A 56,480-nucleotide genomic window follows, 5' to 3' on the forward strand; every position below is an offset into this window, starting at 1 on the left:
TGGGGGGGTGGGGGGGTCGCCCCCGGGGGGCGCCGGCAACGCGGGGGCGGGCCCCCCGCCTGCCGGTCGAAATGATCGAACCCGGTGTCGGTCCGGAAATCCTTGTGCGATAGTGCTTCCCGCTCCCGTCCGCTGCCGGAAGGACTGCCGATGTCGCACGAAGAGCCCAGTGGTGTCAGCAGGCGGGCGGTGCTGGGCGGGGCCGGCGCGGCCGTGGTCGCCTCGGCGTTCACGCCGGTCGCCGCGTCGGCAGGCACGCCGAACCTGCCGGAGTTCACCGGCCGCGGCACCGATTTCGGCACCGGCTGGCGGTTCGTCCTGGCCAATCCCGACGGCGTCACCGATCCCGGCGGCCGGTTCGCCGACGCCGCGAATCCCGCGTTCGACGACTCGGACTGGCAGGTCGTCGACGTCCCGCACGACTGGAGCATCGAGCTGCCGCCGACGGAAAAGGGCGGCACCAGCAGCGGTTCCGGCTTCTTCCGCGGTGGACTCGGCTGGTACCGCCGGACGTTCACGGTGCCGCCGTCGCTGGCAGGCAAGCGCCTTTCGGTGGAATTCGACGGCGTCTACTCGGACGCGCACGTGTACCTCAACGGCGAGCTGCTCGGCCGCCATCCGTACGCCTACACCGGGTTCGCGTTCGACCTCACCGGCAGGCTGCGCACGGACGGGCGGCCGAACGTCCTCGCCGTGCGCGCGGTGAACCCGCTGCCCAGCAGCCGCTGGTACTCCGGCAGCGGCATCTACCGCCGCGTCCGCCTGGGCGTCACGGACCCGGTGCACGTCGCCCGGCACGGCACGTTCGTCACCACGCCGGACATCGCCGGCGGCCGTGGCACGGTCCGGGTGGCCACGGACGTCGTGAACGACTCCGCCGCGCCGGTGACGGCCGAGGTGCGCACCACGGTCACCGATCCGGACGGCCGCGTCGTGGCTTCCGGCGCGGCCACCGTGGCCGTGCCCGCCGGGCGCACGGCGACGGCGGTCACCACGCCGGTCGTCGGACGGCCCCGGCTGTGGTCGGTGGACACCCCGCGGCTGTACCGGCTGCGCACGGACGTCGCCGTGGCCGGGCGCGTGCTCGACACGACCACCACGGAGTTCGGGTTCCGGTACACCGCGTTCCACCCGGACAACGGGTTTTCGCTCAACGGCGTGCCGATGAAGCTGCGCGGGGTCAACCTGCACTCGACGCAGGGCGCGCTGGGCGCGGTGGTCGACGCGGCCGCGCTGGAACACCAGCTGCGGCTGATGCTCGCGATGGGTGTCAACGCGCTGCGGACCGCGCACAACCCGCCCGACCCGCAGCTGGTGGCGCTCTGCGACCGGCTGGGGATCCTCATGATGGTCGAGGCGTTCGACTGCTGGCGGACCGGCAAGCTCGACTACGACTACCACCGCGACTTCGACGAGTGGAGCGGGCGCGACATCGCGGAAATGGTGCACGCGGCCAAGAACTCGCCGTCGGTCGTGCTGTGGTCGATCGGCAACGAGGTCCCGGACGCGTCGATGGCGGGCGGCCCGGCGATCGCGGCGAGCCTGATCGCGGCGGTCCGCGCGATCGACCCGACACGGCCGGTGGTCATGGGGTCCGACCGCTACCGCAGCGTGCCCGCGCCGGGTTCGCCGCAGGACCTCATCCTGCGGCAGCTCGACGGCCTCGGCGTCAACTACAACACCGCCCAGTCCCTCGACGGGCTGCACGCGCGGTATCCGGACAAGTTCTTCTTCGAGTCGGAGTCGTCGTCGGCGACCTCGACGCGCGGGGTGTACCAGGACCCGGACCTGCTCAACACGGGGGAGAACCACACGCCGGGCAAGCGCGCGACTTCGTCGTACGACAACAACCTGGCCTCGTGGACCTTCAGCGGCGAGTACTCGCTGAAGAAGGACCGCGACCGGAGGTTCTGCCAGGGCCAGTTCCTCTGGGCCGGGCAGGACTACCTCGGCGAGCCGACGCCGTACGACGTGTTCCCGGTCAAGACGTCCTTCTTCGGCGCGGTCGACAGCGCGGGCCTGCCCAAGGACGCGTTCCACCTGTTCCGCAGCCAGTGGACCACCACGCCGATGGTGCACCTGACCCCGATGGACTGGACCACCCATCGGCCCGGCACGCCCGTCTCGGTGTGGGTATACGCCAATGTGGACAGTGTCGAGCTGGTGCTCAACGGCCGTTCCCTCGGCGTGAAGAAGTTCGACCGGAAGACCACTGTGGACGGACGGCCGTACCTGGAGACGACCGAGCCGTCCGGCGACGACAAGAACGACCCGTCCGGCAGCTACACCAGTCCCAACGGCAGCAGCGGCAAGCTCCACCTGAGCTGGACGGTGCCGTTCGAGCCGGGCACGCTGACCGCGATCGGCCGGTCGGGCGGCCGCGAGGTGGCCCGCGACCGGCTCGTCACGGCCGGGCCCCCGCACGCGATCACGCTGACCGCACCGGACCGCGCCGACGCCGGGGCGATGTCGTTCGTGACGGCGTCGGTGGTCGACGCCCACGGCGTCGTCGTGCCCGACGCGGAACCGGTGCTGCGGTTCACCGTCCGCGGCCCGGGCCGGGTGGCCGGGGTGGACAACGGCAGGCAGGAGCTGGCACAGGGCTACCAGCAGCCGACGATCCCGGCGTTCAAGGGCCAGGCGGTGGCGGTGATCGCGGCGACCGGCGGTCGCAGCCCGATCACGGTGACGGCCACGGCACCGGGCCTGGCACCGGGCACGATCACGGTCCTGGGCTCACCCCTCGGCCGCCGCAACGGCCCGGGCGCACGGGCCGTCCCGACGGCCCCGCCGCAGGCAGTGGTGGCGGCGGACGCGAGCTATTCGGGAGCGCCGGACACGCTGCCAGCGGCGATGCTGGACGGCAACCCGGCGACGGGCTGGTCGAACCACTACGTGAAGCAGGCGACGGCGACGCTCGCGGCGGTGAGCCGCCCGCGCGAGCAGGACTGGGTGTCGCTGCGCTGGCCTCGACCCCAGCGGATCGCGGCGCTGGAGGCAACCTTCGTGGTGAACGCAACGACGGCCCTCCCGACGACGGCCGAGGTCACCTACCGCACGGCGCGGGGCTGGGAGCCGGTGCGGAACCTGAGGATCACGTGGGGAGCCGGCACGAACGACCCGACGACGTTCGCGTTCGACCCGGTTCCGGCCGAGGAGGTACGGGTGACGATGACCGCGCGCGGCTTCCTGCGGATCAGTGCCCTGGTGGCCCGCTGACCGGACGTCATGAACGAGTCGTTCACCTCGTCTGGCGACATGAAAGAGTCGTTCATGACGTGGGGTGCAGGCTCGCCGCTGCCCGGCACCTGAGTTCCCGGGAGCGGGAGGGGTGTGCTCGGAGCCGGAAGTCGCGTGGTCCGGGGCGGTGTGCTGAAAGGCGCTTTCCTCGCATCCGGTGCGACGAAAGGCCCGTTCACTGCGCCAGGTGAGCCGAAAGCGCCTTTCAGCACGCCCCGCCGCGGCCCCGCCTTCGGGAGTGCTGGAGCCGTCCGGCCCGGCGGTGCTGTCCTGAATGAGTCATTCAGGGCGTCGGAGGTCCTGAATGACTCATTCACGACCTCCGGTGGCGCGGGGAGGAGGCCCGCTGACCGGGGCCCGGCGAGGCGCACCCACCCCTCGCCGGGCCCTGGGGTCACCGGGTGCAGGGAGCGAGCGCGTCGAGGCCCTGCGGTTTCTCGGCGTTGCGGCCGATGGCCGTGGCGATCCGGTTGATCGTCGCCACGCGCTTGTCCTCCAGGGGGCCCAGGATCGCGTTCTGCACGAAGTTGGGTCCGCCCTGGCCCGCGCTGGTCGCCAGGCGGTTGTTGGCTTCGGCGATCTGGGTGTTCAGCAGCTGCAGGTTCCGCTGGACCTCCGCCTGTGCCTGGGCCGGGATCGCCGGGAGCCGGCTGGCCACGTCCGGGCACGAGATCTGCCCGGACGCCGCCGAGTTCCCCGAGTTCCCCGAGTTGCCACTGCCCTGAGCGGGCTTCTGAGCAGGAGCCGGGGCCTGGGCCGCGCCGGACTGGCCGCCCACCGCGCACGCCGCCAGGCGGTCCAGCCCCTGGGGTTTCTCGCCCTGGCGGCCGATGGCGATCGCGATCCGGTCGATCGTCGACTTCCGCTTGTCCTGCAACGGGCCCAGGATCGCGTTCTGCACGAAGTTGGGTCCGCCCTGGCCGACGCTGGTGGCCAGGCGGTTGTTGGCTTCGGCGATCTGGGTGTTCAGCAGGTCGAGGTTGCGCTGCACCTCGGCCTGTGCCTTGGCGGGGATCGCGGGGAGCTGCCCGGCGACGTCGGGGCAGCTGATCTGCCCGGCCGTGGCGGCGTTGGCGCTGCCCGGCTGACCGACGGTCGTGGCGATCACCAGTGCGCCGCCGGCGATCGCGAGGCCGAGCGCGGCCGTCGCGATCTTCGTCCGCCGGGAAAGGCGATGTCGTCCACTGGTAGCAGGCATGAATGACTCCATGGTTAGCGTGAACATATGGGTACTCCGCCCCCTTCGGGGGATACGGCGGAGTTTTCGGATGGCGCGGCCCGAGCCGGGCCGACGACGCCATGGTGGCCTCTCTGCCTGGGGTTTGTCCAGTGTGTCCCGGCCGAAAAAGAAAATGTGAACCATTCCGAACCGGGGTACGTGTAGGGCAGTGAAGGGCGACGTCCGGCTCCATTGTTTCGGCGCGCCGGAATTGTCGTACGCAATTCCGGCGCCACCCTGGCTCTTGACGTGACCCGCCGTGGCCTCCTAGCGTCGGCATACCGACCGGTCGGTGTCCAAAGGAGGTCACTGGATGAGCTGGTACGACGCGAAGCCCTGGCTCGCGAGCTACGACGACCGCGTCCGGGAAGCGGGACCGGCGCAGCCGACGACGCTGCCGGAGACGTTCCGCCGGGCCGTGACGCAGGTCCCCGACCGGGCCGCGATCGCCTACTTCGACGCGCGGCTGAGCTACCGCGAGGTCGACGAGCTTTCCGACGGCGTCGCCCGCCACCTGGCCCGGCACGGCTTCGCGCGGGGCGACCGGCTCGCCCTGGTGCTGCAGAACATCCCGCAGTTCGTCATCGCCCTGCTCGGTGCGTGGAAGGCAGGCGGGATCGTGGTGCCGGTCAACCCGATGTACCGCGAACGCGAGCTGACCCACGTGCTCACCGACGCCGGCGTCAAGGCGATCGTCTGCTCGCAACGCGGCTGGAACGCTCACATCGGCAGGACCGCCGCCGCCACCGGGGTCGGCATCGCGCTCACCACCAGCGAACTCGAATTCCAGACCCGCAACGACGAACGCGTCTTCGCCGGCGTCACCAGGGAGGACACCCCGGGCGCCACCGAGCTGCTCGAAGCCGCGGCCACGCCGGGGCCGAAGCCGCCGGAGCCCGCGTTCGCGCTCGGCGACGTCGCGCTGATCAGCTACACCTCCGGCACCAGCGGCACGCCGAAGGGTGCCACCAACACCCACGGCAACGTCGGCACCAACGCCGCGGGCCTCGGGTCCTTCAGCGGCCTGCCCGCGGGCTCGACGCTCTTCGGGCTGGCGCCGCTGTTCCACATCACCGGCATGGTCTGCGAACTCGGCTCCGCGATCGACATCGCGGGCACCCTCGCGCTGGCCTACCGCTTCGAACCCGGCGTCGTCCTCGACGCCTTCCTCGAGCACAAGCCGTCGTACACGGTCGGGCCGTCCACGGCGTACATGGCGCTGATGGCCCACCCGTCGTTCAGCCGGGAGCACTTCGCGTCCTTCTCGCTGCTGTACTCCGGCGGCGCCGCGCTGCCGCCCGCCGTCGTCGAGACGTTCCGCGAGCGGACCGGGCACTACATCCACAACGGGTACGGCCTCACCGAAACCACCGCCGGCTGCGTCGTGGTGCCCGGCACGCTCGAAGCGCCGATCGACCCGGAGTCCGGGACGATCTCGATCGGGCTGCCGGTCCCGGACACGATCGTCCGGATCCTCGGCGAGAACGGCGAAGAGCTGCCGCCGGGCCAGCCGGGCGAGATCGCCGTCGAGGGGCCGATGGTCGTGTCCGGGTACTGGAACCGCCCGGACGCCACCGCCGAGACCCTGCCCGGCGGGCGGCTGCTCACCGGCGACATCGGGTTCATGGACGAACGCGGCTGGGTCTACGTCGTCGACCGCAAGAAGGACATGATCAACGCGTCCGGCTTCAAGGTCTGGCCGCGCGAGGTCGAAGACGTCCTGTACACGCACCCGGCGGTCCGCGAAGCCGCCGTCGTCGGGGTCGCCGACGAGTACCGCGGCGAGACCGTCAAGGCCTACGTCAGCCCGGCGCCGGGCGCGGCCGCCGACCCGCAGGAACTCGTCGCCTGGTGCAAGGAACGGCTCGCCGCCTACAAGTACCCGCGCACGATCGAAGTCCTCGACGAGCTGCCGAAGACCACCAGCGGCAAGATCCTCCGCCGCGAGCTGCGGGCGAGGGGCCGATGATCGAGACCGTCCGCGGCGCGATCGCGCCGGAAGCACTGGGCCGGGTGCTGATGCACGAGCACCTCTTCGTGCTCAGCCCCGAATTCGCCGCCAACTATCCCGAGCACGAAGGCTTCCGCGAAGACGAGCACGTTCCCGAAGCCGTCCGCCGCCTGAAGGAACTGAAGGAGGCCGGGATCGACACGATCGTCGACCCGACGGTGATCGGGCTCGGCCGGTACATCCCGCGCGTGCAGCGGGTCGCCGCCGAGGTCGAGGTCAACATCGTCGTCGCGACCGGCCTCTACACCTACAACGACGTGCCGCACTACCTGCACTTCCGCGGGCCGGGCACGCTGCTGCAGGGCGAAGACCCGCTCGTCGCGATGTTCGTCGGCGACCTGCGCGAGGGCATCGCGGGCACCGGCGTCAAGGCGGGGCTGCTCAAGTGCGCCACCGACGAGCCGGGGGTGACGCCCGGCGTCGAACGCGTGCTGCGCGCGGTGGCCAAGGCGCACGCCGAGACCGGCGCGCCGATCATGACGCACACGCACGCGGGCACGCGGCGCGGCCTGGAACAGCAGGACATCTTCGCCGCCGAGGGCGTCGACCTCAGGCGCGTGCTGATCGGGCATTCGGGGGACTCGGCCGACCTCGGGTACCTGACCGAGCTGGCCGACCGCGGCTCGCTGCTCGGCATGGACCGGTTCGGCCTGGACCTGCTGCTGCCGTTCGAAGAGCGCGTGAACACCGTCGCGGCGCTGTGCGAACGCGGCTACGCGGACAGCATGGTGCTCTCGCACGACGCGTCCTGCTACATCGACTGGCTGCCGTCGGCGCAGCTGCCCGCGATCGCGCCGAACTGGCACTACCTGCACATCACCCGGGACGTCCTGCCCGCGCTGCGCGAGCGCGGGGTGTCCGAAGCGGACATCACGACGATGCTGGTCGACAACCCCCGGCGGTTCCTGTCCTGGCGTGCGTGAGCCGTTATTGTTGGGTGTCCTGACGCGGAGAAAGGGGTACTTGCGTGACCCGAGCAAGCACCCGCAAGCCGGGCGAGGCCACCGGCGACGAGCAGGCCGCCGTGCCCCGGCGGCTGCTGGAGCACGCCACGAAGCTGTTCGCCAAGAAGGGCTTCGACCGCACCTCCGTGCAGGAGATCGTCGAGGCCGCGGGCGTCACCAAGGGCGCGATGTACCACTACTTCGGCTCGAAGGACGACCTGCTCTACGAGATCTACGCGCGGGTGCTGCGCGAGCAGACCCGGCAGCTGGAGAGCGTCGCCTCGTCGGCCGCGCCGCTGCGGGAACGGCTCGCCGCGGCCGCGTCCGACGTCGTGGTCTCCAGCATCGACAACCTCGACGACAACACGATCTTCCTGCAGTCCATGCACCAGCTCTCACCGGACAAGCAGAAGGCCGTGCGTGCCGAGCGCCGCAAGTACCACGAGCGGTTCCGCGGCCTGATCGAGGAAGGCCAGGCGTCGGGGGAGTTCCGCACGGACAAGCCCGCCGACGTGGTCGTCGACTTCTTCTTCGGCTCGGTGCACCACCTGGGTTCCTGGTACCGCCGCAGCGGTTCGCTGACGGCCCGCCAGATCGGCGACCACTACGCGGACCTGCTGCTGGACGCCCTGCGGCCGCCTGCGTGACCGCGTTTCCCCCGCTGCCGGTCCTCGGCGACCTGACCGAGCCCGAGCAGCAGCTCGTCGAAGCCGCCCGTCAGGGCCGCTCGCTGGTGTCCGACGGCGAAATCCGCGCGGAAGTGCTGCGCGAGCTGCTGCTGGGCCGCCGCGGGCCGCTCGATCCGCGGGGCGTGCGGGTCGAGGGCGTCCGCGTCACCGGCGAGCTGGACCTGTCCGCCGCCGAGGCGGTCACCGGCCTCGGCCTGGTGGACTGCACGGTCACCGGCCCGTTCGTCGCGCGGCACGCCACCCTGCCGTGGCTGGACCTGTCCGGGAGCGAGCTGGGCACGGTCGACCTGGCCGGGGCGCGGATCACCGCGTTCGCCGACTTCCTGGGCGCCGAGCTGACCGGCGGCTCCGGAACGGCGCTGGACGCCGAAGGCCTCGTGACGGACGACCTGCGGCTGTCCCGGACGCGCATCACCGGTGCGGTGTGCCTGCTGGACGCCCGGGTCACCGGGCGCGTCCTGCTCACCGGCGCGGAGATCACCAGCGCCGACGGCCCGGCGATCGACCTGGACCACCTCGAAGCCGGGGTGTTCGACGCGGTCGACCTGCGGGCACGGGGGACCGGACCGCTCGGGGCGGTCCGCGCGACCGGCGCGCACGTGTCCCACGAGGCCGGTTTCGACAACGCCGAGCTGACGAACGAGTCCGGGCCCGCGTTGTTCGCCGACCGCCTCGTCGCCGGCGAGAACCTGAGCCTCGTGGCGGTGAAGGCGACCGGGGCCGTCCGCCTGCCCGGCGCTCGCGTCGGCGGTCAAGTCCTGCTCGCGGAAGCCGTCCTCACCACCGAAAGCGGACGTGCGCTGGACGCCGACGGTCTCCAGTGCGTGGACCTCCACATGAAGGGCCTCACCGCGACGGCCGTCGGCGCCGACGCCGCGATCAGCCTCACCGGGGCGCGGATCGGCGGTCAGGTCAGCTGGGCTGGTGCCGTGGTCGTCAACAGCGGCGGCCGCGGCCTGATCGCCGACGGCATGCGCGTCGAAGACAGCATCACCGCCGCCGGCCTCAAGGTGCGGGGGTCGGGCAAGGGCGGCGCGCTCAGCCTGATCGGGGCACACGTCGGCGAGAGCTGCTACCTCGGCGACGCCGAGCTGGCCAATGACACCGGAGCGGCGTTCGGCGGCGACCGGCTCCGGGTGGGTGGCAACCTCCAACTCCGCCGCGCCACCGCGTCCGGCGCGGTCAGGCTGCTCAGCGCCCGGATCGAGGGTGAGCTGTACCTCGAAGGCGCCCGGGTCACCAACGACGGTGGCGAGGCGATCCAGGCTGACCGTCTGCGCGTCGGCCGCAGCATGGCCCTGACGGACGCGCACGTGACCGGCGCCGGGGACGCAGGGGCGCTGCGCATGCTCAACGCCGAGGTCGCCGGCCAGCTGCGGCTCGGCCGGGCGGAAGTGACCAACGCGTCCGGCCCCGGCTTCGTCGCCGACGACCTGCGGGTCGGCACCTACCTGACGCTCGGCGGCCTCAAGGCGACCTGCTCGTCGGAAATCGGCGCGCTGCGCCTCGGGGCGGCCCGGATCGACGGCACGGCCACCTTCGACGACGCGGTCGTCACCAACGACCGCGGACCGGCGCTGTTCGCCGACCGGTGCGTGGTCCGGGACAGCCTGAGACTGAACGGCCTGCAGGCGGCCAGTGCGGGCGAGGACCCCACGATCCGCCTGCTCGGCGCCCGCGTCGGCGGCCAGCTGGACTTCAGCGGCGCTGAGCTGACCCATTCCGGGCAGTGGCTCGTGAGCCTCCAAGACGCCGCGGTGGACGGGCCGGTGTTTCTGCCCGCCGAGATCGTGGGCCCCGATGAGCAGCTGGATCTCGACGGGTTCCGGTTCGGTGCGCTCGGCGACGTCACCTGGCAGGAGTGGCTGGACCTGGTCCGCTTCCACACCCCGGAGTACCGGCCGGGGCCGTACCAGCAGCTGGCCGCGGCGGAGCGCAGTGCCGGGCACGACGGCAACGTCCGGCGGATCCTCATCGCCCAGCAGCGCGACCGTCAGCGGCGGGCCCCGGACGCAATCGGCGGCTGGCTCGCCCGCCGCTTCCACGGGCTGTGGGGCGTGTTCGCGGCCTACGGCTACCGCGCCCGGCGCACGGCGGCGGCGTTGCTCCTGGCGCTGGTCGCGGCCGGCGGGCTGGGACTGTGGGCCGGGCATGTGGGCGAAGGCGGCCACCGGGCGGCCGAGCGCGTCACGGACTTCACGGCCGCGACCGGGACGCCGTGCACGACGGTGGAGCTGGTCGGCGTGGGACTGGACCGCGGGCTCCCGCTGTCGCCGGGCGTGCGCGGCCGGTGCGACCTCAACACCGGAACCAGGGCAGGGCAGCTGTTCACCGTGGCGATCTGGCTGGTGCAGGCCGCGGTCTGGGCGCTGGCCACGCTCGCGCTGGTCGGCTACACCGGGCTGGTCCGCAAGACCGGCTGATCAGTGCTGCCGGAGGTGGTCGAGCAGGTGGGCGATGACCTCGTCCGGGGCCTCCATCGCCATCCACTGGCTGGCGTCCTCGATGATCTGGAAGCGGTACGGGGCGTCGATGTAGTGGACGGTCAGCTCGGCCGCGCCCTGGCCGAGGTACGGGTCCTCGCGGCCCCAGAGGTAGAGCGTCGGCACGGTGATGCGGCCCGCCGGGATCTCGAATCCGTCGTTCGTGGCGCCGCGGTACCAATTCAACGTCGCCGTCAGCGCCCCCGGTTCCGAAAGGCGCAGCACGGCCCGGTCGGCGATCTCGCGCGGAACGCGGCCGTTGTAAACAGCCCGTAATTGCGTGGCTTCGTCGCGTAGGAGATATTTCTCGGCTTTGCCGGGAGCACGGCGGAAGAAGCGGATGTAACCGAGGTCGTGGAACTGGCCGTCGTCGGTCGCGGCCGCGCGCTGCAGGGCCGCCGGGTGCGGGGTGGACAGCACGCTGAGGGAGCGCAGCCGGTCCGGGTGGGCCGACGCGAGCGCCCAGGCCACCATGCCGCCCCAGTCGCGGGCGACGAGGTGGAACCGGTCCGCGCCCTGGCTTCCGGCGAAGGCCAGCGCGTCGCCGACCAGGTGATCCAGGGTGTAGTGCCCGACGCCCTCGGGCCGCGCGCCCGCCGCGTAGCCGCGCTGGTCGACGGCCACGGCACGGTAGCCGGCCTCGCCGAGAGCGTGCAGCTGCTCGGTCCAGGCGTCGGCGAACTCCGGCCAGCCGTGCAGGAACAGGACCAGCTCGCCGGACCCGGGCCCGGCGGCGAGCGCGCTGTGGCGATGCTCGCCGACGGCGATGGTCAATTCCTCCAGTGCACCGGTGTCCGTCGGCGCGACGGCGAATTCCATGGCGCACAGGCTAGATCGCGGCAGGGGTGATAACCATGGGGAGAAGGGCAGAGTTACCGCACTTTTTGCATCGGGAGTGGCCTGGCTCACAGAATTTTCGCTCAAGTGAGCGAAAATGCGGAGAAAACTGAGCTTTCTTCACGAAGACCGCCCCGCGAGCCGGACGCCCCGGGTTTGTCGGTGCCCCGGGCAGCGTCCGCGGTCCGCCACCGGTGACGGTCCTCGCCGCCGCGCCAGATCACCCAAGCCCGCGGGCGGTGGCGTCCCGCGATGCCCGGCGACCGCCCCGCCCGTGCCTGCCCAAGAGCGGGTGCGGGTTGCGGTCTCGCCGCCGGTCCGCGGTCGTGAGTGGTAATTCGGGTTAGAACCCTAATTACCACTCACGACAAGCCGCGGCAGACCACCCAGCCGGCGGTGCGGGGCTCAGGCTAGCTGGCGGGTGCGGGGCTCAGGCCAGCCGGCGCGTGTCCGGCTCAGGAGGGGAGGTTCACCAGGTCGGCCAGCCGGGCGCGGTGGCGGCCCGGGGTGCCCAGGGCGATCTCGTCCGCCTTGGCGCGCTTGAGGTACAGGTGCGCCGGGTGCTCCCACGTCATGCCGATGCCGCCGTGCAGCTGGATTGCCTCCTCGGTGGCCTTGACCGCGATCGGGGCGTTGCGGGCCTGGGCGACCGCGACCGCGATCGGCACGTCCGTGCCCGTCGCGAGCGCGTCCGCCGCGTTGCGGGCCGCCGCGCGGGCGATCACCAGGTCCGTGTACAGGTTCGCCAGCCGGTGCTTGAGCGACTGGAACCCGCCGACCGGACGGCCGAACTGGTACCGCCCCTTGAGGTAGCGGACCGTCTCGGTGAGCGCCCACTCGGCGACCCCCGTCTGCTCCGACGCCAGGATGCCCGCGCCGGTCAGCAGCGCCTCTTCGAGCGCCGCGGCCGCCTGTGCGCCCGACGCCACCAGCACCGCCGGGGCGTCCGCCAGCGACACGTCCGCCACCCGCCGGGTCAGGTCGAACGACACCAGTTCCGACACCGTCGCCGCCGACGCCTCGACCACGTACAGCCCTGGTCCCTCGGGGCCCGCCGCCGGGACGACCAGCAGGTCCGCCACCGACGCGTCGGCCACCGTCGAGACGCGGCCGGAGAGCGTGCCGCCGTCCGACACCGTCACCGACGACGGGAAGCCCGCTCCGGGGGCCGTCGACAGCGGCACCGCCAGCGCGCCGATCGCCGAACCCGTCGCCAGCCTGCGGACGAACTCCCCGGCCGACGCGTGGACCAGCGCCGTCGTCGCCAGCACCACGCTGCCCAGGAACGGCACCGGCGCCACGCTGCGGCCCAGCTCTTCGGCCACCACGGCCACTTCGCGGGCCGACGCGCCGTGCCCGCCCAGCTCCTCGGGCACCGCCAGCCCGGCCACCCCGACCTCGTCGGCCAGCGTGCGCCACAGCTTCAGGTCGTAGCCCTCCGCGGTCTCGATGCGCGCCAGCAGCGCCGAAGCGTCGGCCTTTGCGGCGAGCAGGTCCCGGACCGAAGCCCGCAGGTCCTCTTCGACGTCGGAATACAGCAGGTCGGTCATCGGGGGAGGTCCTTCCAGGCGACGTCCTTGTCGACGCGCGGCTCCGAGGGCAGGCCCAGCACGCGCTCGGCGATGATGTTGCGCAGGATCTCCGAGGTGCCGCCCTCGATGGAGTTGCCCTTCGCGCGCAGGTAGCGGTAGCCGGCCTCGCGGCCGGTGAAGTCCACAATGGCCGGACGGCGAAACGTCCAGTCGTCGTAGGCCAGTCCCTCCTCGCCGAGCAGCTCGACCTCCAGGCCGGTGAGTGCCTGGTTCAGCTCGGAGAACGCGACCTTCATGGCCGAGCCCTCCGGCCCGGGCGCCCCGGCCGCGAGCTGCTGGCGCAGCCGCGTGCCGGCCAGCCGCAGCGTCTCGGCCTCGACCCAGTGCTTCACCAGCCGGTCGCGCAGCTCCGGCGTGCGCAGCTCCGGCCGGTCCCGCCAGGTCTTCGCGACGATCCCGATCAGCCCGCCTTCACGCGGCAGGACGTGCCCGCCGATCGCGACGCGCTCGTTCATCAGCGTCGTCTGCGCGACCTTCCAGCCCTCGCCGACCGCGCCGAGGCGCTGGGTGTCCGGGATCCGCACCTCGGTCAGGAACACCTCGTTGAACTCGGCCTCGCCGGTGATCTGGCGCAGCGGCCGCACCTCGACGCCGGGTGCGGTCATGTCGCACAGGAAGTACGTCATGCCCTGGTGTTTCGGCACGTCCGGGTCGGTGCGGGTGACCAGGATGGCCCACTGGGCCTCGTGCGCCCCCGACGTCCACACCTTCTGGCCGGTGACGATCCAGTCGTCGCCGTCGCGGACGGCGCGGGTGCCCAGCGCGGCGAGGTCGGACCCGGCGCCCGGCTCGGAGAACAGCTGGCACCACACCTCCTCGCCGGTCCACAGTGGACGCAGGTAGCGCTCGCGCTGCTCCGGCGTGCCGAAGGCGAGGATGGTCGGCGCGGCCATGCCGAGGCCGATGCCGATCCGGCGCGGGTCGTTGTCCGGCGCGCCCGCCTCGGCGAACGCCGTGTCCACAACGGACTGCAGGGCGCGCGGCGCGTTCTGCCCGCCGAGCCCGGCGGGGAAGTGGATCCAGGCGAGCCCGGCGTCGAACCGGGCGCGCAGGAACTCCAGGCGGTCGGTCGACGCGGGGTCGTGCGCGGCCAGGAACTCGCCGACCTGGCGCGTGAGATCTTCGGCCGTGACAGTCACTTGGCGCCCTCCGAGAGGTACTTCTTCAGCTCACGCCGGGCGAGTGAGCGCTTGTGGACTTCGTCGGGCCCGTCGGCCAGCCGCAGCGTCCGGTTCCCCGCCCACATCGCGGCCAGCGGGAAGTCCTGGCTGACCCCGCCCGCGCCGTGCACCTGCACGGCCTTGTCGAGAATCCACTCGACCGTGCTCGGCGTCGAAATCTTGATCGCCTGGATCTCGGTGTGCGCGCCCTGGTTGCCGACGGTGTCCATCAGCCACGCGGTCTTGAGCACCAGCAGCCGCTGCTGCTCGATCTTCACCCGCGACTCGGCGATCCAGTCCTGCACCACGCCCTGCTGCGCGATCGGCTTGCCGAACGCCTCGCGCGAGATCGCGCGGCGGCACATGAGTTCCAGCGCGCGCTCGGCCATGCCGATGGCGCGCATGCAGTGGTGGATGCGGCCGGGGCCGAGCCGGGCCTGGGCGATGGCGAACCCGTCGCCCTCGCCGCCGATGAGGTTCTCCGCCGGCACGCGGACGTCCTCGAACAGCACTTCGGCGTGGCCGCCGTGGTCGCTGTCGTCGTAGCCGAAGACGTGCATGCCGCGCTTGACCGTGACGCCCGGGGTGTCGCGGGGGACCAGGATCATGCTCTGCTGCTTGTGCGGCGCGGCGTCGGGGTCGGTCTTGCCCATCACGATGAAGATCTTGCACGCGGGGTTCATCGCGCCGGAGATGTACCACTTGCGGCCGTTGACGACGTACTCGTCGCCGTCACGCCGGATGGCCGTCTCGATGTTGCGGGCGTCGGAGGAGGCGACGTCCGGCTCGGTCATCGCGAAGGCCGACCGGATTTCACCGTTCAGCAACGGTTCCAGCCACTGCTTCTGCTGCTGCTCGGTGCCGAACATCGAGAGCACTTCCATGTTCCCGGTGTCCGGCGCGGCGCAGTTGAGCGCGGTGGGGGCGAGCCGGATGCTGCGGCCGGTGATCTCCGCCAGCGGCGCGTACTGCAGGTTGGTCAGGCCCGCGCCGTGCTCGCCGGGGAGGAAGAAGTTCCACAGCCCGCGCTTGCGGGCCTCGGCCTTCAGCTCCTCGACGACCGGCGGGATGGCCCACGGGTCGTCGCGTTCGGCGAGCTGCCGCTCGAACACCGGCTCGGCGGGGTAGATGTGCGAGTCCATGAACTCGAGGAGCTTCCCGCGCAGCTCCTCGGTCTTCTCGTCGAACGCGAAGTCCATCACTTCTCCTCTTTGAGAATCTCGTTGCCGTGCGCGATGAGCGGCGCGACCCCGGCGCCGACGCCTTCGAAGCCCGCCCCGACGGTCTGGCCCCGGGTGTAGCGGTAGTGGATGCCTTCGAGGATCACGGCCAGCTTGAAGAACGCGAAGCTGACGTACCAGTCCAGCGCCGAGACGTCCCGCCCGGAGCGTTCGGCGTAGCGCGCGACGACCTCGTCGGTGGCCGGATAACCCGGCGCCGAGCTGGCGTTCGACACGAACGGCAGCGAGACCTTGTCGCGCTCGGCGTAGGCGACCAGCAGCGCGAGGTCGGTCAGCGGGTCGCCCAGCGTCGACATCTCCCAGTCGAGCACCGCGGAGATCTTGTCCCGGCTGTCGACGAGGACGTTGTCGAGGCGGTAGTCGCCGTGGACGATCGACGGCGTGCCGGACACCGGCACGGCCGCGGCGAGCCGGTCGTGCAGCTGCTCGATGCCCGGCAGGTCGCGGCTGCGGGAGGCGTCGAGCTGCTTCTTCCACCGCCGCAGCTGCCGCTCCAGGAAGCCTTCGGGGCGGCCGAAGTCGCCGAGGCCGACCGCGGCCGGGTCGACCGCGTGCAGGTCGACGAGCGTGTCGACCAGTGCCTCGGCCATCGCCCGCGTGCGCTGTTCGCCGAGCCGCGCGAGCTGGTCCGCCGTGCGGTAGGGCGTGCCCTCGACGAAGCTCATGACGTAGAACGGCGCCCCGACGACGTCGGCGTCCTCGCACAGCAGCAGCGCTTCGGGCACCGGCACGGCGGTGTCGCGCAGTGCCGAGATCACCCGGAACTCGCGGGACATGTCGTGCGCGGTGGGCAGCACGTGCCCCAGCGGCGGGCGGCGCACCACCCAGCGCGACCGGCCGTCGCCCACCACGTAGGTGAGGTTGGACCGGCCGCCCTCCACGACGTCGGCGGACAGCGGTCCGGCGGCCAGGCCGGGCCGGTGCGCGTCCAGGTGGGCGCGCAGGCGGCCGAGGTCGAGTCCGGGTGGGTCGGTGCGGGTCATGCGGTCTCCTTCGCGCGTCCCGTCGGATGATACCGACCAGTCGGTATGTCGTACAGCGGGCCGGTGCAAGCGGCACTTTCCCGTGAAAGTGCCGCTTCCGGCGAACTCAGGCGAGGAACCGCGTCACCCATTCGGCGACGCAGGCGGGCTTCGCCTCGCCGTCGATCTCCACCGTCCACTTCGACACCGCCTGCTTGCCGCCGGGGATGTCGGTGATCTCGATCAGCTCGGCCCCGGCACGCACCTTCGAGCCGACCTTCACCGGCTGCGGGAAGCGGACCTTGTTGAGGCCGTAGTTGATGCCCATCCGGATGCCGTTGACCCGGTAGATCTTCGGCCCGAACGCCGAAAGCAGCGACAGCGTCAGGAAGCCGTGGGCGATGGTGCCGCCGAACGGGCCCGCGGTCGCCCGCGGCTCGTCCACGTGGATCCACTGGTGGTCGTCGGTGGCGTCGGCGAACTGGTTCACCCGCTCCTGGGTGACGGTCAGCCACTCGCTGTAGCCGAGGTGCTCGCCTGCCGCCGCGGCGAAGGCGTCGAGGTTCTCGAACTCGCGCATCGGCCTCAGTCCTTCGGTCCGCCGGCGACGTAGATGACCTGGCCGGAGACGAACCCGGCACCCTCGCTGACCAGGTACGACGTCAGGTGGGCGATGTCCTCGGGCGTGCCGACGCGCTGCACGGGGATCTGCGACGCGGCCGCGGCCTTGAAGTCCTCGAAGCTCATGCCGAGCCGTTCGGCGGTCGCCGCGGTCATGTCGGTGGCGATGAAGCCGGGCGCGATCGCGTTGGCGGTGACGTTGAACTTGCCCAGCTCGATGGCGAGGGTCTTGGTGAAGCCCTGCATGCCCGCCTTCGCGGCGGAGTAGTTGACCTGACCACGGTTGCCCAGCGCGGACGTGCTCGACAGGTTGACGATCCGGCCGTACTTCTGCTCGGTCATGTACTTCTGCACCGCGCGGGTCATCAGGAACGAGCCCTTGAGGTGCACGCCGAGCACGGCGTCCCAGTCCTGCTCGGTCATCTTGAACAGCAGGTTGTCGCGGGTGATGCCGGCGTTGTTGACCAGCACGACCGGCGGGCCGAGCTCCTCGGCAACCCGGCTGACGGCGGCCTCCACCTGCTCGGCGTCGACGACGTCCAGCGCAACGCCGACGGCCTTGCCGCCCTTCGCGACGATCGCCTCGGCGCCCTGCTTGACACCGGCCTCGTCCAGGTCCAGCAGGCCGACGGCAAAGCCGTCCTCGGCCAGCCGCGCGGCCACGGCGGCACCGATGCCACGGCCGGCACCGGTGACCACGGCGACACGGGAAGGGGACTCGGTCACGGGGACCTCCTCGTCGTTGAGAAACGGGCTCGTTGCCGCGCAGCCTACTAAGCGGTTGGTTTTTTGACGATACGTGGGAGGCTCACTCCGGCTGCCCGGACCCCGGAGTGAACCCGTGTGTCGAATCCGGCACCGCACGTTCGACGTACCGGTGAAGACTGACCCGGGAAGGGAATGCCGATGGCAAGAACCCCACTGCGCCTGTACATGTCCATGTCGGTCGACGGATACATCGCCGGCCCGGACGACCGCCCGGGCCAGGAACTCGGCCGCGACGGCGGACGGCTGTTCGACTGGCTCGACGACCGGATGTCCGAGGGCATCAACGGGCAGGTGTACGCCGAGGCCTCGGCGACGGGCGCGGTGATCTCCGGCCGCCGCACGTTCGAGCTGGCGAAGCGCTGGAACGGCGACCACCGCGATGGGGTGCCGATCCACGTGCTCACCCACGCGATCGACCCGGCCGACAAGCCCCCGGGCAGCGCGAAGTTCTACACCGACGTCAAGGCCTGCGCCGAGGAGGCCCGGGCGGCGGCGGGCGACCGGCCGGTGCTGGTCCACGGCGCGGGAGCGGCACAGGCGTTGCTGGCGGCGGGCCAGCTCGACGAAGTGGAACTGCACCTGATCCCGGTCCTGCTGGGTGGCGGCCGCCGCCTGTTCGAGCCGACCTTCGGCGGAAGGGTGGAGCTGGAACTCGTCCGGCGGCTCGACGGCCGCGGTGTCACGCACCTGCGTTACCGCGTGGTTCATGGGGAAGTGGTCCGCCGATGAGCGGATTCGGCCCTGACAAACGCCACCACACTCTGCGCCTGACGGGCGGCCGGGATCGAACGTGCTCCGGAACCGGCACGCCGGCCGCGACAGCTTCGACGTACTCCTTGGCGCCCTGCACTCCGAGATCGGCCGCGGACGCTCGCACGAACCGGAGCGCGTCGAGGCGCCGACCGGCATCGACCAGCTCAGCGATCCGGGACCGCAGGGGGTCAGCGCGTTCGATCCCGCGAACCTGCTCCAGATAGTCCTCGATCCACTCGGCGGACTCGAGATCGACCGTCGCGTGCACCATGTGCAAACTGCCGTCCACCCCGTCGACCAGGAAGGGACCGTGGCCCACCACCATGTCGGTCATTTCCCGGGTGCGCGCATAACGCTCGCTTTGAGCGTGGATCACCCAACCGAGCCGGTGCGGAGCGACGTCGGTGATCACCATCGCCGGGCCGCCCCGCGCCGGCCACTCCGCCAGATGCCGCTCCACGATCCGGATGGCCCGCGCCTTCGACACCATGACGCCTCCTGGTCCGGATCGCCCGGATTTCGAGTGGGAACCGGCCCGGGTTCAGCTGAGTTCGTCCGGCACCACGGCAGCCCGGATGAGGGGCAGGGGCTGCACGTGGCCGGGTTTGGGGCCGATGCGGGCGAACAGGTTCGCGGGCAGCCAGCGGCTCAGTGGTTCCGTCTGGTCTCGTGGACGGGGCTCGGTGGTGGCCTCGAACAACACCCCGTTCACGGTCGGCCTCCGTCCGGTGGCGGGGAGCAGGTCGGCGACCGAGGCGTACGGCGAACCGAACCATGACCACCACGTCGGGGCGGGCCGCAGACCCAGCCAGCCTTCCGGGAACCGCAAGGTGCACAGCGCGATCTCGGTGCTGTCGCGGATGCACTCGGCGGAGGCATAGAACGCGCCGAGGGTGTCGGCGAGCGTGGTGAACAGGTCACGGACCGCATCCCGCCACGGCGCCTCCCTGAGCGGATCGGCAAGCAGCGTAAGGGACATCGACCAGTAGCGGTCCGGGTACTGCTCGCCGGGCCCGCCGCTGAGGGCCCCGCCGAGACACAGCCCGGAGCCGGAAAAGAACAGCCAGGACGTCGCCTCGCGCCACGCCTGGCCGAAGCCCTCCATGCCCGCTTCGGAGTACTTGCCTTGGAACGGTTCGTATTCCCCGAAGCGGCGTGGCAGCGCTTCCGGCAGGTGACGTTCGGCAGCCGAGATGATCAACGCCGGTGCGTCGGCCGGGACGTGCTCACGCAGGCAGCACCACTCGAGATCGACCTTGGCGACATCCGTGTTCCGTGACGGTCTCACGATGGTCCGCGACTTGACGGTGCTGCCCTCCACCAGTACCGAGTACAGATAGCGAACCCCGAGCACGATGCCGGTCACCTCGACCGGCACATCTTCGGCCCCCACCCGGTCAGGCCCGTCGACAGTGAACGAGTAGCGCCGGCGAACACCGCGGACGACGGTCAGTGATTGACCGCTGTCGTCGATCGCCAGGCCCGCGATCTCGCCCACCAGGCTCCGGAGCGTAGACCTGCAGGTCATAGGACATGGCACACTCCGTCGGCGCTCACAGGAAATGTCCGCTGGCCAGGTACGGCGCTGGTTCGGGCATGCCGCGGACGGCGAGGTAGCCCAGCTGGGCGAGGTCGAGCCGGGCCGCCAGGCCGACGTCGATGGCCCAGTGGTTGCCCGTGGTGATGCAGTTGACCCGGGTGGCGGCCCGCGACGAGGCCAGGGCCTCCCACAGCAGGGTCTGCGCCGTGCGCGGATCGGCCGCCGCCAGCAGGGTGGCCCGGCCCTGGTCGTCGATGTAGACGTAACCCGGGGTTTGCCGGTCGCGGGTCACGACCAGGCGCGTGGTGTTCCTCAGGTACTCGTGGTCGGGTCCGTGTCCCGCGCCGCGCAGCCGTACGTCGAGCTGGTCCATCCACTCGGCGTCGTCGGCCCGGCCCTCCCGCAGCCCGGTGATCGCGGGCAGCGTGGCCCGGTCGACCGTGCCGACCATGCGCATCTGCGGGTACAGCAGGAATCCCGCCGTCCGGTAGCGCCGGGTCGCCGCCGGGTGGACCGTGGAGGAGAACATGCCCGGCCGGTCACCGGCGTGTGCGAGCGTGGCGTCCAGCAGCCGCTTGCCGATTCCGTTGCCCTGCAACCCGGTGCGCACGCCGTAGGACGCCAGGTACCCGAACCGGCCGCGGTTCTGCGAGAAGGCGAATCCGGCGATCCCGGCGCCGTCTTCGGCCACCCAGCAGCCGCCCGGGTCGGTGCGGACGAGGAACCGCATCCGGTCGATCCACTGCTGCGCCGCCTCCGGCGTGCGGAAGGTGACCTCGGCTTCCCCGAGTTCCCGGCCGGATTCCTCGGCCTCGAAGAACAGCTTCGCCGACGCACGTTCGGCACGCGCCAGGTCCTGTTCGCGGATCAGGCGAACGACGACCCCGTCGGCCACTGTGCGTGCTCCTCGCCCCCAGCTGTCCCTGGGCCCATGATCGCCTCGATCATGGGCCCAGGCAATCGAATTATTTCAGGACGAGGTGGTCGGCGATGGCGTACAACTCCGTCTGCGCAACGGACCCCGCGACGGCGACCGGCGCGTCGTGGACGGCCTTGAGGATCCAGAGCGTGCGGTAACCGTTCTCCTCCTGGTAGCGGGTTTCGTGTCCCTGGACCGGTCGCCCCGCGGTGCCGTGGACCTGGCCGGGGTCGCCGAGGCGTGCCTGGATCGGCGGCATCGTCGCGCACGTGCCGATCGAGTAGCTCGTGCGTGCGCCGTCCTTCTCGACGTCGAACGTGCACATCCGCAGGCCGTCGGGCAGCTTGCCGAGGCCGAACGCCGGCGTGATCTTGGTCGTGCCCGGGAAGGTGACGTTCTCCGCGACGCGACGGCCGAAGTCGATCAGCTGCTGTTCCGTCGCCGTGCTGCCCGGCTGCGCGGCCACGTTGACATACAGCGAGCCACCCTCCGGATGGGTCAGGTACACCTCGTAACCGCCCGGGCCACCGGAGTGCGCGCTCTCCACGCCGGCGCGTCCGGCGAGGGTGACGGGACGGCCCGGGCCGGATTTGAAGGCGGCTTCGTCGACCGGCACCATCCGCATTTCCTGCACGTCCACCAGCAGGACCTGACGCCCGGACGTGACGGTCATCAGGTACTCGCCGCCGTAGACCGGGGTGCCGGGGTTCGCCGCGCTGCCCCCGATGTTGATGCGGCGCGCGAGGTGGTCGGCCTTGCCCGGCGGCAGCCAGCCGAGCGAGAAGGGCATGGTCAGCTCCGCGACGGCCGGCTTGGCCGGTGCCTCGACGGCGACCGGACCGGCACCCGTGGCGACCTGGTTTTCGGGCGCGGGCCGGTTCAGCGCCACGACGGCGACCGCGGCCAGTGCGAGCAGCACGACCCCGGCACCGGCCGCGAGCGGACGGCTCACCACGGCGCGCCTGCCGTCGAGCCGCTGCCGTGTGGCCGCCAGCACCTGGTCGCTGTCGGGGGCGTCGCGCTCGTGGGCGGCGAACGTGTCCTTGATCAGGTTCTCGATGTCCATCAGCTCTCCTTCGCCTGGGCCATCCGGTCGAGGCGCAGGCCGTTTCGCAGGGTCGTCAGTGCTTTGCGGGCGTGGGCCCGCACGGTGGCCTGGGCGCAGCCGAGCAGGTCGGCGATGTCGGCGTCGGCGAGCTGCTCGTAGTACCGGAGCACGACGACCGCGCGCTGGCGCCGGGGCAGCCGCGCGAGGCGCTGCCACATGTCTTCGCGTGCCGCGTGCTCCGACGCGAAGTCGTCCGGCCGCGCCGCCTCCGGCGGATCGCCGACGGCGACCAGCCGCGCCGAGCGGCTGCTGCGCCAGGACAGGTAGTCGTTGGTCACCATCCGCAGGACGTACCGGTCGGGATGTTCGGCGTCGCTGACCCGCGACCACCGCCGATACACCTTGACCAGCACGTCCTGCACCAGGTCGGCGGCCTGTTCCCGCTCCCCGGTCAGCATCGTCGCGTAGCGCAGCAACCGCGGCAGGTGCGCCCGGACGAAGTCCTCGTAGTCAGCCATCACCCTGAAGACTGCCGCGGCGCACGATCCGTGTACTTCGGCGCGGAACTTTCTTGCGAACCCGGTCAGGGCCGGAGAGTGAGCCGATCGCCATAGGGAAAGCGGTCACCTTCGTCGGCCGGCAACGGACCGCGGACCAGGCATCGATGCAGCAGCAGTTCGCGGCGCTGGTCCAGCGGTTCCGTCTCCTGGAGGGACCAGCCGGGCCGAAGCGCCGGGGGATCGCCGCCGATGTCCGTTTCGCCGTCCCAGTTGAGGTGCAGGCCGTCCCGGTCGGAGTAGAACCGCGGGAAGGCTGTCCGCCACTGCGAATTCGAACCCCACCCGTGTGACAGGTCGTTGGTCGGGCGCCCCCGGCGGCGGAAGGTGAAGTACAGCGTCGAGGTCGTGGCCACGGTGGCGTCCACGAGGTGCCGGGGCGCCCGTACCCGCACGCCGGCGCGGCTGAACAGCAGGTCGCCGAACCACAAGCCCGGCCAGAGCACTTCCTCCACGGTCACGGCGGTCGCGGACGGGTCCTGTACCACCGCAACGATTTCGTGGTGGAACGGGGAAAACGTGCCGGCGTGTTCGAACGGGACCAGCCCGATGGCCGAGAAGAACTCCGTGTGCAGCGCGCACCCGCCGTCGACGACGAACCGCTCGATCAGGTAGTCGCTGACCCGGCTGAGGCCATACAGCTTCATGAGCCGCCACGAGTGCTCGTCGTTCCCGGTGGATCCGGCGGACGGCAACCGCTCCCGGTGGCGAAGGGGCGCCAACTCGGCCAAGTGGCCGGCTGCCGCTGTCCGCTCGCCGTTCAGGTACGCCCGGCGCTCGCCGGGGCCGTCGTCGTGCTCGAGCAAGCCTTCGTACAACCGGCGGAAGTACTGCCAGTCGAGGTCCACGCCGTGATCCTGACCCGGCAGGCCCACAACCGCAACGGAATTCCTTCAGCCCGGTGCGCTTTCCCGCCGCGCAGGCACCGGAGTCCTGAACGCCGCGCGGTAGTCGCGCGGCCGACGTCCGACGATGCGGGTGAAGATCGCGCTGAACGTTCCGGGGTCGTGATAGCCAACCTCGGCGGCGATGGCCGCGACCGTCCGCTCGGTCGTCTCCAGCAGGTGCTTCGCCCGGCGCACCCGTTCCGCCTGCAGGTAGCCGAGCGGGGTCTGGCCCGTTTCGGCGCGGAACCGGCGGAGGAGGGTCCGGGTACTGACGTGGAACGTCGCGGCGAGGCGCCCGAGGTCGTAGCGCTCGCTCAGGTTCTGGTCCAGCCGGCGTTTGACGCCCTGGGAAAACCGGCTGCCGGTGGCAGGCAACAGGTCCACGTCGACGTACGGTGCCTGGCTCGACCGCGCGTCGTCGACCAGCGCGATCCGTGCGGTGGCGCGCGCGACGCGGCCGCCGTTGTGCTCGCGGACGAGGCCGAGGGCGAAGTCGTACATTGCGCTGAACGCCGCGGTCGTGGTCACTCCGCGGTCGGTGACCACGAGTTTCTCCGGCCTGACGTCGGTGCCGGGGCACCGGTCCGCCAGCCGTCCGGCGAACAGCCACGCGGTCGTCGACTCCCGCCCGTCGAGCAGGCCCGCCTCGGCCAGCAGGAACGCGCCGACGCAGATCGACACCAGTGCTACGCCCGAGTGCGCGCTCTCCCTGATCGTGGCGATCTCCGGCCGGAGCGCCGCGAGCGTCGCGTCCAGGTCGAGCCCGGGGTGCAGCTCGAACCCGGGCACGACGAGGACGTCGACCCGCTGCACCGGCGCGACGCTGATCGCCGCGCCACCGGAAGCGACCACTCGCCGGCGCGGCGACAGGATCGACACGTCGTACGGCGGGGCGTCGGCCGAGGCGAGGTGCGACGCCATCGTGAGGAGGTCGGGGACGCCGAACACTTCGGACGCGAAGCACCCGGGATACGCGAGCACGCCGACACGCAGCGGGGGCGCCATGGCGGCGAGATTACCCGGACAGGTGGCGATACCGCCACTGGCCGGACCGGGCACCCCAGCCCGACGATACGGCCATGGCGATCACAGAACCGCAGGCCGACGCGCTCGAGGACTTCCCCGCGCGGCTGATCGACTCCGGAGGTACCGGCAAGACCGTCCACGTCGGCGGTTCCGGACCGGCTGTCGTGCTGATGCCGGAGATGCCCGGCATCAGCCCCGACGTCGTCCGGCTGGCGCGGTGGATCCGGGACGCGGGATTCACGGTCTACCTTCCGTCGCTGTTCGGGACCGACGGCGCCGTTCCCACCACCGAGGAGGGGACGAACGTCGTCCGCCGTGCCTGCGTCAGCGCCGAGTTCCGCGCGTTCGCCGGTGGCGGCACGAGCCCGGTCACGGCCTGGCTGCGCGGGCTGGCCAGAATCGCGCTGGCCGAGTGCGGCGGGCCCGGCGTCGGCGCGATCGGGCTGTGCTTCACCGGGAACTTCGCCCTCAGCATGACCCTCGAACCGGCCGTCATCGCGCCGGTGGTCAACCATCCCTCGCTGCCCCTTGACGACCCCGGCGGGCTGGAGATCAGCGACGAAGACGCCGCGAAGGTGCGCGAACGCATCGAGCGTGACGGCCTGAAGGTGCTCGCCTACCGGTTCGACAACGACCGGTGGTGCACCGGCCGCCGGTTCGCCGCCTACCGGGCGCTCCTGGGCGACGCGTTCGACGGGCGCGTCATCCCGGGCGAGACGGCCAATCCCGCACCGCCGCCGTTCTTCCGTGACGTCGTCGGCTGTCCGCACAGTGTCGTCACGGCCCATCTCGTCGACGAGGAAGGACACCCGACGCTGCGCGCCAAGGACGAGATCCTCGCCTTTCTCACCGAACGGCTCCGCCCAGGGAACCGTTGAGCCGTGGTCAGGACCAGGCGGCCGAGGCGGGCGGTTCGCCACCGGCCTCGGCGAACGCGGTGAGCGCGTCGACCAGGCCGGTGCGGGCTTCGCCGGGCATCCGCGCGACGATCTGGGCGATCTCCTTGCGACGGCGGGCGGTGACCTGCCGGACGATCTTCGCGCCCTCGCGGGTCAGCGTGAGGACGATCTCGCGCCGCGACACCGGGCTGTGCCGCCGGTCGACGAAACCGACGGTGACCAGGCGGTCGACCATCCGGCTCGCGGTCGACGGGGTCACGCCGAGGTGCTCGGCGAGGTCGGCGTGCTTCAGCGGACCCCGCGTCTGCAGCACCACGAGCAGCCGGAACTGCGGCAGGGTGACCGCATCACCCGCCGCGGCGATGGAGCGCACCGACACCGCGACGAGCAGGCGCGAGGCGGTCAGCACGGCGTCGGTCACGGCGTCCACGTCGCTCGCGTCGACACCTGCCGGGATGCGGGTCATGGCATCCAGTCTGCCTCATACCGCCCGTCCGGACCGGCCGGAAGCACCGTCCGTCCAGTGTGGACGGACTCGGTCGTAAGAGTTCGGTAAGCGCGTGACGCGGGACGGCTGGGCGGTTCGTCCCGTTGAATGGCCGTCGACGACGACGGAGGAGAACGTGATGAACCGACTGCTCGCCCGGCCCTGGACGGCGGGTGTCCTGGTCGCCGGGCTGGTCGCGGTGGCGGCGGGCCTGTACTGGTTCCAGCCGTGGCAGCTGTGGACCGACGAGACCGTGCAGGAAAGCCTGCCGTCCGCGGTGCCGCAAACGCGGGCCGGGACACCGGTTTCGCCGACGCCCACAGCGCCCACAGTGCCCGCGGACCTGGCGACCGGCACGCTGATCAGCCACGAGCACCCGACGAGCGGGACGGTCCGGATCGTCCGGGCGGCCGACGGCGCACTCGTGCTGCGCCTGGAGAACCTCGCCACCAGCAGCGGCCCGGACGTGCACGTCTGGCTCACCGACGCCCCGGTGAAGCCGGGCAAGGACGGCTGGGACGTGTTCGACGACGGGAAGCACCTCGACGCGGGAAAACTCAAGGGCAACAAGGGAAACCAGAACTACCCCCTGCCCGCGGGCACGGACCTGGCCGGCTACACGAGCGTGAGCCTGTGGTGCGACCGCTTCAACGTGTCGTTCGGCGCGGCCGAACTCCGCTGAACCGGTGCGCGGGTGAACCGGCCGCCGCCAGGATCGCGAGCAGCACGAGCGCGCCGGCCGGGGCGAGCGTGGTCCACGGGGCCAGTTCCAGGTACGGCTGGTTCTCCGCCAGCAGCCGTCCCCATTCCGGGGTGGGTGGCTGCTCGCCGAGCCCGAGGAACCCGAGGGAGGCCAGCACCAGGATCGTCGTGGGCAGGCGCAGGGCCGCGTTGCGGGTCACGGCGGGCAGGACCGCGGGCAGCAGGTGGTGGCGCAGCAGGTGGACCGGGCCCGCACCGAACGAAATGGACGCCTGCAGGTAGTCCGTTGCCCGTTCCTGCTCCAGCAGCGCCGCGGTCTGGGCGGCGTACGGTGTCCAGCCGACCAGGCACACCGCGCACGCCGCGCCCCACGCCGACGGCCCGGTCACCGCGGTCGTCAGCAGCCCGGCCAGCACGGCAGGCAGCGCCGACAGCACTTCGGTCAGCCCGGCGCCGGCCGCGCCGGCCATGCCGAGCAGCAGCCCGGCGACGACGCTGACCACGGTCACCGCGAGCGCCACGCCCGCCGTGCGCAGTGCCCCGTGCCCGAGGCGGGCCAGCACGTCCCGGCCGAGGGCGTCCGTGCCCAGCGGGTGGTCGAACGACGGCGGCAGCAGGCGGGCCGCGGTGTCCACATGCGACGGATCGCGCAGCAGCCCGGCGACGCAGACGGCGACCAGGACGAACCCGCAGTCACGGACAAGCTGTCCGGCCGGGCGGCGGGCGGGCGGGACCGGCGCGGCCAGCCCGCCGTCGCGCAGGGCGGGGCCGAGCAGCAGGTGACGCAGCGCCTTGACGAGCAGGCCCGCGGCAATGCCGAGCAGGGCCAGCAGCAGGGTGGCCGTCTGCAGCGGCGGAAGGTCCTGGGCCAGCGCGGAATCCAGGGCGAGCCGGCCGAGCCCCGGGATGTCGAACACCTTCTCCACCGCGACCGCGCCGCCGACCAGGCCGACCACGCTGGGCACCAGCTGCGGGAGCACCCCGGCCAGCGTGCGGCGCAGCACGGGCAGCACCAGCCTGGCCGGCGGGAACCCGGCGGCGTGCCAGGTCCGGACCCACGGCTCGCCGAAGGTCGCGGGCAGGGCGTGGTCGAGCAGGCCGCCGATCACCGCCCCGGTCGGGACGCCGAGGGCGAGCGCGGGCAGCACCATGGACCCCGGCCCGGTCCAGCCGCCGGGCGGGAACCAGCCCAGCCACACGCCGAACACGGTGGCCAGCAGTGAGGCGAGCAGGAACTTGGGCAGCGCGGCCAGTGACGCGGCCACCGTGCCCGTGCCGCGGTCACGCTGCAGCCGCCGGGAACCGAGGGACAGCGTCCGGGCACCGAGCAGCGCGGCCACCACGAGCGTCACGGCGAGCGTGGCGAGCATCAGCGTGACCGACACGCCCGCGGCGCCGGCGACCTGGGGCAGCACCGGCGTGCCGGACACCCAGGACGTGCCCGCGTCCCCGCGCGGCAGCCCGCCGAGCCAGCGCAGGAAGTGGGGGAGCGGCCCGGCGTCCAGTCCCAGCTGCTCCCGCACCGCGGCCAGCTGCCCGGCGGTCGGGGCCTGGTCGGCCGACCGCGCCCGCAGCACCGTCAGCGCGGGGTCGGTCCCGGACAGCCACGGCAGGAAGGCGACGGCCGCCAGCAGGGCGCTCCCGGCGGCGAGCCGGCCCGCGCCCGCGCGCCACCGGGCGGCGTCCGCCATTACTTCAGGTGCGTGTCGAGGGTGACCAGCGCGCGCTCGCGCGGGTCGAGGACCACCCCTTCCACGCCGGTGCCGATTCCCTGCACGACCTTCTCGTGCACCAGCGGGACCACGGCGTCGGTGCGCAGGATCTCCGCTTCGGCCCGCATGATCTTCTGCTGCCGCAGCGCGGTGTCGCCTTCCCCGGCGGCCGCCGCGATGGCCTGGTCGACCCCGGCGTCCTTGAGACCGGCGATGTTGTAGGCGCCGCCGGTCCGGTAGTCGCTCGCGAGGTACGCGACCGCGTCACCGGTGTCGAGCAGCGTCACCCGCGACAGGATCAGGGCGTCGTACCGGCCGGCGAGGAGGTCGGCCTCCATCTGGGTGTACTCGCGCACGTCCTGCTGCACGGTGAACCCGGCCCGCTCCAGCTGCTGCTGCACGACGGTCGCGGCCTCGGGCAGCTCGGCGCGGTTGGTGTAGGTGGCCAGGCGCAGCGTCCGGCCCTGGGTCTTCGCGCGGGTTTCCGCGACGGTCGCGGCCGTCGCCCGCCCGCTCACCGCGACCCGCTGCGCGGCCGCCCAGGGGATGGCGGGCCCGAACAGGCCCGGCGCGGGATCGGCGTAGCCGCCGAAGACCGAGCCGACGAGGGCCGAGCCCTGCACCGCGCCACGGGCGGCCGCCCGCAACGTCGCGTCGGCAAAGATGCTCGAGGCGGTGTTGAGGATCAGGCTGTCGGCCCGGACCGAAGGCACCTCGCGGCGGGTGCCCGGGTCGAGCAGGGGCGCCTGGGCGGTCGGGATCCACTCGGCGATGTCGGCTTCGTGCGCGCGCAGGGCGTTGGTGCGGGCGGTGCCGTCGGCAATCCAGCTGACGTCGATCCCGGTGGCCTTCGCCTTGCCGCCCCAGTAGCCGTCGAAGCGGTTCAGGGTCGCCTGGGTCTTCCCGGTGAGCTTGGTGATCTCGAAGGCGCCGGTGGCGGTGCCGACGGGGTTGACGGTGCCGTCCGCGGCGTACGCCTTCGCGGAGAAGATGCCCAGCGCGGGGCTGGCGAGCCGGAGCGGGAGCACCGGGTCGGCGGTCGTCGTCCGGATCGTGACGGTGCCGGGGCCGTCGGCCTGCGCGGTCAGGGTGACGTCGCTGAGCACCCGGGGCCTGGGCTTGGCCGCGGCAGCGTGCCCGAGCGCACCGGCCACGGCGGCGGCCGTGACGTCGGTGCCGTCCTGGAACTTCGCCTGGCGCAGCTGGAAAACCCAGGTGGTGGCGTCCCGGCGGGTCCAGGACGTCGCCAGCGCGGGTGCGGCGGTCCCGTCGGGACCCAGGGAGGTGAGTCCTTCGGCGACGGCCAGCTTGCCCAGCGCGGTGGCGTCGTTGCTGTAGGGGGACAGGGCCTGCACGGGCGGCACCGCCAGCGCGACGCGCAGCCGGCCACCCGCGGTGTCCGAGGCGCCGGCACCGGCGAAACAGCCGCCCAGCAAGGGAACGAGGGCAAGCGCCGCGAAGAGGCGAGGGGTCGAACGCACGATCAGTCCTGTCCTGCGGAAGTGAGGGCGGGGACAGCATATGAGGTAAGCCTAGCCAAACTTCACCCAGGTGATTGAGGTCTCAATGATCGCGGACCACCCAGCCCGTCGCTCACGCCCGGCGGCGTCCCGACGCGGTCACGGCCGTGGCGCCGAGCAAGGCCAGTACCGCCGCGGGCGCCAGGACGGCCCAGGGCGCGCGTTCGGTGTACGGAAGGTTCTCGGCGATCAGCAGGCCCCACTCGGGCGACGGCGGCTGGGCGCCCAGCCCCAGGAAGCCCAGCGCCGCCAGCGCCAGCGCGATTCCGGGCATCCGCAGCATCGCGTGGCGGGCCACGGGTGGCAGGACGGCAGGCAGCAGCCGCCGTCGCAGCAGGTACCACTCCCCGGCACCCAGGGCGCGGGTCGCGGCCAGGAGCGTGGTGGCGCGTTCCTGGCGCAGCAGGGCGGAGGTGTGGGTGGCCAGCGGGGCCCACGCGACGGCGGCCACCGCCAGCGCCGGAGTCCACGGCCCGCGACCGGCGACCCCGGCGACCAGCAGGCCTGCCACGACCGCCGGGACGGCATTGACCAGCTCGGCCAGTGGCCCGGACACCCGGGGCAGGAAGCCCAGCAACACGCCCACGACGAGCGCCGCCACGCTGATGGCGGCCGCCGTGGCCAGGGTCGCGACCGCGCCGTGGCCGATCCGGGCGAGGACGTCGCGGCCGAGTGCGTCGGCGCCGAATGGCAGTGCCGGGGACGGCGGGCGGAGCCGGGCGGCCGGATCGACCGCGAAGGGGTCGCGCGCCAGGCCGAAGCCGATGACGCCCGCCAGCAGTGCCGCGTAGACGAGGGGGAGCGCGCGACGCGCCGGTTTGCCGGGCCTGCTCAAGGTGCCCAGCTCGCGGCCCGCCAACGCCGGCCCGAGCAGCAGCCGGGCCGCGATCCGGGCCAGTACCCCGGTCGCCGCCGCCAGCGCGAGGAGGACGAGGGTGCCTGCCTGCAGGACCGGCAGGTCCTGGGCGAGCGCGGCGTCCAAGGTCGCCCGGCCGAGGCCGGGGATGTCGAACAGCTTCTCCACCGCCACCGCGCCGCCGGTCAGCCCCACCACGAACAGGCCGAGGTTGGGCAGCAGCGCGGGCACGCTGCGCCGGAGTGCCTGCCGGGCAAGGCTTCCCGGCGGCATGCCGCACGCGGTGGCGGTCAGCGCCCACTTCTCGGCGAACGCGCCGGGCAGCAGGTCGTCGAGCAGCCGTCCCAGTACCGCGCCGGCGGGCAGGCCGAGCGACAGCGCGGGCAGCACCGTCCACTGTGGACCGTACCAGCCCAGCGCCGGCAGCCAGCCCAGCTGGACGCCGACGACGGTGACCAGCACCGAGGCGACGAGGAACTCGGGCAGTGCGGCCAGCACCGCCGTCCCGCTGCCGCCCGCCCCGCGGCCGTCGAGGCGGCGCCGCGAACCGAGCCACAGCGTGCGGGCGCACACCAGCGTGGCCGTGGCCACGGCGACCGTCAGCGCGGCGGCCATCAGCAGCAGCGAAACGCCGAGCGCCGATCCGACCGACGTCAGCACGTCGGCACCGGACACCCAGGACCGGCCCGCGTCGCCGTGCAGCAGCCCGCCGAGCCACCGCCCGAGCAGCCGCAGGGGACCGTCGCCCAGCCCGAGTTCGTCCCGGACGGCCTGCAGCGCGGCGGGCGCCGGATCGCCGTCCACCGCCCGCGCCTTGAGCACGGTCAACGCCGGGTCGGTCCGCGAAAGCCACGGCAGCAGGCCGATTCCGCACACCAGGAGGGCGGTGAGCCCGGCCCGCCACAGCAGGCCGGGCACTCTCGGGCTCAGCGGTGGGTCCCCGGGCCGACCAGGGCCCGCTCGTACGGGTCCGCGACCGTGCCCTGGACCGGCACGCCGATCCCGGTCGCGACCTTCAGGTGCACCAGCGGGATCACCGCGTCCGTGGCGAGCACCGCCGCTTCGGCCGCCATGACCGCGTCCTGCCGCCGGGCGGGGTCGGCCACCCGTTCCGCCGCGGCGACGGCGTCGTCGACCCGGCGCTCGCACACCTTGGCCAGGTTGTAGCCGCCGGCACAGGTGTAGTCGCTGGCGAGGACGGAAACCGGGTCCCCGGTCTCCAGCATCACGTTGCGGGAGCTGACGACGGCGTCGAACTTCCCGGCCAGCGCGTCGCTGTCCAGCCGCGCGGAGTCGAGGACCTCGAGCTTCACGGTGAAGCCGGCCTTCTGCAGTTGCTGCTGCAGCACCTGGGCGGCTTCGGGCAGTTCGGGACGGCTGCTGTGGGTCGCGATGGTGATCACATTGGACGGTGGGCGCACCGCCTTCGCGCGGCCCTCCGGCGGGATCCGCTTGTGCTGCGTCCAGGTCAGCGCGGGCCCGAAGAGGCCCTGGGCGGGCTCCGCGTGTCCTTCGTACACGTTCCGGGCGAGGACCGAGGTGTCGATGGCCTCGCGGGCGGCGGCCCGCACCCCGGGGTCGGCGAAGACACCGGACTTCGTGTTCAGGTACAGGACGGTGGTACGCGGGGTGGCCTTCTCCTGGACCTGTTGCTGGTCCAAGGAAGCGACCTGGGCGACCGGCAGGGCCTCGACGATGTCGGCCTGGCCGGTCCGCAGCGCGTTGGCGCGGGCGGTGCCGTCGGCGACGAACTTCGCGTCGAGGCCCGGCGCGCGGGCGGGGCCGCCCCAGTAGCCGTCGAACCGGTCCAAAGTGGCCGCTGTGGTGCCGGTGATTTCCTTGAGGGCGAACGGTCCTGTCGCGGTACCCCGCACGTCGACGGCGCCCGGCTGTTCGTACGCCTTCGGGGAGAACACCGCCAGCGCGGGGTTGGACAGCCGCAGCGGCAGCACGGGATCGGGGACGTCGGTCCCCACGCGCACCTGCCTCTCGCCCGACGCGACCGCGGTCAGCTTCACGCCGGTCAGCGCCGGTGGCACCGGCTTGCGCTGCGTGGCCCGGGTCAGCGCGTCGGCGACGGCGGCCGCGGTGACCGGGGTGCCGTCCTGGAACCTGGCGTCCCGCACCGTGAACGACCACGCGCGACTGTCGTCGCCTGCCGTCCAGGATGTGGCGAGGGCCGGTGCCGCGGTGCCGTCGGCGGCCAGCCGGGTCAGTCCTTCCGCGACACCCAGGCGGGACAGGAGGTAGCCGTCCTGCCCGTACGGCGAGAAGTTCTGGGACGGCGGGAAGGCCAGCGCCACCCGCAGCCGTCCGCCGTCGGCGGGCGCGGCGGTGGCGAAACACCCGGACGCGAGCGGAACGAGCAGGCAGGCGGCCAGCAGGCGGCGGTAGGCGGTCATGGTCCCCGGTTCTCGTGAGCGGTCTGCTGCGGGGTACGCTACCTGAAAACCGTTTTCATTCAATGTGCGGTAGATCTCCTGGAAAGGGCACCGTGACCGACCCCGCCTTCCGGCCGAAGTACGTCTCCTTCGACTGCTACGGCACGCTGATCGACTTCCGGATCACCCCGATCACCCGCGCACTCGTCGGCGACCGGCTCACGCCCGAGCAGTTCGACCGGTTCGTGATCGACTTCCGCGGCTACCGGTACGACCAGGTCTGCGGGGAGTTCTACGACTACCGCCAGGTCCTCCACGACGCCTACGCCCGGACCTGCCGCAAGTGGGGCCTCGACGTGGCGGACGACGCCGGCGACCGCTTCTCCGACGGCGTGCTGTCCTGGGGCCCGCACGCCGACGTCCCGGCGCCGCTGAAGAAGCTGGGGGAGCACTACCCGCTGGTGATCCTGTCCAACGCCAACACCCGCTACCTCGACGTCAGCGTGCCCCGGCTCGGCGCCGGGTTCCACGCCGTCTACACCGCCGAGCAGTCCGGGTTCTACAAGCCCCGGTACGGCGCGTTCGAGTACATGCTCGACCAGCTGAACACGCCGCCGGAGCAGTTCCTCCACGTCTCCTCGCACACCCGCTACGACCTGATGCCCTGCCACGAGCTGGGCTTCACGAACACGGTGCTGCTGGACCGCGGCTACTCCCCGCCCGCCCCGGCGTACGGCTACACGAAGGTCGGCTCGCTTGATGAGCTGAACGGTCTGCTTGGGCTCTGATCGCGTGGCGTGGCCTTTGGGGTCGCCCTCGCGTATGCGAAGGTCGGCTGACGGCGCAGCCCCACCCTTTCGGGCCGCCCGGTCTGCCCTCGCGGTCGTGGCCGCCGGTCGTGGCCCGGTCCTACCCTCGGATCGTGGAGCATGTGCGCAGGAAACCGGCCGCCCGGCAGCGCGAGACCGAGTCCGGCCCGGGCTCCGCGGCGGCGGAACCGGCGCTGCTGCGGCTGCAGCGCCTCGCCGGGAACGCCGCGACCACGCGGCTGGTCACCGTGCAGCGGGACCTCGACGACCAGGCCGCGCTCGCCGCCGTGGACGGGCTGCCGCCGCACGTGCTGTCCGGCAACGGCGGCGTGCCGCTGGCCACCCAGGCCGCGAAGCAGGAGTTCCTGCGTGCGGGCCGGGAATGGTTCGGCAGCCACGAGGCGACACTGGCGCATTTCCAGGGTATCGAGCAGTCCACCGCGCCCGGCCATCCGTTCCTGCACCGGACCGCGAAAGCCCGGCTGGAGGCGGCGATTGCGTCGCTCGGCGGTCCCGGGCCGTCGTCGACCGTGGCGTTCTCCTTCCGCAAGGCGTTCACCCCGGACACCCACTACACGCCCGCGTCGATGCACACGCTCGGCTACGCGATCGACTACGACGCCACCAACATGCCCCGCATCGGCCGCGGCGAGACCGCCGAGCTGCTCCGGCTCACCGGCGGCGGCCCCAGCAACGCCGAGCTCGGCGAGTACTCGGCCCGCCGGGCCGTCATCAGCGCGACCGGCAACGCGACCGCCGCGGGCGAGGCGCCCCCGGCAGAGGCGGCGGCGCTGATGGACCGGATCCGCGCCGAGTCGCAGCGGCTGGCGGCCTCGTCGCAGGCGTTCCAGGCGAGCCTCGGTGCCGCGCGCGATCAGTTCCTCGAGCTGCGGACCCGGTACTTCGAGGCGGCCACGCCGGAGGAGAAAGCCGCGGTCCTGGCCCAGGTCCCGGCCCTGATCGGGCCGTGGACGACCGCAATCACGACCGAGGAGAACCGCCTGACCGCGCTGGCGGCCGCCGCCGGTCTCGACCCGGCCGCGCTGCCGGCAAAGGCGCAGCTCACCGCGCGGATCGCGCGGATCGAGGCCGCCGCGCGGGAGGCGGGCCGGGCCGTCGCCCAGGCCAGGGGCCGGGAACCGGACGCGCGGTCCCGGCTGTGGACCCGTCTCACCGCCTGGGAGAGCCTGGTCCAGACCAGTCCGGAAGGCACGTTCGGCGAACGCGTCACCCGCGTCACCGAGCGGGCCCAGACCCTCCTCGGCGGGCTCAGACCCCTGGTGGGAGCGAAGGAAACGCTCGCGAAGCTGACGTCGTTGCGGGCCAAGCTGAGCGACCCGGCGTTTCTGTTCGGCAGGGCGAAACGCAAGAAGGGCGAGCGGCCCACGACGGCGACGGTCGCGGACACGCCGTCGATGGCGCAGCTGCTGGAGCGGGGCTACTTCAACCCCCGCGACCCGGCGGCGGGACGCGAGCACTTCAACGCGGAGTTCCTGGTCGCGCTGGCCCAGCACGGATTCGACCTCGGCGTCGCCTGGGGCGGCGAGTCCACCGACTCGATGCACATGGAACTGGTCGTCCCGCGCGGCGGCTGACGGCGGCGGCGTGTTCATCTTGCGTCGAGCTGGGTGAGCAGCTGCAGGGTGCCGGTGCCGGTGAAGGTGACGACGGTGCCGGGCCGGCCACGCTGCGGGTGGCCCTGCACTTCCGGCATGGGGTTCGACCCCGCCCGGCTGTACGAGCACGAGCTGCGGTGCCTGACCGGGCGTCACGCCGGGGGATCGGTGGCCAGCCGGTAGCCGACGCCCCGGACGGTCTGGATCAGTTGCGGCCGCCCCAGTTTCGTGCGGAGGGTGGCGACGTGGACGTCGAGAGAGCGGGCGCCCACCGGCGCGCCCCAAACCTCGGCGAGGAGCTGCTCACGGGTGAGGACGCCACCCGGACGCCGGGCCAGCAGCGCAAGGAGGGCGAATTCCTTGCGCGACAACGGAACCGGCCGCCCACCGACCCGGACTTCGTGCCGCCCGGGATCGAGTTCGACATCCCCGAACCGCAGAACCCGGTCGTTCCCGGCAGCTGCTTCCGGTGCCGAGCGACGGCTCACCGCGCGGATGCGGGCCCGCAGCTCACCCAGGTCGACGGGCTTCGCGACGTAGTCGTCGGCGCCGAAGCGGTCATCGGGGAGGCCGGAGGTGAGGATGATCAGCGCGGCCCCGGGGTGCGCGTCCCGGCGCTCCCGCACGGTGGCCTCCTCACCGGGGGTGAGGTAGGTGTGGTCGACGACGACGGTCCGCGCGGAATCGAGAGAGGCACACAGGTCGGCCCCGGATTTCGCGACCTGGACGGTGAGCCCGCCCCGGGCCAGGCCCGCAGCCAGCGCGGCGGCGAGGGTGGCATCGGCGGTCCCGAGCAGCACATCCACGGCTGGGGCTGGGGTGCGGTTTTCGGGGGCTGCGGGGTCGGTGGATGGCTCGTGGTCGGGGTCGTCGATGGCTGTCGGCGGCTGCTCGACCCGGGCTTCCGTGTGGTCGCGCGCGTTTTCCGATGGCCGGTGGCCGAAAAGCTCCTCCCTTCGGCGCAGCACTGCGTCGAGGCCTGCGGCGACCGTTGCGTACTCCGGGGCGTCCGGTGCTGTTCCCGCCAGGGCTTCGCGGGCCAACACCACCGCTCGGTCGAGGTCTTCGGTGGTTCCGGCGCGGTCGTGGCGCAGCCGGTGCGCTGCTGCCAGGTTGGCCAGGACCCGCGCGCGCTGGGGACGGTCGGCCGGCATGCGGGCCGCCGCTCGGGTGAGGGCTTCGATTGCCTCGTCGGTGCTGGCCACGTCGTTGCGGTAGCTCGCCCACGTCAGCAGGAGCGCGCCCAGGTTGGCCAGTGCTTCGGCGTTGGGGGCGTCCGCGGGGGCCGCGTCGATTGCCTGGCGCAGGACCGCCAGTGCCTCCTCGAGGTCGGCCTCCGCACCCGAGTTCTCGTGCGCCGCCGACAGGGCCGCCGCGAGGTTCGACAGCACCTGCGTCCGCTGCGGCGAGTCCGCGGGCAGCTCGGCGAGGGCGCCGCGCAGGGTGTCCACCGCCTCGGTGAGCGTGGCCGGGTCGCCGCCGAGCCGGAACCACATCAGCAGCGCGCCGCCCAGCTCGGAAAGCAGGGCCGCGCGGCGGCGCCGGTCCGTGACGACCGCCGCGCCCGCCCGGAGCGCCTCGACCGCGTCTTCGAGGTTCGCGAGCCGGCCGCCGTAGGCGTACTCCAGGCGCAGCGCGATGCCCAGGCTCGCCAGCAGGCCCGGCTCGACACGCCCGGCACCGCCGAGCCGCTCGGCGACGTCGAGGCAGTGGCGCGCCCCCTCTTCGGCGAGCCGCAGCGCTTCGCCGACGTCGCCCGTTTCGGCGTGGCGGAGGGCCGCGTCGACCAGGGCGGCGGCGTCGGCAGGCTCAGTCATCGGCTTCCTCCGCCGGGAAGAACGCGGCCAGCACCTGGCGGGCGAGCTTCGGGTCGTAGATCCACAGCACCTCCGAGCGCGGGCCGACCGAACGGTCCAGTTTCATCAGCGGCCGCGGGGCCGGGGCGTCGTCGCCGTCGGCGTCGGGGAGCGGGTCGGTCAGGTCGCGGACCGCGGCCCACAGCTTCCGGAACCGGACCGGGTCGCCCCCGAGGTGCCCGACCACTCGCGACACCACTTCCCAGGACGGGCAGCTCGCGCCGTTCAGCAGGTTCCCGACCGTGGTGTGCGACGTGCCGGTGGCCTTCGCGATGGTCCGGAAGCTGGGGTCACCGCAGCTGCGGCGCAGCACCCGCAACTCGGTGCACAACCGCTCGAGCGGGTCCGGCACCCCCGTGTCCTCCCCAGTTCCGGCAAGTTCTGGCACGAACTGTACCCGGTTCGTCAGGACGCGGCCCTCGAGTGGCAACTGCCCTTCCGGGACGGCGGGTCCGCGCGGCATGGTCGGCGCAGATCATCGGACGAGCGGAGAACGACCATGCAGCAGAACGTGCTTTACGTCGGCCTGGCCGCGGCGGCGGTGCCCTCGGTGCCGGCGGTGACGTGGCTGATCGGACTGGCGTTGACATTGCGGGGAAGCAAACCCCGCGAGCGCCCGGCATTGCTGCGCGCCTACGGCGCCTTCCGGCGGCGACGGTGAGTCGTGGTGCGCGGCTCGAACGAGGCGGTCTTGCGGTGGTGCCAACTTCGTGGGCGGCTGGGGTTGTTGCGGGTTTGCGGCGGCGCGGGGGTGCGGGGAACTCGGTTGGGGCGGTCGTACGGAGTTGCGGCGGCGCGGGTGGCCGGGCTTGCGGCGGGCTGGCGGGCGGCACGGGGTGGGGCAGCTCGGCCAGGGCGGTCTTGCGGCGGCGCAGGGTGTGGGAACTCGGTTGGGGCGGTTTGCGGGCTGGCGGGCGGCACGGGGTGGGGCGACTCGGTCGGGGAGGTCTTGCGGCGGTGCGGCGTGCGGCAACTCGGTCGGGGGCGGTCTCACGGGGTTGTGAATTCCGTGGGCGGCCGGGCTTGCGGCGGCGCAGCGTGAGGATCCGGTCTTGCGGGGCACCGAACCCACCGAATCACCCCTTGCAGGGACCGAAATACAGGCACTCGATCAGCACCCGCGGGTCCAGGTCGCGGGCGCGTGCCTCGAACGTGTCCAGGGTCGGGACCATGCCCGCGAAGTCCACCGTTCCCGCTCGGGTGAACGGGATGACCTGCTCGCGGGTGTCGTGCTCGGGGCAGCCGTTGCCCGGGTCGTTGCCCGCCGGGACCAGGGCGAACACCTCGTTGCCGTGGGCGTCGAACGTGAAGTAGCCGTGAAGGGGGACCGGGGTTGCTTCGGCGACCTTGTTCACCTGGCGGCCGCCGAATGTTGCGGGGTAGCGCCATGCCGTGTTCGGGTCGTCGGCGAGGCGGGACGTTGCCGGGTCGGCGGGGCCGTCGAGGTGCCAGCCGCGGGCCGTCAGGAACTCGTGGACGGCCAGCTGCTGGTCGGTCTGTGCGGTGGTCATCGGGGATCCCTTCGGACGCGGTCGGACACCGTCTCCAGTGTCGACCCCGTCCCTCGGCCACGAACGGGTGACCCCGCGACCGGGGACCCGAACGGTCCGCTTTTCCTTGCCGCGCCGGGAAAGTGCTACACGATGCCCGCCGAGATCAGCTGCTGCCAGATCTCGCCCTGGTCGACCACCTCCACGCCCAGCTTCTCCGCCTTGGTCAGCTTGCTCGCCCCCACGTCGGCGCCCGTGATGAGCAGGTCCGTGTTCGCCGACACCGACGAAGCCGTGGTGGCGCCCGCCTTTTCGCACAACCGCTGGAACGTCGGGCGCGGGACCTTCTCGCCGGAACGCGGGTCGTTGATCGCGCCCGTGACCACCACCGTCTTCCCCGCCAGCGGGGCACCCGCCGCGACCACCGGCGGGAGGTCCTCCTCCCGCACGTCCAGCGAAACACCGGCTTCGCGCAGCCGCTCCAGTTCCGGGCGCAGCCGGGTGAGGTGCTCGATCAGCGACGCCGCGACCTTCGGGCCGATGTCCTCCACCGCCACCAGCCCCTCCTCGCCCGCCTCGGCGACCTCTTCCAGCGACCCGAAGCCGGCCCGGCACAGCCGGGCCGCGGTGCCTTCGGACGCCATCGGGATCGCCAGCCCGATCAGTGCCCGCCGCAGCCCGACCGACTTGCTGTGCTCGATCGACTCGATCATGCGGGTGGCCGACACCTCGCCGATGCGGTCGAACTCCAGCAGCCGTTCCTTCGTCAGGTGGTAGAAGTCCGACGGGTGCTCCAGATCCCCGGCCTCGGCGAGCCGTTCGATCCACACGCCGCCGATGGCGTCGATGTCCGCCGCCGCCCGCGACGCCCAGTGGATCAGCCGCCGGACCGTCTGGGCCGGGCAGGAAACGTTGGTGCAGAACAGTTCCCGGCTCTTGCCCTGCTCGGTCAGCGGCTGCCCGCACGACGGGCACTCGCTCGGCGGCACGATCTCCCGCTCGGCACCCGTGCGCTTCGACGCGTCGAGCACGCCGGCGACGAACGGGATCACGTCCCCGGCGCGGCGGACCAGCACGGTGTCGCCGATCTTGACGCCGCGGGCGCGGATCACCTCCTGGTTGGCCAGCGTCGCCCGGGTGACCGTGGTGCCGCCGACGAACACCGGCTCCAGCCAGGCGACCGGCGCGATCTTGCCGGTCTTGCCGACGTCCCAGACCACGTCGGCGAGCACGGTGGTCTTCTCCTCGGCGGCGAACTTGAACGCCAGCGCGCCGCGCGGCGAGCTCGACCGCGTGCCGGCGGCGGCGTAGGCGTCCCGGTCGGCCAGCCGCAGCACGGCGCCGTCGAGGTCGTAGTCCAGGTCGTTGCGGCGCCGCTCGATGTCGGCGATCGCCGCCTGCGCGGCCTCGGCGTCGGCGCAGTGCCGCATGTCGGCGGCGGTGAACCCGAGCGTCTGCAGGGCACGCTGCAGGTCGGTCGCCGCGCTGTCGGGGTCGGTGTGCAGGTCGAACGCGAAGAACCGCAGGCGCCGCTCGGCGACGGTGGCCGGATCCTTGGCCCGCAGCGTGCCCGCGGCGGCGTTGCGTGGGTTGATCAGCGGTTTGTCCGGGTGCGCGGTGTTGTACGCGGCGAAGGTGGACCGCAGCATGACGGCCTCCCCGCGGACCTCGACGCGGCCCGGGGCCTCGACCTGCTCCGGGATCCCGTCGGTCAGCGCCCGCACGAGCATCGTGACGTCGTCGCCCGTCATGCCGTCGCCGCGGGTGACGGCCCTGGCCAGGCGGCCGTTTTCGTAGACGACGGCCAGGGACAGCCCGTCCAGCTTCGGCATGACCACCACGGGCTGGCCGGGGAAGCGGTCGAAGAAGGCGGCGACCTGCTCGGGCGTGGTCGCCTTCTCCAGCGACAGCATCGGCCGCGAGTGCCGGATCGGCGCGTGCAGCACCGCGGGCGCGCCCACCTGGTCGAGCGGGTTCGGGTCCGGCGTCAGCTCCGGGTGCTCGGCGAGCAGGCTTCGCAGCTCGTCCTCGACCGCGTCGTACTCCGCGTCGGCGACCAGGGGCGAGCCCCGGTAGTAGGCGTCACGCAGCACCACGATGCGGTCGGCGAGTTCCTGGATGCGTTCCTGGCTGTTCACGGGTGCTGACGTTACCGGGCGGCACCGACAAAACCGGCCGGGTGACGCCCCGAGAAGCCATCCTGGAGGAACTCCAGGGATACGCTGAATATCATGCGCTTCGCCATCAAGACCTCACCGCAGAACACCGAATGGGCCGACATGCTCGCCGTGTGGCAGGCCGCCGACGAGATCGAGCTGTTCGAGTCCGCCTGGACGTTCGACCACTTCTACCCGATCTTCTCCGACCCGACCGGACCCTGCCTGGAAGGCTGGGTGACGCTCACCGCGCTGGCACAGGCCACGAAACGGCTCCGGCTCGGCACCCTGGTCAGCGGCATCCACTACCGCCACCCCGCGCTGCTGGCGAACATGGCGGCCACGCTCGACATCGTGTCCGGCGGGCGGCTGGAGATCGGCATCGGCGCGGGCTGGAACGAAGAGGAGTCCGGCGCGTACGGCATGCAGCTCGGCTCGGTCAAGGAACGCAGCGACCGGTTCGAGGAGGCGTGCGAAGTCCTCGTCGGCCTGCTGACCAAGGAGACGACGACCTTCCAGGGCGAGCACTACCAGCTGACCGACGCGCGCTGCGAGCCGAAGCCGGTGCAGAAGCCGCATCCGCCGATCTGCATCGGCGGCAGCGGCGAGAAGCGGACGCTGCGCACGACCGCGAAGTACGCCCAGCACTGGAACTTCGTCGGCGGCTCGCCCGAAGAATTCGCCCGAAAGCGTGATGTGCTGCACAGCCACTGCGCCGACCTCGGCCGCGACCCGGCGGAGATCACGCTGTCCTCGCACGTCCGGCTGGATGGTGACGGTGACGTCGCCAAGGTCGCGGCCGAAGCGGAGGCGCTCGGCGAAGCCGGGCTGGACCTGGCGATTGTCATCCTGCCGCCGCCGCACACCCCGGCCGTGCTGGAGCCGCTGGCGAAGGCGCTCGAGCCGCTGCGCTGACCGGTTCGGCGGACGGTCTGCCGGGGTGGGCTGAAAGGGACGTTCGTCTCGTCTGGTGCAGCGAAAGGGACTTTCCTTGCGTCAGACGCCAGGAAAGTCCCTTTCAGCCCACGCGGTGGGCTCAGGCCGGGGCGTGCAGCGCGGCGACGGCCGTGGCGATCCCTTCCTTGTCGTAACTGCCGGTCGGCAGGGTGGCGCCGTGGGCGTGGCGGACGACGCCCTCGGCGTCGACCAGAACGCTGCCGGACCGCTGCACTGTCCCGAAGAGCGCGCGGCTCAGGCCGATCACCTCGTGCGGTGCGGACCCGCGGCCGGTGAGGACCGGGAACGGGATCCGGTGCTTGGCCCGCCACGCCGCCGCGGTCGCCCGGTCGTCGGGGACGACGACCAGCACGCGGACGTCGCCGGGCGGGTGCTCGGCGAGGTCGCGGACGTGCCGACGGCACACCGGGCACGACGTCGAGCGCATGAAGTACAGCAGCACCGCCTCGCCGCGGAAGCCGGCGAGGCGGACGGTCCGTCCTTCGGTGTCCGCCAGCTCCAGCTCCGGTGCGGGGGATCCGGTTCGCAGCACGGGAAATCCTTTCGTCAGGGTGTGGTGTCCAGCCGGGCCCGCAGTGCGGTGCGGGCCCGGTGGAGGTGGGACTTCATCGCCGCGGTGCTGAGCCCGAGCGCTTCGGCGACCGTCCGGCCGGGCAGGCCGAGGACGTCGCGCTGGACGAGCACGCGGCGCTGGACGTCCGGCAGCGCCCGGATCGCCTCGGCGATCCGGGCGGCTTCGAGCCGGTCGAGGACCTCGTCCTCAGCCGACGCCGACGCGGCAAGGGCGGCGGGGCTGCCGGTGTCGTCGAGCAGCCGCCGGGCGCGGCGCAGGCATTCGTTCCGGACGATCCGGAACATCCAGGACGCCAGCGCCGCCGTCGCCCGCAGGGAGCCGATCTTGCGGTAGAGCACGATGAGGGCTTCCTGCGCCGCGTCCTCGGCGTCCTGCCTGGACGCGCAGAGGTGGTCGGCGAAGCGCCGCACGTGCGGGTGCGCCCCGTGCACGACGGCGGTGAGTGATGCCAGGTCACCGCCCTGTGCGGCTTCGACGAGCTGTTCGCTCACCCAGCCGGTCCCGGCCATCTCGGTGCTCCTCTCGACGTGACACCCATAAGAGGGCACGGGACGGCGAAAGGATTCACTCCGGGTCTGCGGCCAGGCGCAGGATCGGGTCGAGCAGCCCCGGGAAGCGCTCGGCCAGGTCGGCGGTGCGCAGCCGGATCCGGCGGTGCCTGCCGTCGACGGTCATCGTGATCACGCCTGCTTCGCGCAGGATCCGGAAGTGGTTGGTCAGCGTCGACAGCGGGACGCCCAGCCCGTCGGCGAGCGCGGCGCACGTCGATTCGGGCCGGTCCTCGGCCCGGCGGACCAGTTCCAGGCGCACCGGGTCACCCAGGGCGTGCAGGACCGGCGCGAGCGTCAGCGCCTCGCGGGCGGGCTGGGGCAGGGGTCGCATGCCTCGCACGATACCGCGCCATTCGACAGTTCGGGATTATCGAACTATGGTCGGGCAGGTCGTCTCGGACTTGGGGGTTCGGCTGTGGCCGTAGTCATCCGCCCAGGCCGCGCCGCGGTACTCGCCGTGGCCTGCCTCGGTCAGTTCATGGTGCTGCTGGACAGCACGATCGTCGGCGCCGCGCTGCCCGACATGCAGGACCGGCTGCACACGCGGCTGACCGGTCTGCAGTGGATCGTCGACGCCTACGTCCTGCTGGTCGCGATGCTGCTGCTGTCCGGCGGCGTCTTCGCCGACCGGTTCGGCCGCAGGCGCGTGTTCCTGGCCGGCGTCGCGGTGTTCACCGCCGCGTCGGTGCTGTGCGCCGCCGCGCCCTCGCTCGGCTGGCTGGTCGCCGGGCGCGTCGCGCAGGGCATCGGCGCCGCGGCGCTGAGCCCCGCGTCGCTGGCGCTGCTCGCCGCCGCCCACCCCGTCCCGCGGGAGCGCGTCCAGGCCATCGGGCTGTGGGCCGGGTTCAGCGGGATCGGCCTTGCCGCCGGCCCGGTGGCGGGCGGGCTGCTGGTGCAGGCCTTCGGGTGGCCGTCGATCTTCCTGGTGAACGTGCCGATCGGGGTGCTGCTCCTGCTGGCAGGCCGCCGCGCACTGGCCGAGTCCCGCAACCCCGGCGCGCCCGAGATCGACGTCCCGGGCACGGTCCTGTCCGTCCTGGGTGTCGGGGCGCTGACCTACGGGCTGATCGAAGGCGGTTCGCGCGGCTGGACGTCTCCGGTGATCGTGGGCAGCTTCGTCGCGGCAGCGGTGCTCCTCGCCGCGTTCGTCGCCGTCGAAGCCCGCAGTGCGACGCCGATGCTGCCGCTGCGGCTGTTCCGGGAGCGGCTGTTCACGGTGTCCGCCACGGCCATGGTCGTGGTGGGGTTCGCGCTGATGGGCTCGTCGTTCTTCTTCTCGCAGTTCTTCGTCGCGGTGCAGGGAAGTTCGGTGCTGGAGGCGGGCCTGCGGACCCTCCCGGCCCCGCTGGCCATGGTCCTCGTCAGCCCCTACGCGGGACGGCTGGCGGCCCGGCACGGCTTCCGGATCGTGGTCACCGCCGGGCTGGCCCTGGCCGGAACCGGCCTGCTGGCCCTGGGTTTCGTGCACGCGGACACCGGCTACGGCCACGTCTGGTGGCGCCTGGCGGTCACCGGCGCCGGGTTCGCGCTGACGATGTCCCCGCTGACCGGCGCGGCGATCCAGGCGGCCGGCCGGGAGGAGGGCGGTCTCGCTTCGGGCGTCAGCAGCACGGCCCGCCAGATCGGCGCGGTGCTGGGCGTGGCGGTGCTCGGCGCGGTCGTACGCGCCCGCGAATCCGCCGGTGCGACCTTCGAGGCAGGCCTGGACAGCGCGTTCGTGGTGGCGGGCGTGGTCACCCTGGCCGCCGCCGGGTTCACCGCGTGGCGGCTGGTGGACCTCGGTCGGGCATGATCACACCCGGGGGCAGTGAGATCGGGAGTGTGGGCGGATGCGGGTGCTGTCGGAGCGTCAGCTGGGTGCGGTGCTGGCCGGCGTGCCCGTGCCGCGGGTCGTGGTCAGCGGGAACTTCGCGACGCCGTCGCGGGCGCTGGCCGTCCTCGACGCGAACGTCGCCGAGTACCGGCTGTTCGCCCTGAACGCCCAGGCCGGCCTGCCGGACCGGCCGGGCGTGCTGCTCGAGACGCCCTTCGTCGGGCCGGGCATGCGGGGCCGGGCGGGGCTGCGGTACTTCCCGTCGCGGCTGTCGCTGGTGCCGCAGCTGCTCAAGCAGTCCCTGCCACCGGACGTCGTGCTGGTGCACACCTCGGTGCCCGTGGACGGCGTCGTGTCGCTGGGTACGGAGGTCAACATCCTGCCCGCGGCGATCGAGGCCGTCCGGGCTCGCGGCGGCCTGGTCGTCGCGCAGCTCAACCCGCGGATGCCGGTCACGCACGGCGACGGCCTGGTGCCGGTCGACGAGATCGACTACGCGCTGGAGGCCGAGGAGCCGCTGCGCTCGCCGGTGCCGCGGGCGCTGGGTGACACCGCGCGCGACATCGGCGCGCGCGTGGCCGGCCTGGTCGAGGACGGCGCCACGCTGCAGCTGGGCATCGGCGGCATCCCGGACGCGACGCTCGCCGCGCTGACCGGCCGCCGCGGCCTGGCGGTGTGGTCGGAGATGTTCAGCGACGGCGTGCTCGCCCTCGACCGCGCCGGCGCGCTCGACCCGGCCGAGCCGGTGACGGCATCGTTCGTGTTCGGCAGCGACGAGCTGTACAAGTGGGTCGACCGCAACCCGCGGGTCCGGCTGCTGCGCACGGAGAAGACGAACGACCCGGCGGTGATCGCCCGGCAGCGGCGCCTGGTCTCGGTGAACAGCGCGCTGGAGGTCGACCTCTACGCCCAGGCCAACGCCAGCCGCGTCCGTGGCGCGATCTATTCGGGCTTCGGCGGCCAGACCGACTTCGTGGTCGGCGCCCTGCATTCCCCGGGCGGCCGGGCGATCATCGCGCTGCCGTCGTGGCATCCGAAGGCCGGCGTGTCGACGGTCGTGCCGCGGCTGGCCGGGCCGGTGACGTCGTTCCAGCACAGCTTCTTCGTCAGCGAGCACGGTGTTGCGGCCATCTGGGGGCACGACGCGGACGAGCAGGCGCGGCAGATCGTGGACCGCGTGGCGCATCCGCGGGCGCGGGACGAGCTGCGCGAGCGCGGCCGGGAGCTGGGCTTCGCGCTGGACTGACGTCCGTTCACCGACGGCTGCTGAGCCGATCCGGGGACGGCTCGCCCGGGGTCGTCGCGCAGCGTGTCCGGCGTCCCGCGCCCTGGTGGCGGCCTCGCCCCTGGCGGACCGGCGTGCCGTGGTCCGCGTGCACGGTGTCGCCGCATTTCCCGGGGCTGCCCGGTAATACGGAAACACAGCAGCCGATCGGCCCGTGATCAATGTTCCGTCGATTTGTTCCCGTTACGAGCGCAATTCCGTTTCACTCGATCGGGTAATACCCGGAAAAGCTTCCTCGTGCTGATTGGCGGGAAGTGATGCCGACGGTAGTGTTCCGAGCCGCCACTTCCGGCAATTTTGCATCGCAGAAAGAAACACTCTTGGACTTCGAAGCGCTCGCCGGCGAGCTGCGCAGCCTGCGGGAGAATGTCGCCGGGGTGACCGGCACGGTGCTGGCCGCGGTCGACGGGATCCCCATCATCGCCGACGCCGCCGACGACATCGATCCCGCGAAGGTGTCCGCACTCGCCGCCGCCGACCTGGGGATCGCCCGCCAGGCGGCCGAGGTCACCGGGCGGGGCACGCTGCACCAGACCGTCGTGTTCGGCAGCGACGGCTACCTGGCCGTCCACGCCGTCGGCAGGCTCGCGCTGATGGTGGTGCTGGGCGGCAAAGGGCTCAACGTCGGGCGGCTCCTTTTCGAATCCCGGCCGGTCATCGAGCGGATCGGCGCCATCCTGGCCGCGTAGGAAATCCGTCTGCGAAAGGACAGAAGATGATGATGAACATCGACGCCGCGCTCAAGGAAGCCATGTCGATCACCGGGGCGGTCGGGGTCGCGCTGGCCGACTACGAAAGCGGGATGTCGCTGGGCACCGCCGGCGGCGGTGACTGGCTTGACCTGGAGGTCGCCGCGGCGGGCAACACCGAGGTCGTGCGGTCGAAACTGCGGGTGATGTCCTCGCTCGCGCTCAACGACACGATCGAGGACATCCTGATCACGCTGCACCGCCAGTACCACCTGATCCGGCTGCTGAACTCCACGCGCAACCCGCTGTTCCTGTACCTGGTGCTGGACCGGGAGCGGGCGAACCTCGCGCTGGCCCGGCACTACCTCAAACGCATCGAGTCGGACCTGCAGGTGTAGCACGGGAGGAGGAGGCGATGACCGGAGGCGGCTCCCGCGCCGCACTCGTCATCGGCTCGGCGTTCATGCACGACCTCGGTTCGCTGTTCCCGGTGACCATGACCCTCACCGGCGACGAGCTGGCGTTCACGTTCGTGTCGTCCTGGCCGTCCCCCGACGCCGTCGGCGAGTGGATCCGGCGGCGGTCGGACACCGTCATGGCCGGGCGCGTACCCCGCTTCTTCGTCGACGCGACCGGACGGCGGATCCGCGTCGAGCTGGCCGGATCGCCGGTCCGGGCCCTGATCGTGCTGGCAGGCGAGGTGACCCCGGCGTCGGTCAACGCCCCGCGGTTCGGCCGCTGGCAGGACCAGATGCCCTGCCTGGTCCGGGGCGCGATGGAGGAGCTGGCCCGGATGCTGTCGCGCTGCCACCACCGCGCGGGCGGCGCGGAGCCGCTGATCGACCTGGAACTGGCCTACCGCCCGGACCGCGAATACGAGGCCAGGCTGGCCGGCGCGCACGAGCGGGTGCGCGGGTTCATCGCGCCGGTCCGCCCGGTGCTGGCGATGCGCTGGCGCTCGGCGACCTCGGCGCAGCGCCGGGCGTTCACGGCCGAGCTGCCGGACGGCGGCCCCGCCCGCGGCCGCTTCCGCCGCCGCCGCACCACGCGGATTCTGGGGCTGGCAGTGGAAATCCTGCCCCTGAGGGGTGCCGCACGGGAAGGGGCCGGTGGTCCCTGCCCCTGGTGACCGAGGGCCTCCGTGCCGGTGGCGTTCGCCAGCGGTGGACAGCACCGGCACGCGATTTGCTGGACACACCCGAAGATTGCCGGCCGAGCGCTGAGAGGAACGGTCATGCGTGTCATCGTCGTCTTCGAGTCGATGTTCGGCGGCACCGAGAAGGTGGCGCAGGCGATTGCCGCGGGCATCGCGGTGTCCGTCCCGGTGGAGGTGCACAACGTCGACAAAGCGCCGCGGGACCTCACCGGCGTCGGCCTGCTCGTCGCCGGTGGCCCCACCCACGTGCACGCCATGAGCCGCGCCGCGACCCGGAAGGCGGCCGCGGACCAGGTCGGCTACGAGCCGCACTCGCACACCGGGGTGCGCGAGTGGCTGGATTCGCTCGGGCCGGTGCCGGCCGGGCTGCCGGTCGCGACCTTCGACACCCGCGTCGGCAAGCCGCGGGTGCTCACCGGCGCGGCGTCACTGGGCGCGGCCAAGCGGCTGCGGCGGCTCGGGTGCCGGATGATGGCGCCCCCGGAGAGCTTCTTCGTCGGCACCGATCCGGTCGACGCCGGGCCCGTCCCCGGCGAGCTGGCCCGTGCCGAGGCGTGGGGCGCGGCGCTCGGGGCGGCCCTGCGCCGCACGCTCGTCTGATGGCCGTGCTCCCGGCCAGCGCCTCCGCGACCGGCCCGTTTCACGCGCTGCCGGCAAGCGCCGTCGCCGAGCGGCTGGCCGTGGACCCCGGGCGTGGCCTGAGCGACAGCGAGGCCGAAACGCGGTTGCGGCGCTTCGGCGAGAACGTCGTGCGCGAACCACCCGGGCCGGGTCCGCTCCGGCGGCTGCTGGCGCAGTTCCACGACCCGCTCATCCACGTCCTGCTCCTCGCGGGCGTGGTGACCTGGGTGTTCGGCGGGCACGTCGACGCCGCGGTGATCGCCGGGGTGGTGCTGCTCAACGCGGTCGTCGGCTTCGTGCAGGAGTCGCGGGCGCAACGGGCGCTGGACGCGCTGTCCGCCATGGTCCCGGTCGAGGCGACCGCCGTCCGTGACGGCGTCCCGCGCCGCATCCCGGCCGCGCGGCTGGTGCCCGGCGACGTCGTCGAACTGGCCGCGGGTGACCGCGTGCCCGCCGACGTCCGGCTGGTGGCGGTGAACCGGGCCGAGATCGACGAGTCGGCGCTGACCGGGGAGTCGGTGCCGGTGGTGAAGTCCGCCGGGCCGGTGGCCGCGGACGCGCCCGTCGCCGACCGGACCGGCTCGGCGTACTCGGGCACGCTGGTGACCCGCGGCCGGGCGCGGGGCCTGGTCACCGCCACCGGCGGCGCGACGCAGCTGGGTGGTATCCAGCACCTGGTCGCCACGGCCGGAGCCGTCGCGACGCCGTTGACGCGCAAGCTCGCGCGGTTTTCGCGGCAGCTGAGCGTGGTGATCGTCGCCGTCTCGGCCGCGGCGTTCGTGCTCGGCGTCGTGCGCGGCACCCCGGCGCCGGAGATGTTCACCGCGGTGGTCGCCCTCGCCGTCGGCGCGATCCCCGAGGGGCTGCCGGCCGCGGTGGCGATCGTGCTGGCCATCGGTGTCGTGCGGATGTCCCGGCGCGGCGCGATCGTCCGGCACCTCCCGGCTGTCGAGACCCTCGGCGGCACGACGGTGATCTGCACCGACAAGACCGGCACCCTGACGCGCAACCGGATGACCGTGACGACCCTCGCGGCCGGTGGTGTGCTGCTCACCCCGGCCGAGGCAGGCTCGGCGCTGCGCGAATGCCTGGTGGCCGGGGTGCTGTGCAACGACGCGGAACTCGAGGAAGGGGATCCGACCGAGATCGCGTTGCTCGGCGCGGCGATTGCGGCGGGCCTGGACCCGGCCGCGATCCGGGCCGCCGCGCCGCGGACGGACACCGTGCCGTTCGAGTCCGAGACGCGGACGATGACGACCGTCCACAAGGGAATCACCTACGTCAAGGGCGCGGTCGAAGAAGTCGTGGCCCGGTGCACGGACGAGCTGCTCCCCGGCGGCGGAATCCGGGCACTGGACCGGAAAGCGCTCGCCCGCGTCCACGACACCCTCACCGGGCGGGGCCTGCGGGTGCTGGCCTTCGCGCGGATCACCCCGGGCACCACGCCTGCCCTGCTGGGCCTGCAGGCGATGCACGATCCGCCGCGGCCGGAGGCGGTGGCCGCGGTCGCGGCCTGCCGGAGCGCGGGCATCGACGTCAAGATGATCACCGGCGACCACGCCGGGACCGCGCGGGCGGTGGCCGGCGAGGTGGGCCTGGCTTCCGGCCGGGTCCTCACCGGGGCCGAGCTGGCCGCGCTGCCGGAGGAGGAGTTCGACGCGGCCGTGGCGGGCACGCAGGTGTTCGCGCGGGTGTCGCCGGGCCAGAAGCTCGACCTGGTAAGGGCGTTGCAGCGGCGCGGGCACGTGGTCGCGATGACCGGCGACGGGGTCAACGACGCGCCGGCGTTGCGCCGTGCGGACATCGGCGTCGCCATGGGCTCGGGCGGGACCGACGCGGCACGCCAGGCCGCGGACATGATCCTGACCGACGACGACTTCGCCTCGATCGAGGCCGCGGTGCGGGTCGGCCGCGGGGTGTTCGACAACCTGCGCAAGTTCATCGCGTGGACGCTGCCGGCGAACATCGGCGAGGGCATGGTGGTGCTGGTGGCGATCCTGCTCGGCGCGACGCTGCCGATCGTGCCGGTCCAGATCCTCTGGATCAACATGACCACGGCCGTGTTCCTCGGCCTGACGATGGCGTTCGAGCCGACCGAGCACGGGATCATGCGACGCCCGCCGCGGCCGCCCGAGCGGCCGTTGTTCACCGGTTCCCTGCTGCGGCGGGTGGTGCTCGTGTCGCTCCTGCTGGTCGTGGCGGCTTTCGCCGCCTATCGCCTGCAGCTGGCGTGGGGTGCGTCAGTGGCGGAGGCCCGGACGACGGCGATCAACGTGTTCGTGGGTGTGCAGGCGGCGTACCTGGTCAGCTGCCGCGTCCCGGACCGGCCGGTGCTGCGGGCCTGGCCGGGGCACAGCCGGATGTTCGTGCTGGGGCTGGGATTGACGGCCGGGCTGCAGCTGCTGCTGACGTACGTGCCGGTGCTGAACACGGGATTCCACACGGCCCCGGTCGGAGTGTCCTCGTGGCTGTGGGTGCTCGGTGCCGCGGTGGCGGCGTTCGCGGTGGTGGAGACGGACAAGCTGCTGTGGCACCGGCTCGGCACAGCCGCGCGACGGCGGGTCAGAGCCAGTCCTTCCGCTTGAACAGCACGTACAGGGTCGCGGAGATGAGCAGGATGGCCACAGTGGACACCCACACGCCCGAGGCCTGGCCGAAGCCCGGGTACGGGATGTTCTGGCCGTAGAAGCCGGTGATCGCGGTCGGCACGGCGATGATGGCCGCCCAGCTGGTGACCTTCTTCATGATGGTGTTGAGCCGGTTGCCCTGGATGCTCAGCTGTGTTTCGCGGATCGTGGCGATCAGCTCGCGCAGGGACTCGGTCCACTCGGTGACGCGCAGGACGTGATCGTAGACGTCCTGGAAGTACGGCAGGAGCGTGTCGTCGCGGCGCATCAGGGCGGCGACGATCTCCCGCATCGGCACGGCCAGGTGCCGCAGGCGGCCGAGGCTGCGGCGCAGGCGCAGGGACCGGCGCTGCAGGCCGGTGTGGTCGACGTGGTCGTCGAAGACGAGGTCTTCGAGGGCTTCGACCTGCTCGTCGAGTGCCTGGACGGCGTCGAGGTGCCCGTCGACGAGGTAGTCCAGCAGGCCGTGGAGCAGGAACGCGGCGCCGCTCTTGGCCAGCTCCGGGGTGGCGTCCCAGCGTGCGGTGAGGGCGTCGACGTCGGTGGTTCCGTTGCGGTGCACGGTGATCAGCACCCGGTCGGTGACGAAGGCGTCGAGTTCCGCCGCGGCCAGCTCGCCGTCGGTCACGCGCACGGCGTAGGCGGCGAGGAACGAATGCCGGGCGTAGCGGACGAGCTTGGGGCGCTGGTGGTCTTCGTCGAGGACGGACGCGACGGCCAGCGGATGCAGCCCGAGTTCGGTGGTGAGCACGGCCAGGTCGGCGGCGGTGGGGGTGTCGAAGTCCAGCCAGAGCGTCACCGACGGGTCGGCGAGGTGGCCCGCGGCCTCGGCGGCGGGGAAGTTCTCGCGGTCGAGGACACCGCTGCGGTACAGCCGGCTGCGCGTCATCGGCTCAGTGCTCGGGCGCGGCCGTGGCGGGGTGCGGGTCCATGGTGAACCTCACTTTCCTCGGGCTCCGGCCTCCGCCGGGGACGATCGGCGGTTCGTCCGCCCGACGGTAGGCAGCCACCGGCTCCGGCGGCTGCGGCCGGAAGTCCTCCGGCGGCGGGACTTCCGGCCGCGGCCGGACGTGACGGCTGCCGAAGGTCACCGCGGGCGGGGACGAACGGCCGCAGCCGGACGGCGGCGCGGGACCTACCGTCGGGAGCACGCACTGCATCCCGGAGGAAAGCTCATGACCGCATCCGGAAACCTGCCGGTCGTCGTGGCCGTGGACGGCTCGGAAACCGCCGCCGCGGCCGCGCTGTGGGCGGCCGGGGAAGCCGCCCGGCGGCGCACCGCGCTGCTCGTCTACACCGCCTACGGCTACGAAGACACCGGGTTCGGCGGCCGGATGTACCCGCCGTCGGACTGGCTCGTGGTCCGGGAAGCCGAAGCCGACCAGCTGCTGCGGCAGACGCGGGCGACGCTCGAAGCCGCCGTTCCCGGGCTGGAGATCGCCACCGAGGCGAGCGACCGCGGGCCGGTTCCCGGCCTGCTCGAAGTGTCCGAGCGGGCGAGGCTCCTCGTCACCGGCGAGCCGGTCGGGGCGATCGAGGGCCTGTTCAGCGGCTCGCCCGACGTCGACCTCGCCGCGCACGCGCACTGCCCGGTCGTCGTCGTGCGGGGGAACGAGAGCGACGACGGCCCGGTGGTCGCCGGCGTCGACGGCAGCCCGCTCGGCGAGGCCGCGATCGCGTGGGCCTTCGAAGAAGCGTCGCTGTCGCACGCCCCGCTCGTGGCCGTCTCCATCAGCGATGGCAACGTCCCCGGCGAAATCCTGGAGGAGTCCTGCCGTCGCGTCCTCGCCGGCTGGCAGGAGAAGTACCCCGACGTCTCCGTCGAGCGCCGGGTCGAGCACGGCAAGCCGCGCCACCGGCTGCTCGCGGCGAGCCGTGCTGCCCGGCTCGTCGTCGTCGGCAGCCGCGGCCGCGGCGGGTTTGCCGGCCTCGTCCTCGGCTCGACGAGCCAGGCTCTGCTGCACCACGCGGCGTGCCCGGTCATGGTCGTCCGCACCGCAACCGCCTGAACCGCAAGGGAGTTCCAGCATGACCAGCACCACGGTGTCCGCGGTGATGACCGCCGACCCGATCACCGTCCCCGCCCGGACGCCGTTCAAGGACATCGCCCAGCTGCTCACCGGCAACGGGATCAGCGCGGTCGGCGTCGTCGACAAGGCGGGCGTGCTCGTCGGCGTCGTCTCCGAAGCCGACCTCCTGCCGCACCTGTGGGACGACCCGAAGCCGCGCCGCCGCGACCGCCGGCTCGCCCGCAAGGCGACGGCGTGCACCGCGAAGGACCTGATGACCAGTCCGGTCGTCACGATCGACGCGGACGACTCGCTCGCCTCGGCCGCCACGAAGTTCGCCCGCACCGGCGTCCGCCGGTTGTTCGTGCTGCGGGGCGGGAAACCGGCGGGCGTGCTGTCGCGGCGCGACCTGGTCCGCGTGTTCACCCGCGGCGACGCCGACCTCGAGCGCGAGATCCGCGACCGGGTGCTGCGGGAGCAGCTGCACCTCGGACCGGACCGGGTCCGGATCGAGGTCCGGGCGGGCGTGGTGACGGTGGTGGGTCGGGTCGAGCGGCGCAGCGACATCGACCCGGTGACGCGGCTGATCCGCGACCTGTCCGGCGTCGTGGAGGTCCGCAACCGCCTCGACTACGTCTGGAACGACGTGGCCTGAAGGACGCTCCCGCCCGCCGCCGGTCCGCGGTCGTGAGTGAGAAACAGGGTTAGAACACCTTGGGTTCTAGTGGTGGTTGCAACACCTGGTGTGGGAGGTGTTGTGGTGGCCGGGAAACGTCGTCGGTGGCTGTCCCGTGACGCTCGTGTGGCGTTCTGGGATCAGATGCGGGCGGGTCTGCCCGTCGAGCGGGCCGCGGTGGCCGCGGGCGTGTCGCGGGCCAGCGGGAGACGGTTGTTCGAGCAGGCTGGAGGCGTGATCACCAACGCGCCGACAGCCTGCTCGGGCCGCTATCTCTCGCTGGCCGAACGCGAGGAAATCATGGTCCTGCACGCCCAGCACCTGCCGAATGCGGAGATCGCGCGGCGGCTGGGCCGGCACCGGTCCACGATCGGGCGAGAACTGGACCGCAACAGCACCCTGACCGGATACCGGGCCAGCAGCGCCCAGCACGCCGCCGAGCAACGGGCAACACGACCGAAACCGGCGAAACTCGCCGAGAACCAGGTCCTGCACGACCGGGTCCAGCAGGACCTGACCGCGCGGTGGTCACCCGAGCAGATCGCTGCCAGGCTGAAACGGGACTTCCCCGACCAGCCGAGGATGCACGTGACCCACGAAACGATCTACCAGGCCATCTACGTCCAAGGCCGCGGCGCACTACGCCGCGAACTGGCCGCATGCCTGCGCACCGGCCGAGCCCTGCGCACACCCCAGCGCACCCCGGACGGGCGACGCACCCGCCAGGGCAAGATCGCCGGGATGGTCCCGATCTCCGACCGGCCCGCCGAGGCCGCCGACCGGGCCGTGCCCGGGCACTGGGAAGGCGACCTGATCGTCGGCCAGGACAGCCGGTCGGTGATCGGGACCCTGGTCGAACGCAGCACCCGGTTCTGCCTGCTGCTGCACCTGCCCCACGGCAAAGACGCCACCGCGGTCGCCGAAGCGATGATCACCGTCATCCGCGGGCTGCCCGAGCAGCTGCGCAGGTCGCTGACCTGGGATCAGGGCACCGAGATGGCTCAGCATGCCACCATCACGATGGCCACCGAGATGGCCATCTACTTCTGCGACCCGCACTCACCCTGGCAACGCGGCACCAACGAAAACACCAACGGCCTGCTGCGCCAGTACTTCCCCAAAAGCACCGACCTATCAGTCCACACCCCGGCTGACCTGGCAAAAGTAGCCGCCGAACTCAACGGCCGCCCCCGCAAAACCCTCGGCTGGGACACCCCAGCCGAACGCCTCACGATGCTACTGTCCACACAAGACCCAGTTGCAACAACCGCTTGAATCCACCCACTGTTTCTCACTCACGACAAGCCGCGGCAGACCGCTCAGGCCACCAGCTCGGCGACGTCCGCGGAGCTGACCACCCCGACCAGCACCCCGTCCGAAACCACCAGGACGAGGTCCTGGCCGCCGATCGCGTCCAGCACCGCGGCCAGCGGGGTCTGCGGTGGTGCCACCAGGCAGGCCGGTGGCCGGGCGCAGATGTCCGCCACCCGGGTCGCCGTGCGGGCGTGTCCGGGGACCCGGGCCAGTGCCGCCCGGCTCACCACCCCGAGCGGCCGCCCGTCGGACGCCACCACCGGGTAGGCGCGGAACCGGCCCGCCGCGGCCTGCTCGGCGAACCCCTCCACGGTGTCCCAGCCGGGGGCCGTGACCGGGTCGGGCGTCATGATCTCGCCGAGCCGGACGCGGCCGAGCCGTTCGCGGGCCGGTTCCGCTCCGGCGCCGCTCGCGAGGAACCAGCCGATCCCGAGCAGCCACCACCCGGCGAAGCCGCCGGACCACAGCAGCTGCCCCAGCCCGATGCCGGCGACCACCAGGCCGAGGACCCGGCCGGTGCGGGCCGCGGCCGTCCGGGCCCGCCGCCGGTCGCCGGTGAGCGTCCCGACAACCGCCTGCAGGACGCGGCCGCCGTCCAGGGGCGTGCCGGGCAGCAGGTTGACCGCCGCCAGGACCAGGTTCGCCCAGCCCAGCCAGGCCAGCGTGACGCCGGTGACGCCGGACGCTGGCAGGGAAACACCCAGGAACCCGGCACCGGCCAGCAGGCTCGCCACCGGTCCGGCTACCGCGACGGCGAACGCGGTCCGCGGGTCCGGCGGCTCTTCGGGCAGCTCGGTGCTGCCGCCCAGCAGCCACAGCGTGATGCCGTCGACGTCGAGCCCGCGGTGCTGCGCGGCGATCGCGTGGCCGAGTTCGTGGACCAGCAGCGAGGTCAGGAACACGACCGACCCGGTCACGCCGGTCGCCCAGGACACCACCGGGGACAGCCCCGGGACGGCCGCCGGAAGCAGGACTTGCGCGAGCACCTGGGCCGGCAGCGCCATGACGGGGAACACGGACCAGTGCGCGCCGACGCGGATGCCGGCCGGGCGCCCGAGCGGGAACGTGGCATGCATCCTGAAGACGGTCCTCCCGGGCACGCACGCGGGCGAGGGCCACACCGCCCCGGCGTGAGGGACCAAAGACCCTGCGCTCCGCAGCCAGGGACGGCTTCGTCGCGCCGGATCACGGCGGCTGCTCGCCGACGACGGGAAGGCAACCCGGCGG

At 72.4% G+C, this 56,480-nt stretch carries 51 protein-coding genes; 22 read left to right on the forward strand and 29 right to left on the reverse strand.

Annotated features, from left to right (window positions below):
• Positions 1–150 precede the first annotated feature (150 nt).
• Positions 151–3,219, forward strand: coding sequence for a glycoside hydrolase family 2 TIM barrel-domain containing protein (locus ABJI51_RS02505; RefSeq protein ID WP_348947257.1), 3,069 nt, complete (start codon positions 151–153; stop codon positions 3,217–3,219).
• 415 nt (positions 3,220–3,634) lie between these two features.
• Here ABJI51_RS02505 and ABJI51_RS02510 read toward each other — a convergent pair whose 3' ends face one another.
• Entirely contained in the window at positions 3,635–4,438 is an 804-nt protein-coding gene (locus ABJI51_RS02510; RefSeq protein ID WP_348947258.1) for a hypothetical protein, read from the reverse strand.
• A gap of 334 nt (positions 4,439–4,772) precedes the next feature.
• Here ABJI51_RS02510 and ABJI51_RS02515 point away from each other — a divergent pair, with 334 nt between their 5' ends.
• From ABJI51_RS02515 to ABJI51_RS02530, 4 genes are read left to right on the forward strand one after another with little or no spacing between them, the layout of a single operon-like run.
• Positions 4,773–6,428, forward strand: coding sequence for an AMP-binding protein (locus tag ABJI51_RS02515; protein ID WP_348947259.1), 1,656 nt, complete (start codon positions 4,773–4,775; stop codon positions 6,426–6,428).
• The gene (locus ABJI51_RS02520) at positions 6,425–7,393 is read left to right on the forward strand and encodes a phosphotriesterase family protein (protein ID WP_348947260.1); all 969 of its coding nucleotides are present in this window, start codon (positions 6,425–6,427) and stop codon (positions 7,391–7,393) included. The genes ABJI51_RS02515 and ABJI51_RS02520 overlap by 4 nt, the downstream gene beginning before the upstream one ends.
• A gap of 44 nt (positions 7,394–7,437) precedes the next feature.
• A complete protein-coding gene (locus tag ABJI51_RS02525; protein ID WP_348947261.1) occupies positions 7,438–8,061 on the forward strand; it encodes a TetR/AcrR family transcriptional regulator in 624 nt (207 codons plus the stop codon).
• Positions 8,058–10,526, forward strand: a complete 2,469-nt coding sequence (locus ABJI51_RS02530; RefSeq protein WP_348947262.1) for a hypothetical protein — start codon at positions 8,058–8,060, stop codon at positions 10,524–10,526. Before ABJI51_RS02525 ends, ABJI51_RS02530 begins: the two co-directional genes overlap by 4 nt.
• Here the strand turns inward: ABJI51_RS02530 and ABJI51_RS02535 are convergent, their stop codons facing one another.
• From ABJI51_RS02535 to fabG, 7 genes are all read right to left on the reverse strand, one after another.
• On the reverse strand, positions 10,527–11,405 hold the full coding sequence (locus ABJI51_RS02535; RefSeq protein ID WP_348947263.1) for an alpha/beta fold hydrolase: 879 nt from the start codon (positions 11,403–11,405) through the stop codon (positions 10,527–10,529).
• A gap of 473 nt (positions 11,406–11,878) precedes the next feature.
• Entirely contained in the window at positions 11,879–12,973 is a 1,095-nt protein-coding gene (locus tag ABJI51_RS02540; RefSeq protein WP_348947264.1) for an acyl-CoA dehydrogenase family protein, read from the reverse strand.
• A complete protein-coding gene (locus ABJI51_RS02545; RefSeq protein WP_348947265.1) occupies positions 12,970–14,154 on the reverse strand; it encodes an acyl-CoA dehydrogenase family protein in 1,185 nt (394 codons plus the stop codon). The genes ABJI51_RS02540 and ABJI51_RS02545 overlap by 4 nt, the downstream gene beginning before the upstream one ends.
• The gene (locus ABJI51_RS02550; protein ID WP_348947266.1) at positions 14,151–15,374 is read right to left on the reverse strand and encodes an acyl-CoA dehydrogenase family protein; all 1,224 of its coding nucleotides are present in this window, start codon (positions 15,372–15,374) and stop codon (positions 14,151–14,153) included. The genes ABJI51_RS02545 and ABJI51_RS02550 overlap by 4 nt, the downstream gene beginning before the upstream one ends.
• A complete protein-coding gene (locus ABJI51_RS02555; RefSeq protein ID WP_348947267.1) occupies positions 15,374–16,399 on the reverse strand; it encodes a phosphotransferase family protein in 1,026 nt (341 codons plus the stop codon). Before ABJI51_RS02555 ends, ABJI51_RS02550 begins: the two co-directional genes overlap by 1 nt.
• Positions 16,400–16,505: 106 nt before the next feature.
• Positions 16,506–16,958 (reverse strand): MaoC family dehydratase, encoded by a 453-nt coding sequence (locus ABJI51_RS02560; protein WP_348947268.1) that lies wholly within the window; start codon positions 16,956–16,958, stop codon positions 16,506–16,508.
• Between the two features lie 5 nt (positions 16,959–16,963).
• Entirely contained in the window at positions 16,964–17,725 is a 762-nt protein-coding gene (gene fabG, locus ABJI51_RS02565) for a 3-oxoacyl-ACP reductase FabG (protein WP_348947269.1), read from the reverse strand.
• 180 nt (positions 17,726–17,905) lie between these two features.
• Between fabG and ABJI51_RS02570 the strand changes: the two genes are divergently transcribed.
• Positions 17,906–18,496, forward strand: a complete 591-nt coding sequence (locus ABJI51_RS02570; protein WP_348947270.1) for a dihydrofolate reductase family protein — start codon at positions 17,906–17,908, stop codon at positions 18,494–18,496.
• Here the strand turns inward: ABJI51_RS02570 and ABJI51_RS02575 are convergent.
• The 7 genes from ABJI51_RS02575 to ABJI51_RS02605 form a co-directional block, all read right to left on the reverse strand.
• The gene (locus ABJI51_RS02575) at positions 18,447–19,010 is read right to left on the reverse strand and encodes a YrhB domain-containing protein (protein ID WP_348947271.1); all 564 of its coding nucleotides are present in this window, start codon (positions 19,008–19,010) and stop codon (positions 18,447–18,449) included. The genes ABJI51_RS02570 and ABJI51_RS02575 overlap by 50 nt on opposite strands.
• A gap of 51 nt (positions 19,011–19,061) precedes the next feature.
• Complete coding sequence (locus tag ABJI51_RS02580; RefSeq protein WP_348947272.1) at positions 19,062–20,018, reverse strand: hypothetical protein; 957 nt, start codon at positions 20,016–20,018, stop codon at positions 19,062–19,064.
• Positions 20,019–20,073: 55 nt separating this feature from the next.
• Positions 20,074–20,955: a GNAT family N-acetyltransferase gene (locus ABJI51_RS02585; protein WP_348947273.1), complete on the reverse strand. Its 882-nt coding sequence runs from the start codon at positions 20,953–20,955 to the stop codon at positions 20,074–20,076.
• 70 nt (positions 20,956–21,025) lie between these two features.
• A complete protein-coding gene (locus ABJI51_RS02590) occupies positions 21,026–22,045 on the reverse strand; it encodes a hypothetical protein (RefSeq protein ID WP_348947274.1) in 1,020 nt (339 codons plus the stop codon).
• A complete protein-coding gene (locus tag ABJI51_RS02595) occupies positions 22,045–22,545 on the reverse strand; it encodes a SigE family RNA polymerase sigma factor (RefSeq protein ID WP_348947275.1) in 501 nt (166 codons plus the stop codon). Before ABJI51_RS02595 ends, ABJI51_RS02590 begins: the two co-directional genes overlap by 1 nt.
• Positions 22,546–22,610: 65 nt before the next feature.
• A complete protein-coding gene (locus tag ABJI51_RS02600; protein WP_348947276.1) occupies positions 22,611–23,432 on the reverse strand; it encodes a hypothetical protein in 822 nt (273 codons plus the stop codon).
• A 45-nt stretch (positions 23,433–23,477) separates the two neighbouring features.
• Positions 23,478–24,476: a GlxA family transcriptional regulator gene (locus tag ABJI51_RS02605; RefSeq protein ID WP_348947277.1), complete on the reverse strand. Its 999-nt coding sequence runs from the start codon at positions 24,474–24,476 to the stop codon at positions 23,478–23,480.
• Positions 24,477–24,550: 74 nt separating this feature from the next.
• Between ABJI51_RS02605 and ABJI51_RS02610 the strand changes: the two genes are divergently transcribed.
• Positions 24,551–25,375 (forward strand): dienelactone hydrolase family protein, encoded by an 825-nt coding sequence (locus ABJI51_RS02610; RefSeq protein WP_348947278.1) that lies wholly within the window; start codon positions 24,551–24,553, stop codon positions 25,373–25,375.
• 7 nt (positions 25,376–25,382) lie between these two features.
• Here ABJI51_RS02610 and ABJI51_RS02615 read toward each other — a convergent pair whose 3' ends face one another.
• On the reverse strand, positions 25,383–25,862 hold the full coding sequence (locus ABJI51_RS02615) for a MarR family winged helix-turn-helix transcriptional regulator (RefSeq protein WP_348947279.1): 480 nt from the start codon (positions 25,860–25,862) through the stop codon (positions 25,383–25,385).
• A gap of 160 nt (positions 25,863–26,022) precedes the next feature.
• On the opposite strand from ABJI51_RS02615, the gene ABJI51_RS02620 reads away from it, so the two are divergent.
• Positions 26,023–26,565 (forward strand): DM13 domain-containing protein, encoded by a 543-nt coding sequence (locus ABJI51_RS02620; RefSeq protein ID WP_348947280.1) that lies wholly within the window; start codon positions 26,023–26,025, stop codon positions 26,563–26,565.
• On the opposite strand, the gene ABJI51_RS02625 is transcribed toward ABJI51_RS02620, so the two are convergent.
• From ABJI51_RS02625 to ABJI51_RS02640, 4 genes are all read right to left on the reverse strand, one after another.
• On the reverse strand, positions 26,531–28,276 hold the full coding sequence (locus tag ABJI51_RS02625; RefSeq protein WP_348947281.1) for an ABC transporter permease subunit: 1,746 nt from the start codon (positions 28,274–28,276) through the stop codon (positions 26,531–26,533). The genes ABJI51_RS02620 and ABJI51_RS02625 overlap by 35 nt on opposite strands.
• Positions 28,276–29,778 carry an ABC transporter substrate-binding protein gene (locus tag ABJI51_RS02630; RefSeq protein WP_348947282.1) on the reverse strand — a complete coding sequence of 501 codons (1,503 nt, stop codon included), beginning with the start codon at positions 29,776–29,778 and terminating at the stop codon, positions 28,276–28,278. Before ABJI51_RS02630 ends, ABJI51_RS02625 begins: the two co-directional genes overlap by 1 nt.
• A gap of 112 nt (positions 29,779–29,890) precedes the next feature.
• Positions 29,891–31,591, reverse strand: coding sequence for an ABC transporter permease subunit (locus ABJI51_RS02635; protein ID WP_348947283.1), 1,701 nt, complete (start codon positions 31,589–31,591; stop codon positions 29,891–29,893).
• Positions 31,592–31,599: 8 nt separating this feature from the next.
• Entirely contained in the window at positions 31,600–33,075 is a 1,476-nt protein-coding gene (locus ABJI51_RS02640; protein ID WP_348947284.1) for an ABC transporter substrate-binding protein, read from the reverse strand.
• A 92-nt stretch (positions 33,076–33,167) separates the two neighbouring features.
• Here ABJI51_RS02640 and ABJI51_RS02645 point away from each other — a divergent pair, with 92 nt between their 5' ends.
• Positions 33,168–33,842, forward strand: a complete 675-nt coding sequence (locus tag ABJI51_RS02645) for a haloacid dehalogenase type II (RefSeq protein WP_348947285.1) — start codon at positions 33,168–33,170, stop codon at positions 33,840–33,842.
• A 134-nt stretch (positions 33,843–33,976) separates the two neighbouring features.
• Positions 33,977–35,458, forward strand: a complete 1,482-nt coding sequence (locus ABJI51_RS02650) for a hypothetical protein (protein ID WP_348947286.1) — start codon at positions 33,977–33,979, stop codon at positions 35,456–35,458.
• A 173-nt stretch (positions 35,459–35,631) separates the two neighbouring features.
• On the opposite strand, the gene ABJI51_RS02655 is transcribed toward ABJI51_RS02650, so the two are convergent.
• Positions 35,632–37,296 (reverse strand): winged helix-turn-helix domain-containing protein, encoded by a 1,665-nt coding sequence (locus tag ABJI51_RS02655; RefSeq protein ID WP_348947287.1) that lies wholly within the window; start codon positions 37,294–37,296, stop codon positions 35,632–35,634.
• The gene (locus ABJI51_RS02660) at positions 37,289–37,687 is read right to left on the reverse strand and encodes a helix-turn-helix domain-containing protein (protein ID WP_348947288.1); all 399 of its coding nucleotides are present in this window, start codon (positions 37,685–37,687) and stop codon (positions 37,289–37,291) included. The genes ABJI51_RS02655 and ABJI51_RS02660 overlap by 8 nt, the downstream gene beginning before the upstream one ends.
• A 147-nt stretch (positions 37,688–37,834) precedes the next feature.
• Here ABJI51_RS02660 and ABJI51_RS02665 point away from each other — a divergent pair, with 147 nt between their 5' ends.
• The gene (locus ABJI51_RS02665) at positions 37,835–37,996 is read left to right on the forward strand and encodes a hypothetical protein (protein ID WP_348947289.1); all 162 of its coding nucleotides are present in this window, start codon (positions 37,835–37,837) and stop codon (positions 37,994–37,996) included.
• Positions 37,997–38,411: 415 nt separating this feature from the next.
• On the opposite strand, the gene ABJI51_RS02670 is transcribed toward ABJI51_RS02665, so the two are convergent.
• Both ABJI51_RS02670 and ligA read right to left on the reverse strand, forming a co-directional pair.
• Positions 38,412–38,846: a hypothetical protein gene (locus tag ABJI51_RS02670; protein WP_348947290.1), complete on the reverse strand. Its 435-nt coding sequence runs from the start codon at positions 38,844–38,846 to the stop codon at positions 38,412–38,414.
• Positions 38,847–38,971: 125 nt separating this feature from the next.
• Positions 38,972–40,963, reverse strand: coding sequence for an NAD-dependent DNA ligase LigA (gene ligA, locus ABJI51_RS02675; RefSeq protein ID WP_348947291.1), 1,992 nt, complete (start codon positions 40,961–40,963; stop codon positions 38,972–38,974).
• Between the two features lie 93 nt (positions 40,964–41,056).
• Between ligA and ABJI51_RS02680 the strand changes: the two genes are divergently transcribed.
• Complete coding sequence (locus tag ABJI51_RS02680) at positions 41,057–41,896, forward strand: LLM class F420-dependent oxidoreductase (RefSeq protein ID WP_348947292.1); 840 nt, start codon at positions 41,057–41,059, stop codon at positions 41,894–41,896.
• A gap of 121 nt (positions 41,897–42,017) precedes the next feature.
• Here the strand turns inward: ABJI51_RS02680 and ABJI51_RS02685 are convergent, their stop codons facing one another.
• Genes ABJI51_RS02685 through ABJI51_RS02695 form a run of 3 tightly spaced genes read right to left on the reverse strand, consistent with a single transcriptional unit; the run spans position 42,018 to position 43,394 of the window.
• On the reverse strand, positions 42,018–42,470 hold the full coding sequence (locus tag ABJI51_RS02685; RefSeq protein WP_348947293.1) for a peroxiredoxin family protein: 453 nt from the start codon (positions 42,468–42,470) through the stop codon (positions 42,018–42,020).
• 14 nt (positions 42,471–42,484) lie between these two features.
• The gene (locus ABJI51_RS02690; RefSeq protein WP_348947294.1) at positions 42,485–43,021 is read right to left on the reverse strand and encodes an RNA polymerase sigma factor; all 537 of its coding nucleotides are present in this window, start codon (positions 43,019–43,021) and stop codon (positions 42,485–42,487) included.
• A 55-nt stretch (positions 43,022–43,076) separates the two neighbouring features.
• Positions 43,077–43,394 carry an ArsR/SmtB family transcription factor gene (locus ABJI51_RS02695; RefSeq protein ID WP_348947295.1) on the reverse strand — a complete coding sequence of 106 codons (318 nt, stop codon included), beginning with the start codon at positions 43,392–43,394 and terminating at the stop codon, positions 43,077–43,079.
• A gap of 84 nt (positions 43,395–43,478) precedes the next feature.
• On the opposite strand from ABJI51_RS02695, the gene ABJI51_RS02700 reads away from it, so the two are divergent.
• The 7 genes from ABJI51_RS02700 (at position 43,479) to ABJI51_RS02730 (ending at position 51,212) form a co-directional block, all read left to right on the forward strand.
• Complete coding sequence (locus ABJI51_RS02700; protein WP_348947296.1) at positions 43,479–44,855, forward strand: MFS transporter; 1,377 nt, start codon at positions 43,479–43,481, stop codon at positions 44,853–44,855.
• Positions 44,856–44,892: 37 nt separating this feature from the next.
• Positions 44,893–46,122, forward strand: coding sequence for an acetyl-CoA hydrolase/transferase family protein (locus ABJI51_RS02705; RefSeq protein ID WP_348947297.1), 1,230 nt, complete (start codon positions 44,893–44,895; stop codon positions 46,120–46,122).
• Positions 46,123–46,481: 359 nt separating this feature from the next.
• Positions 46,482–46,850: a roadblock/LC7 domain-containing protein gene (locus ABJI51_RS02710; RefSeq protein WP_348947298.1), complete on the forward strand. Its 369-nt coding sequence runs from the start codon at positions 46,482–46,484 to the stop codon at positions 46,848–46,850.
• 32 nt (positions 46,851–46,882) lie between these two features.
• Positions 46,883–47,248, forward strand: coding sequence for a hypothetical protein (locus tag ABJI51_RS02715; protein WP_348947665.1), 366 nt, complete (start codon positions 46,883–46,885; stop codon positions 47,246–47,248).
• Positions 47,249–47,265: 17 nt separating this feature from the next.
• On the forward strand, positions 47,266–47,979 hold the full coding sequence (locus ABJI51_RS02720) for a hypothetical protein (protein WP_348947299.1): 714 nt from the start codon (positions 47,266–47,268) through the stop codon (positions 47,977–47,979).
• Positions 47,980–48,084: 105 nt separating this feature from the next.
• Positions 48,085–48,606 (forward strand): flavodoxin family protein, encoded by a 522-nt coding sequence (locus tag ABJI51_RS02725; RefSeq protein WP_348947300.1) that lies wholly within the window; start codon positions 48,085–48,087, stop codon positions 48,604–48,606.
• Positions 48,606–51,212: a cation-translocating P-type ATPase gene (locus ABJI51_RS02730; protein ID WP_348947301.1), complete on the forward strand. Its 2,607-nt coding sequence runs from the start codon at positions 48,606–48,608 to the stop codon at positions 51,210–51,212. Before ABJI51_RS02725 ends, ABJI51_RS02730 begins: the two co-directional genes overlap by 1 nt.
• Here the strand turns inward: ABJI51_RS02730 and ABJI51_RS02735 are convergent.
• Entirely contained in the window at positions 51,190–52,143 is a 954-nt protein-coding gene (locus ABJI51_RS02735) for a magnesium transporter CorA family protein (protein ID WP_348947302.1), read from the reverse strand. The genes ABJI51_RS02730 and ABJI51_RS02735 overlap by 23 nt on opposite strands.
• Before the next feature lie 286 nt (positions 52,144–52,429).
• Between ABJI51_RS02735 and ABJI51_RS02740 the strand changes: the two genes are divergently transcribed.
• From ABJI51_RS02740 to ABJI51_RS02750, 3 genes are all read left to right on the forward strand, one after another.
• Entirely contained in the window at positions 52,430–53,263 is an 834-nt protein-coding gene (locus tag ABJI51_RS02740; protein ID WP_348947303.1) for a universal stress protein, read from the forward strand.
• A 19-nt stretch (positions 53,264–53,282) separates the two neighbouring features.
• The gene (locus ABJI51_RS02745) at positions 53,283–53,918 is read left to right on the forward strand and encodes a CBS domain-containing protein (protein WP_348947304.1); all 636 of its coding nucleotides are present in this window, start codon (positions 53,283–53,285) and stop codon (positions 53,916–53,918) included.
• Between the two features lie 165 nt (positions 53,919–54,083).
• Positions 54,084–55,214, forward strand: a complete 1,131-nt coding sequence (locus ABJI51_RS02750; RefSeq protein ID WP_348947305.1) for an IS30 family transposase — start codon at positions 54,084–54,086, stop codon at positions 55,212–55,214.
• A gap of 44 nt (positions 55,215–55,258) precedes the next feature.
• On the opposite strand, the gene ABJI51_RS02755 is transcribed toward ABJI51_RS02750, so the two are convergent.
• Positions 55,259–56,329, reverse strand: a complete 1,071-nt coding sequence (locus ABJI51_RS02755) for a site-2 protease family protein (protein WP_348947306.1) — start codon at positions 56,327–56,329, stop codon at positions 55,259–55,261.
• Positions 56,330–56,480: the final 151 nt, after the last annotated feature.

It is taken from the genome of Amycolatopsis melonis, from assembly GCF_040064235.1.
In the GTDB taxonomy this organism is placed as follows: domain Bacteria; phylum Actinomycetota; class Actinomycetes; order Mycobacteriales; family Pseudonocardiaceae; genus Amycolatopsis; species Amycolatopsis melonis.

Excerpts from the sequence above, each read along its gene's own strand:
- ABJI51_RS02505 (WP_348947257.1), top strand. The coding sequence starts at position 151 with ATGTCGCACGAAGAGCCCAGTGGTGTCAGCAGGCGGGCGGTGCTGGGC.
- ABJI51_RS02510 (WP_348947258.1), bottom strand. The coding sequence starts at position 4,438 with ATGCCTGCTACCAGTGGACGACATCGCCTTTCCCGGCGGACGAAGATC.
- ABJI51_RS02515 (WP_348947259.1), top strand. The coding sequence starts at position 4,773 with ATGAGCTGGTACGACGCGAAGCCCTGGCTCGCGAGCTACGACGACCGC.
- ABJI51_RS02520 (WP_348947260.1), top strand. The coding sequence starts at position 6,425 with ATGATCGAGACCGTCCGCGGCGCGATCGCGCCGGAAGCACTGGGCCGG.
- ABJI51_RS02535 (WP_348947263.1), bottom strand. The coding sequence starts at position 11,405 with ATGGAATTCGCCGTCGCGCCGACGGACACCGGTGCACTGGAGGAATTG.
- ABJI51_RS02540 (WP_348947264.1), bottom strand. The coding sequence starts at position 12,973 with ATGACCGACCTGCTGTATTCCGACGTCGAAGAGGACCTGCGGGCTTCG.
- ABJI51_RS02550 (WP_348947266.1), bottom strand. The coding sequence starts at position 15,374 with ATGGACTTCGCGTTCGACGAGAAGACCGAGGAGCTGCGCGGGAAGCTC.
- ABJI51_RS02555 (WP_348947267.1), bottom strand. The coding sequence starts at position 16,399 with ATGACCCGCACCGACCCACCCGGACTCGACCTCGGCCGCCTGCGCGCC.
- ABJI51_RS02560 (WP_348947268.1), bottom strand. The coding sequence starts at position 16,958 with ATGCGCGAGTTCGAGAACCTCGACGCCTTCGCCGCGGCGGCAGGCGAG.
- ABJI51_RS02570 (WP_348947270.1), top strand. The coding sequence starts at position 17,906 with ATGGCAAGAACCCCACTGCGCCTGTACATGTCCATGTCGGTCGACGGA.
- ABJI51_RS02575 (WP_348947271.1), bottom strand. The coding sequence starts at position 19,010 with ATGGTGTCGAAGGCGCGGGCCATCCGGATCGTGGAGCGGCATCTGGCG.
- ABJI51_RS02590 (WP_348947274.1), bottom strand. The coding sequence starts at position 22,045 with ATGGACATCGAGAACCTGATCAAGGACACGTTCGCCGCCCACGAGCGC.
- ABJI51_RS02595 (WP_348947275.1), bottom strand. The coding sequence starts at position 22,545 with ATGGCTGACTACGAGGACTTCGTCCGGGCGCACCTGCCGCGGTTGCTG.
- ABJI51_RS02605 (WP_348947277.1), bottom strand. The coding sequence starts at position 24,476 with ATGGCGCCCCCGCTGCGTGTCGGCGTGCTCGCGTATCCCGGGTGCTTC.
- ABJI51_RS02610 (WP_348947278.1), top strand. The coding sequence starts at position 24,551 with ATGGCGATCACAGAACCGCAGGCCGACGCGCTCGAGGACTTCCCCGCG.
- ABJI51_RS02615 (WP_348947279.1), bottom strand. The coding sequence starts at position 25,862 with ATGACCCGCATCCCGGCAGGTGTCGACGCGAGCGACGTGGACGCCGTG.
- ABJI51_RS02620 (WP_348947280.1), top strand. The coding sequence starts at position 26,023 with ATGAACCGACTGCTCGCCCGGCCCTGGACGGCGGGTGTCCTGGTCGCC.
- ABJI51_RS02625 (WP_348947281.1), bottom strand. The coding sequence starts at position 28,276 with ATGGCGGACGCCGCCCGGTGGCGCGCGGGCGCGGGCCGGCTCGCCGCC.
- ABJI51_RS02640 (WP_348947284.1), bottom strand. The coding sequence starts at position 33,075 with ATGACCGCCTACCGCCGCCTGCTGGCCGCCTGCCTGCTCGTTCCGCTC.
- ABJI51_RS02655 (WP_348947287.1), bottom strand. The coding sequence starts at position 37,296 with ATGACTGAGCCTGCCGACGCCGCCGCCCTGGTCGACGCGGCCCTCCGC.
- ABJI51_RS02665 (WP_348947289.1), top strand. The coding sequence starts at position 37,835 with ATGCAGCAGAACGTGCTTTACGTCGGCCTGGCCGCGGCGGCGGTGCCC.
- ABJI51_RS02670 (WP_348947290.1), bottom strand. The coding sequence starts at position 38,846 with ATGACCACCGCACAGACCGACCAGCAGCTGGCCGTCCACGAGTTCCTG.
- ABJI51_RS02680 (WP_348947292.1), top strand. The coding sequence starts at position 41,057 with ATGCGCTTCGCCATCAAGACCTCACCGCAGAACACCGAATGGGCCGAC.
- ABJI51_RS02690 (WP_348947294.1), bottom strand. The coding sequence starts at position 43,021 with ATGGCCGGGACCGGCTGGGTGAGCGAACAGCTCGTCGAAGCCGCACAG.
- ABJI51_RS02695 (WP_348947295.1), bottom strand. The coding sequence starts at position 43,394 with ATGCGACCCCTGCCCCAGCCCGCCCGCGAGGCGCTGACGCTCGCGCCG.
- ABJI51_RS02705 (WP_348947297.1), top strand. The coding sequence starts at position 44,893 with ATGCGGGTGCTGTCGGAGCGTCAGCTGGGTGCGGTGCTGGCCGGCGTG.
- ABJI51_RS02715 (WP_348947665.1), top strand. The coding sequence starts at position 46,883 with ATGAACATCGACGCCGCGCTCAAGGAAGCCATGTCGATCACCGGGGCG.
- ABJI51_RS02720 (WP_348947299.1), top strand. The coding sequence starts at position 47,266 with ATGACCGGAGGCGGCTCCCGCGCCGCACTCGTCATCGGCTCGGCGTTC.
- ABJI51_RS02725 (WP_348947300.1), top strand. The coding sequence starts at position 48,085 with ATGCGTGTCATCGTCGTCTTCGAGTCGATGTTCGGCGGCACCGAGAAG.
- ABJI51_RS02730 (WP_348947301.1), top strand. The coding sequence starts at position 48,606 with ATGGCCGTGCTCCCGGCCAGCGCCTCCGCGACCGGCCCGTTTCACGCG.
- ABJI51_RS02735 (WP_348947302.1), bottom strand. The coding sequence starts at position 52,143 with ATGACGCGCAGCCGGCTGTACCGCAGCGGTGTCCTCGACCGCGAGAAC.
- ABJI51_RS02740 (WP_348947303.1), top strand. The coding sequence starts at position 52,430 with ATGACCGCATCCGGAAACCTGCCGGTCGTCGTGGCCGTGGACGGCTCG.
- ABJI51_RS02745 (WP_348947304.1), top strand. The coding sequence starts at position 53,283 with ATGACCAGCACCACGGTGTCCGCGGTGATGACCGCCGACCCGATCACC.
- ABJI51_RS02750 (WP_348947305.1), top strand. The coding sequence starts at position 54,084 with ATGCGGGCGGGTCTGCCCGTCGAGCGGGCCGCGGTGGCCGCGGGCGTG.
- ABJI51_RS02755 (WP_348947306.1), bottom strand. The coding sequence starts at position 56,329 with ATGCATGCCACGTTCCCGCTCGGGCGCCCGGCCGGCATCCGCGTCGGC.